Origin of the sequence: Thiocapsa bogorovii (assembly GCF_021228795.1) — a bacterium.
In the GTDB taxonomy this organism is placed as follows: Bacteria; Pseudomonadota; Gammaproteobacteria; order Chromatiales; family Chromatiaceae; genus Thiocapsa; species Thiocapsa bogorovii.
On sequence record NZ_CP089309.1, the window covers coordinates 1,609,161 to 1,665,741 of the forward strand.

Sequence of the window (56,581 nt, forward strand, 5' to 3'; positions counted from 1 at the left end):
TTGCCAGTTTGTCCTGGCGCATCACAGACCACGTTTTAAACTGTACCAGTTCCTCATACATCCAAGCCGGGTCGAGATCCGTCCCGTTCGGCCAGGTGACAACACCCATTTGAAGACGCGCTTGCTTAAAGTAGCTCGGATCCTTGAGCGGTTCGTAGATGCCGCGGTCATGAGCCGAGGTGACCGCCGAGAGATCTGCGACACCGCTGGTGCCGTCTTGGAAGGTCACCGCCAGGCGATAGTCCGGCAAGATCGACAACCCCTTCACGCGCCACGGAGCGGCTGGAATCACTCCAATGGCGCGATCCGTTTCGGAAGCTGCATCAATTGGCATCATCTCCAATCCTCCATCAGTTCTTCGCGGTGCTCGACGGCCCACTCGATTGTCAGGGCGAGGGCCCGCTTCGGCAGTCGTCCACCAATGACTTCGAGCGTGCGGATATCGATCAGCGCTTCGTGCTCGGCGTAAAGGGCATGGAAATGCGGCGGTGCGTGCTCACGCCAGAACATTTGGATCACGATTCCGAAGAATTGGCTGATGGTGGGCATCCAGTGATTTCAGCCTCCGTGTGCGAATCGATTTGTCGACGATCCTAAGCCGGACGAGGTTTAGGGGCAAGCCCGGGTGAGCAGGGAGATTGACGTCTTGGCTGGTGGTTCTTCCGGGCTGGGCTCCGTGATTTCCGTGCCGCTCGAAGGGGCCCGACGACCCGTCATGCAGATTGAGCGGACGTCCCCGCTGCCGGGGGAAAAGGGGCTCAATTTCTTCACAGCTCGCCGATCTTTTACGTCGCGTTCAGCGCTTGACCGTGCCCGTGAATGATCCGCCGAGCTGGCTGCGGATTTGCCGGCGAACGTGGCTCGAGAGATAGAGGCCGTGGATGTCCACAAGCTCATCGACCTTGGTCATAGCGGTCAATGCGTCGAGGTGGCCCAAGCGGTGGGCCAAAACGATCAGGCCAAGGGTGCCGATGGGCCTCAGGCCCATCTGACTGGCTCTGCTCCGGGCGGCTTTGTCGTCGATGGCAACGAGATCGATGCCCTGCTCGCGTGCCAGGACGATGGCTTCCACCTCCCCCCGATGCAGGGTGCCGATCGCGCCGCGAACGAACGCATGCCCGATCTCTGATAATTCCCGGCATTCGATGAAGCCGGGCAGATCCAACCTGGTCTCGGCCACCACCGCCGGTGGTGCGAGAACCTGCAAGAAGCAGCTCCGCAGCATCGGAAGCAATTCAATCTTCGCGAGGAAGATCAGAGGACTGGCATTGGTAACGAGTCTCACGAGCGCCGGTCCACGAGCGCTTCGACCAGCCGCAGGTCGTCCTCCACGGTCTCGTCGGCGACGACAAAGCCGTGACCGAAGTGCTCCTTAAGCCGGTAGTGGAACTCCTCGTAGCCGAGGCCGGCGAGGGCCGCGGCGGCGCCGAAACTGATCTTGTGCGCTTGGTACAGACCGGCGGCGAGGAAGAAATCGCCGGCACCGTTCCCGAGGGGCTCCAGCACCGGGGCGAAGTCCGGATTGATGGTTGGTGTCGGCATGGCCGGGCTCCGGACTTGGTTGACTGAATCGGGTGGTCGGTTCTGTCAAGTTTAGCGCAGAAGACGTGCCATCATTGGACGACGACGTGCCTCTCCCGGATCTCATGCAAGGGAAACGGGGCCGGCTCAATTCATGGACAACGGCAACTCGCTCTTCGTCGCCCGCTTCTCGCCCCACGACAGCACGACCACAGTCAGGGCCGGCAGAAAGGTAAGGGTGACCGTTGCCGCACCCATCAGGCCGAACAAGACAATCACCCCCACACCGCGATAGAGCTCGGTGCCTTCGCCGGGCAGAAAGACCAGAGGCGACAGGCCGCAGATGGTGGTCAGGGTCGTCATGGCGATGGGGCGCAGGCGGATCTGAACCGCGTCCACCACGGCGTCCACCACCGAAACACCCTGCTGGCGGAGGTTTTGGCGGGCCTGGTCCACCACCAAGATCGGGTTGTTCACAACCGTTCCCATCAGGATCAGGAAGCCCAGCATGGTGATCATGTCGAAGGGCTGGCTCAGCGGCATCAGGCCGATCGTGGGCAATAGGCCCCCGACCAGGTTCAGTAGCGCCAGCCCGACGATGCCGCCGGCGATGCCCAATGGAATGGCGGTCATGATCAGCAGCGGGAAGCCCCAATGCGCAAAGATCGCCACCAGCACCAGATAGATGATGACCATCGCAATCAGGAAGTTGCCGGTCAAGGCGTCACGGGTGGCGTCGAGCTGGTCACTGGCCCCCGAGATCTCCACGCTCACGTCCGACGGCAGCTCGCCGCTGCGGCGCATGGCGCCAAGCAGCTCCTCCTTCACGCGCGCGACACCCGTTTCCAGGGGCACGTCGTCCGGCGGGATCACGTTCAGGGTGACGGTGCGACGACCGTCCACCCGGCGCACCGTGCTGGCGTCCACGGCCTCCTCGATCGTCGCCAGGCCGGACAGCGGCAAGGTGGCGCCCCCTGGCGTGTGAATCATCACATTGGGCAGCTCGTCCAGGCGAGGCTCCCGGCCCTGGCTGCCGTAGAGATAGATATCGATCTTGTCGTCGTCGAGGAAGAAATCGTCCAGGTATGCCCCTTCGGTCAGGGCGGCGATGGTGAAGCCGATCGCCTCGGTGTCCAGACCCAGCTCGGCGGCCCGATTCCAGTCCGGGCGCACCTGGATCAAGGGCTGAGCCAGAGACAGGGTGGGCGGTTGGGTCTGGATGCGCGGGTTGTCGAAGATCTCCCGGGCGCGTTCGTAGGCGGCGTTGGCCGAGCGGTAGATGGACACCGGATCCGGGCCGGAGATATCCAGGTTGATGCTGCGGGTCCCGCCGTCGTTGCTGGAGATGATGGAGCCCTTGGCGGCGAATGCCCGCATGCCTGCAAACTGCTCGTAGAGACCGGTGATCTCGTCCATTAATGCCTCGATGTGCGACGGATCGATGGTCTCGGCGATGATACGTAGGTTGGTGGGCCGGACCTGCATGTTCAGGTAGGCGAGCGGCGGTACCGAGACCTCGCCGGCCGCGTAGGCGTCGCTCGCGGCGCCGACGTGCGGCAGGAAATGGCCTTCGATCTGTTTGGCGATGGCCTCCATCTCGGACAGGTTGTAGCCGGGCGGTGCATTCATGGAGGCGAAGGTCTTCGGCTCTTCGCCCTCCGGCAGATACTCGGCGGGAGGCGTCAACGCCAGGATGATCCAGAGGCTCAGTCCAACCGTGACCAGGATCGTGAGTACCCGTCGCACGGCACTGCCGACCAGCCAGCGCACGCCACCCACGATGCCTTCTGCCCAGCCGCCGGCCCGACCTCCGAAAGGGGCGTTGCCGGATCCGTCCGCGGCCGTTTCGCGCACACCGAAGCCCATCCGTGCGCTGAGGGTGGGAATCAGCGTGACGGCCACCAGCATCGAGGCCAGGATGGCCGCGGAGATCGCAATGGCCACATCGGAGTAGAGTTGTCCCGCTTCCTGCTCGATGAAGAGGATGGGCAGGAACACCAGGATGGTGGTCATGGTGGATGCGAGCACCGCCGGCCAGACCTCCTGGACGCCCTTGAGCGCGGAATCGAACCGGTTCAGCCCCAGACGACGATGACGCTCGATGTTCTCCAGCACCACGATGCTGTTGTCCACGGTCATCCCGATGGCGAACGCGATGCCGGCCAACGAGATGACGTTGATGGTGCGCCCGGCGATCAGCAGACCCATGAAGGCCGCGATGGCGCACAAGGGGATGCCGATCACCGCGACCAGCGTGGCCCGGGACGAGCGCAGGAAGAGAAACAACACCAGGGAGGCAAACACCGCACCGATCGCCAGATTGTTGCGGACGTTGGCCACCGATGCCTCCACGTAGCGGGCATCGTCGGCGGTGAGGTCGAGCCGCATCCCGGCGGGCTCCAAGACCTCCCGGTTGATGGCATCGACCTCCTTCAGCATGGCCCGTTTGATGTCGATGACGTTGGAGCCGCTCTCCCGCCTCACCTGCAACCCCAGGACCCGCTGGCCGTTGACGAAGGACACGGCGCGAATCCGGGAGTGATCCTGACGCACGCTGGCGACATCCGAGAGCCTGACCACGCTGTCGCCGGTGCGCGACACCACCAGTTGCTCCAGCTCCTCGAGATCCTCGAACCGTCCCAGGGTGCGCAGCAGGTAGCTGCGCTTCCCCGAATCGATCTCGCCGCCGGACACATCGCGATTCCGGGCCGTGACGGCATCCCGCAGGTCCACCAGGCTCAGTCCGCGCTGGGCCAGTTTCAGCTCGTCCACCGTGATCTGGACCTGGCGCTCGGCACCGCCCCCGACCGTGACCTCGGACACACCCGGCACGCTCTCCATGCGCGGCCGAACCCGGTCCTCGACAAAGTCACGCATCAGGTCGATGTCCAGCTCCCGAGGGTTGCCCATCAGGGTGGAGATCCTGAAGTACATGAAGGCATTGGCGGAGAACGACGCCGCGACGATGCGGGGCTCGTCCACGTTGCGGGGGTAATCCGACACCTGGCTGAGGGCGTTGTTGATCTGGATCAGCGCCTCGGTGATGTCGACACCGAACGGGAATTCCAGCTCGATCTCCGATGCACCGAAGGACGCGGACGAGATCATTCGGGTCAGGTTGGGCACATTGCGCAGGTAGCGCTCCTGCTCGATGAGGATCTCTTTCTCGATGTCCTGCGGGGTCGCCCCCGGCCATCGGGTCTCAACCGTCACCGTGCGGGTTTCCAGATCCGGGATCATCTGCACCGGGATGCGCAAGGCCGCGGCGCTGCCCAGAATGGCCAGGATCAGGGTGATCACGGCCACCAGGGTGCCGTGTCGGATGATGCCGGCGAACATCAGCGCGCCGTCCGCTCCGCGATCCGCACCGTCATGCCGTGTTCCAGGGATTCATTGCCTCGCACGACGACCTGCTCATGGCCTTCCAGTCCTTCGACAACGACGACGCGGTCGCGGAAGCCGGTGCCGGTGGCGACGCGTTTCTCCCGGACCGCGTAAAGCCCCCCGTCCGTCGGCTCGGCGATCCAGACGGTGACACGACCGTCCGGATAGCGATTGATCGCATCGCGGGACACGGTCAATCCCTGCTTCCCCGTCGAGATCCGCAGCACCGCCTCGACGGCCATGCCGGGCAACGCGGCAAAGCCCTCGGGGGCGATCGCACGCAGCAGGAAGGTTCTGGATTGCGATTCACCGACCGGGACCAGGGCATCGATCTCGGCCGCCATCGAGTCACCTTCGGGACCGGCGCCGCCGATCAGCAATTCTGAGTCTTCGCCGATCCGCCGATAGGCCTCCTGAGGCACCTGAAAATCCAGCCTCAGATGGTCGGTGTCCACGAGCATCAGCAAGGCATCCCCCGGCGTGACCCACTCGCCCAGTTCGCTGGACCGCTCGCTGACGACACCGTCGAACGGCGCCTCCACGCGATGCCGGCGCAACACCACCTCTCGGTGTGCCTCGGCGGCCTGCAGCCGGGCAAGCGCGGCCTGCGCGGCGGCAACATCGGTCTCCCGAGTGCTGACCTCGGTCGCGGCAATGTTCCCGCGCCCCAGCGACCGGGCCTCGTCCAGTCGACGGCGGGCCTCCTCGAGCCGCGCCCTCGCCTCCTCCGTTTCGGCGCGGGCACCGGCGAGCTCGAACGTCGCCTGCTCATCGTCCAGCCCGATCAGCAGGTCGCCTTGCGTGACCTTCCCGCCCGTCTCGACCGCGACCTTGTTCACGAGACCGGCAACCGCCGTGGACAAGCGCGAGCTTCGCAACGCGTTCACGGTTCCGGTGAGCCGGACCTCCTCGACGATCTCGCTGGTTTCCACGGCCGCCAGTTGGACACCGGGCGGGTCCTGACCCCAGGCCGGGGTTGTCAGCGCGCAGAACAAGCAGAGCTGCAGACGATGGCGCCATCGGTGCTGACGCATTCAGTGTCCTCTCGTTTTCATCGGGAACAAGGCTGAATCCTGCCGGCTCATCGTTCTGTCCCCAGAGTTTGGGTCGGGCCGGAATGCATAAAACCGTGTGGCAAAGCGCTCGACGCCGACCTGCCCGGGCACGCGAAACCCGGACCTGCGCCGAACCCGTCATGATGCCGGCCTGGCCGAGGCCCTGTGGCCGGGCAATGCGCTTCATGCGGTTCCGCCCGAGATCGTCAAAACTGGCGCGCAGGACCTCGGGTACGGTAATCCCGGTGACCGCACAGGCGCGTCCCCGGTAGGCCATCGTGGCTTGGCGGAAGGTCTGCTGACCGACACGCTGACGCACCAGACGCTCCACCTCCGTCCCGCGAATCAGGTCCGGAGGGGGAGCCGCCAAAGCCTCCTCGACCTCAGTCTCGAAGTCCAGTTCCGCCTGATTCGGTAGGGCGCGAGCCAATGCTGCGGCACGTCTCAGGAATCGCACCAGGTCGTCCTGGCCGCCGGCCACGAATGCGTGGCCGCGCCGCACGGCCTCGGGGAAGCTGCGGGCCAGCTCCGCTTCCAAGCGCCAGGAGACCGAAGGGGCAAACTGGCCCTGTCACGTTTCCTGTAGGTCAGGACAAGGCGCGCCGACGAGGCGTAGCGGCGCCTGCGGCGAAGAGGCGCAACGCCGCTCATGCCCATGTCAGAAAAGCCGCCGGGCTGACAATACGAATACCGTGGAATGGGTCCAGGACCAGTAGATCCTGATTGCCGGTGACGATGGCCGTCGCTTCACCGTTCAGTGCCACATCCAGAAACGTGTCGTCTTTCGGGTCGCGACAGGCCTGGACTTTGCCTACGATCGGGACGATACGCGCCACGCCGCCGAGTCGCTCAATGAATCGCACCCGATCCGCGCGCGTCACATAGGGGTCGAACTTGGAGCGACTCAGGACCTCGACCAATTCGCTCAGGGTCTCTTCGGACACCAGCAGTACGCCGCGCGCCAAGGCATGATCGACGGCTTGCGCAGCCACGCCGCCGGGACAGAGCAAGCGACTGATCAGGGCATTCGTGTCCAGCACCCAGAGCGATTGCTCAATCATCCGCAAGGAGCTCGGCGAGCTTGGCCTCGTTCATGCCGACGTCTTTGGCCGAGGCCCCGACCTGATCGCAGAACCGTTGGAACTCGGCGACGTTGAGTCGGACAAGACGCTCGTATTCCTGCATCGACAACACAACGGCGACCGCACGCTTCTGGCGCTCGATCACGATCGGCTCCCTGGCCGCAGCCTCGATGACGCTTGCCAGCCCTTGCTTCGCTTCGCTTGCAGTCACGGTGCGCATCGTCGATCTCCAAAATGTACATAGTGTCTAAATTGTACATTAATGCAGAAGAATAGCGACTCGTGAGTGCCACTTTGTCTCGATGACGATTCGCCATTCACCACTCGCCACTCCTGCCCCCGTCAAAGCTCGTCCGGCAGCAACACATAGACGCCGATCACGTCCACCGGCAAGCAGGCACTGACGCTGTACTGGCCGACATCGCGGGCGGCCTCGCGCACGCGGCGATGGTCTTCGAGCAGCGCGTCGGCTCGCGTCTCGGCGAGGATTCGGGGAGTCCTGCCTCGTCCCAAGGGAGGGGATCGACGGCGTCTGCTCGGTCCGGGATGCGATCGAGCTGCACCAGCAGCGCACGCGTGCAGGCGGCTGGCTCGGCGGCGCCCTCGAGCTCTCTCAGCAGTTGATCGACCGCGCGCTCCACGGCAGCCGTCTTGCTCAAACCGGTCACTCGGGCGAGCCGCTCGACCTTGCCGACGACGGCGGGATTGGCGATCTGCAGCGGCATGGAGAGATCCTCGATATTGAAATCAACACCGTCGATACAGGCCTGCCTGCCGGTCATCACAAATGGACCGTCGATTCGGCTCCTCAACCTAGATCCGGCAGTTGACCGCTTCGTGCTTCATGCAATGCCTTGACGCGGTTGACGATCTTGGAGATCTGACGCCTCACCCGCAGGGTGACGGCCGCTACGAGTTCGAGAGCATCACACCGTCTATCCGGGCGGACTTGCCGACGGCGCCGCGCTCGGAGAGTTGGATGAGTAGCTGGAATGTCACTGGGACCGAGCCGCTTGCGCTTCGATCGATATCCAAGGACCACCCGTTGAGGATGCTACCTTGCGCCGCTACAGCGTCCCCGAGCGCAGACGAACGTGTCCCGTTGCCCCGACCATCGCCTCCATGTCACCACTGAAAGAGATGCTTAGCGCTCCTCGCACGGCGGCGTAAAGAGACCCAAGCCGCGCGGCCGGGCATCGTTGCCTTGCGTGCCGAAGTTGCGCGCGACCGCCGAGAGCTCCTTCGGCTCCTGCGCCGGTCGCGCTTGATGCGGCTGTCCCGGCATGCTCTCCACCTCGATCGTCTGGGTCGGAAACGCAAAGTCGACGCCCAGCCGCTCCGCAAGCCGCATGATCTCGATGAACACCCGCTGCCGTTCCACGAGCTCCGCGGACCAGTCCGGGACCTGCAGAAAAAAGTACAGCAAGACATCCAGCCCGTGAGGGCCGAAGTCGTGCATGACGACGTGAAAATAGTCTTTGCGTGTGGCTGGATTGGCCTTGATGATCTCCTTGATCCCCTCGAGAAAGGCCTCGATCCGCTCCGGCCCGGTGTCGTAACGAATATTCAGCTTCGTCGAGACACGGCGATAGGCCCGCTCGCCCATGTTGTCGATCGCCGTATTGACCGTGACCGAATTCGGCACCGACAGCAAGGAATCGTAGAAGGTCCGTATACGGGTGCTTCGAAAGCCGATGTCTTCGACCGTGCCTTCCTTGCCGTCCATCTTGATCCAATCGCCGATCCGGAAGGGGCGATCGAGCATGATCGCCAACGAGCCGAGGAGATTCGCCAGGGTCTCGCGAGCGGCCAGTGCGACCGCCAAGCCGCCGACCCCGAGACCGGTAATCACCGAATACGCCGGCAGGCCGATCCGCTGCGCCCCGTCCACCACCAGTGCCGCAATCGCGACGAAGGCCAGCAATTTGAAGCCGAGCCGCAGCAGCTGGCTGTCGATGCCCCGGGGACGTAAGCGCCGCGAGCGAATCACCAGCTCCGGGATCTGATTGAGGATCAAGACCGCAAGCCAGCCCAGCAGCGCGTACTCCAAGATGACGAAGAACTGCTTGTCCAGGATCAGCATCCGTCCGGTGAAGTTGACGACCTCGTTGATGAAGTACTTCATCACCTGCAACAAGGCGACACCGAACAGGAGCGCCATGACGGTCCCCCTGCGCGAGATCCGATCGTGCTCGCGACGGCGCTTGTCGGCGCGTCGGCCGGCGCGATAGGCAACCACGCCCAAGGCGAAACCCGACAGGAGTACGGACACTCCGGCGATCCACTGCCAGGCCGTCTGGCCCAACACCTGAACCCCCAGCCACGACGGCAACCCGGCTCCCCAGGAGAGGCTTAATCCGGCTCCCGGGGTCAGGCTGTAGGCACCGTAGAGTCCAGGCGTTGCACCCGGCTGATAGGGCAGCTCGGAGACCCGCTCGTAGAACGACTCCGCCAGATCCACGGTTGTGGGGCTGAAAAGCCATTCCCCGGTCCGAGGTCCTTCTTGAACCTCGGCGATGGTGATCTCGGTAGAGGGAATGCGCCACTTCGAGAGCTCGTCGATCGCGACACGTTCGGCGTCCGGAATCTCCTCGTACGGCGGAAGACCGACACGGTCGATCGTCTCCTTGATCAGCAGCGCCGCCTCGAGACCGATATCCGCGGCGAACTCGGCGGGCACCTCGCTCAGATCGAGCGTACGGCGGGCACGCCGAAGGGGTGCGAGGGTATCCTCGCGGGATCGCTCGGGATCCTTCGCGATCTCGTACGCCTCCTCGAGGTTGCGGATCAGGCTCCGTGCAGTGGCTTGCGGACTGGAGGTATCCGGCGGCCGAAGCGGGTTGGCCAAGGGCTCGATGGCCAGGGGCGCAGCGAAGACGGTTGCAACCGGAAGCCACAGCAGAATCAGGGAGACCGTCATCGGAACCGGGATCCTCGAGCGGCGGAAGAGTCTCCGGAAGCAAGCGAACATAGACGATGCCAGAGTGACCAATGCTTCGGGGCAGAATACAGAGAATCGCCGACGAAGATAAGAACGGCACCCGTCGTCCCACCACTGCCTCGTCGTTCCGGCCTCGACATCCCTCGGCATCCTCCCGGTCCTGATCTGACCCCGCCAGGGCACGCAGCATCGAACATTTCCGGATGCGCGCACCCATCCGCGACGGTCGGCGCCTCGGTCGCAAACCATGACGCTCATCAATTCTCGCAACCCGCACCGCGTCTACACTCGAACGCGTCCTTGCGGTTTCATGGAGAACGTCCCCGACGATGGAAGACGGCAGCGTTCAAATCAGCGACATCATGCATCGCGGCGGTCGGACCACGCGCCGCAAGGTCGTCCGGGCGGCTGGAGCCGCGGCAGCCAAGAACGAGGCCGAGCGCCCAGCCGGTCGCTATCCAGTCGGACGCGTCGTCGGCATCGGCAAACCCTGATCGCCACCATCGAGAACGGACGCTCATGGCCAGAATCCTCCCCTCCGACATCAGCCCCTTGGCGCTCGCGGGCGCGCATTCGGGAGAGTTGGAGACCCTGGCGCTGCTCGAGGCGCAACTCGGCCCCGACTACGGCGTCCGCAATCTCAACGCGGCCGGCCTGGACCAAAGTCGCATCCTCGATGCCGCTGCCACCGACGGACTGGCCCGACGAATCGAACGGATCCTCGGCCCCGGCGAACCCGATTCCGCCCGACGCACCTTGGTCGAAGACTCCTTCTGCCAGACCTTCGAGGTCGTCCCGCAGATTCACGCCTACCGCCGGGCCCAAGGGAGCAGAAAAACGTGGTCTGTGATGCGCCAGGACAAACTGGCAAGAGGTAGTCGATGAAAGTTCGATACGAAATAGAAAGGGCGATTCGTTTCGGCCCCGAGTCATGGGGGATATGCCGTGAGGCGTAGCTCCAAGCGTTGACAGGGGAAACCGGCAGGCCAGCCATTGAGCCGCGAAATCACGAACTCCGGGATGCCGACGTCGTACAGACAGGCGGAAGGCGACACGGCTGCGGGCGCTAATCGCAAGTGCGCAGACGATCCCGCGCGGTCGGAGACCCTGAGCATGCCGGGAAGCCTTTTGCACAGGACCTGGGAGGTCTCATCCGTACCCGGCGCCGACCGGGTGGGGCGGGGAAGGCAAAGCCGTCATCCCGCCATCGACGCGGATGAGAAGTCGGATACGCTCGTAGTACCGAAGAAGCTGCCGAACAAGGGGGACAACCCCGCGGAGGTGGTGGAGGGAAGGGGCGTAGCCGAGGGGAACGCTGGAGAGGCGCCCACGCACCGGACACAGAGCCGGGATCGCGTGTCGATGGGTCTCGAAGGCGTACGCGAAGCGGCCCGCCGGGATCGGCGGGCACAGTTCACGGCACTGCTGCACCACATCACACCGACGCTACTGGAGGAGAGCTTCCATGCGCTTCGCCGGGACGCGGCGGCGGGGGTGGACGGCGTGACCTGGACCAGCTACGAGGGGGGCCTCGCCAGTCGGCTGGAGGACTTGCACCGGCGGATTCATACCGGTGCCTATCGCGCCACGCCGTCGCGGCGAGTCTACATCCCCAAGGCGGATGGTCGTTTGCGTCCGCTGGGGATTGCCGCCTTGGAAGATAAGATCGTGCAGCAGGCGGTGGTGACCGTCCTCAACGCGATTTATGAAACGGATTTCTTGGGGTTCTCCTATGGCTTTCGACCTGGCAGGAGCCAACACCAAGCGCTGGACGCGCTCTATGTCGCCATCGACACCAGGCCGGTCAACTGGGTCTTGGACGCAGACATCCGTTCGTTCTTCGACATGCTCGATCACGGGTGGATGATGCGATTCCTGGAACACCGGATCGCGGATCGACGGATCCTTCGACTGATCCGCAACTGGCTGAAAGCAGGCGTCATCGACGAACAAGGACGGCGGGTTCCCGGCGAACGGGGTACGCCGCAAGGTGCGGTGATTTCGCCGTTACTGGCGAATATCTACTTGCACTACGTTCACGACCTTTGGGCGCACCAATGGCGCCGGCGGCACGCGCGCGGCCAGGTCATCCTGGTCCGCTATGCCGATGATAGCGTGTATGGATTTCAGGCTGAGGTGGAGGCGCGCGGCTTCCTTGCGGACCTGCGCGAACGCCTTCAGCGCTTCGGTCTGGAACTGCATCCGGAGAAGACGCGGCTGATCGAGTTTGGCCGCTACGCTGCTTCCAACCGGAAACGCCAGGGATTGGGAAAGCCGGAGACGTTTGATTTTCTCGGCTTTACGCACATCTGCGGCAAGACCCGGAAAGGCCGATTCGCGATCGTCAGACGCACCGTCAAAAAGCGGATGCGGGCGACGCTGGCGGCGATCCGGGGGCGACTGAGGGAGCAGCGCCACGCGCCAATTCCGGAGCAAGGAAAATGGCTGGGCCGCGTCCTGCGGGGCTACTTCAACTACCACGCGGTGCCGGGCAATCTCAAACGCCTGGACGGCTTCCGAGCGGAAGTCACCCGCGCCTGGCGTCAGTCTCTCATGCGGCGTAGTCACAAGCACCGGATGCCCTGGTCGAGGTGTAACAGGCTGGCTCGAAAATATCTACCGTCGGTGAAACTGGCTCACCCCTACCCGACGGTTCGCTTCGCGTCATGACCCGAGGCAGGAGCCGTATGCGGTAATTCCGCACGTACGGATCTGTGCGGGGGGCGGGGGGTAACCTCCGTCCCTACCGCGACCCCTGAGGTATCCCAGGGTCTGTCCCCGTTTTCACGAGTCAAATATGTCGCAGAAATTGATGTTTAAGCGCTTGGTAGACAATGCCCTCGATTTCTTATCGAAAGCTATCGATGACTTGGATGAGCGCCCAAAATATTCGGTAATCCACTTTCATGCGGCTGTTGAGCTTTTCGTCAAAGCACGCTTGATGGCCGAGCACTGGACGTTAGTGGTAGCAAAACGGCAAGAGCCCGATTGGACTAAATTTATTGCCGGCGATTTTCAGTCGGTTGGCTTGGATGATGCAGCAACTAGGTTGGATAAAGTCGTTCCTGATTACCAATGAGCCTCAGCCAACTTGAGCAGACGGTAGGGCATGGGCGGGGTTCGCGCGGCCGCAATGCCGAGGCGCGGCAGCATGGCCGCCAGGTCGAAGCGGCGATTGAACCGGTAGCAGAACTCCGCGAGGTAGCGCGGCAGATGTTGGGAGCTGGCCTTATGATAGGTGCCCCTCATCGCGGTCTTCACGTTGCCGAGGATGGTGTTGACCCACTTGCGCTCGGGCAACTCGACGCCGCCGGCGCCGCTGCCGGTCACCATGGCCTGGTGCTCGATGCCGGCATCCGCGATTCCGCGAAAGCAGGCGAGGCCGTCGCTGACGACGATGCTGTCGGGATGAATGAATTTGGCGGCCCAGTGCGCCAACTCGGTCTTGCGGAATCCTGCAACCACGCTCATGCGCAGCGCGATCGGGTGGCCCTTGTCGTTCTTGGCCACGGCGGCAACGAAGGGGTCTTGTTGGGTGAGCCGCGTCCGGGGTGCCGCCATGAACCTCGCCGCCCCAGTAGACGTCGTCGATCTCGATTACCCCGCTCAGTTGGCGATCGGCGTCGCGTTCGAGCATGACCTGCAGGAGCTTGTGCTTGACCTTCCAGGCCGTGGGGTAGGACACCCCGAGATGGCGCTTGAGCTCAAGCGCGGAGATGGCGTTTTTCTGTTGCGTGAGAAGATACATGGCGAGAAACCAGACGGTCAGGGGCAGCTTGGTGTAGGCGAAGATCGTCCCGGCGGTCAACGAGGTCTGGTGGTGGCAGTGCCTGCACTGCATCAGCTCGCGCGTGCGCAGCGCCGTGAAGTCCTCGGCATGTCCGCACTCAGGGCAGACGAAGCCCGCCGGCCAGCGCCAGCCGAACAGAGCGTCGGCGCACTGCTCCTCGGTGCCGTACTGCGCAAGAAAGTCAGGCAAACTCAGACCCTTCTGAAACTGGATGAGGTTCTTGGCCATGGTGCAGACTCCCGGTGGTGGTCACGGCACCAGTGTGCGACCGCCGGTGGCTCAAAACGTGAGCCTGCGGAGTCTCGTTGGTAATCAGGAAGTCGTTAAGAGTGGCCTCTCAAAAAGAGAGTTAGAAGTATTTCGCGAGGTTACTAAACACCGAAACAAAACAGTGCACTTCTTTCATGAGGCGCACACAAGCAATGAAGCAAGTGCATTGAAACAAGAGGTGGCGAGAAAGCAACTGACGGCTTGGTACTTTTTACATCGCTTAATCACTGAACAATGGAAGGACGTATTTGCTCCTTGGGTATCGCAGATAGCGGATGTTGATAAAAAGCTAAGAGGGCTTCATGAATTTCTGTCTGTTGTGTTTGAGAATCTTTCCTCAGAAATAGATTCACGAAAGGCAAACGGGTTTGTTTTCAAGCAATGCCCGTCATGCGGTTTCGAATCGCAACAGCATGAAGATGAACAAGAGACAATTTATGAATCCGAATGTCTTGTCTGTCGCTTAACCGAACGCTCTCTACAAATCGAATGTCCGAATTGCGGCGAAACAGTGTTCTTCGAGAACGAGGGATTTTCGTCTTGCGGTAATTGCGGAAAACGATTCGAACCTGAAGATGTTGCGGATATTCTAATTGATGATGGCGCTGCTCATATTGCGGCGAAAGATGGCGATGAATCATGGAGCCCAGGTAATTGCGGAGATTGTGAGGGCTATCACACTGTAGTGCGGACGCCAAACGATGAGTACGTATGCGCTTCTTGTTTTGGTGTTTTTGAAAGCCTGCAATGGTGCCAGTGGTGCAATGAACCAAATACGGGAGATATGGAGAACAGCTATTGGGCCGGTTGCAACTTCTGTGATGGGAAAGCGGGCTGGGACAAAGATGATTAAACACGGGCCAAGGCATAACAACGCCGTAAACTCGGACGCATTTTTCGTTCACTGCGCTCACTACAAATTCGCCGGATACGTTTGGCGTTAAGTTATAAAGAGGGACAGGCAACCATGGGATACAGACGGTATCGAAGAGGGAGCCGCTCTTCATCGATGGTCGATGACGTGGCGTACATCAGCTCCCGAGTGAGCTGGAAGGGCGCTCTTCTATTGGGCGTGTTAGCATTCTCCCTCTTCTATTTTGTGCTGCCCGCCTGGATGGCCTCACTCATAAGCGAAAGGCAGCACAGCACGTTCTACCCGATGCTAGAGACGGTCTTCGGGCGGCGAGTGCATTGGCTCCAATGGATAGGAATTGCCTGCGGACTTGTCAGCCTACTTTTCGCCTTCAGAAACTATCACTTTGGGAGCACCGCTGGCCGCGAGGAACGAGGGCTGGTCAGTTTCTTAGCCAGGCTCCTTGGAAGGAATATCGATTGACGAATTTAACAAGCAGCTCCAGCGGAAAGCGGAAAGCGGAAAGCGGACAGCGGAAAGCATCACGTTAGCCTCTATAGGAAAAATGCATTGAATCTGAAATTCAAGCCAATCCGATTTGATCCAGATGACCCGTTTAAATCGGATCGTTTGGATAGAAAAGAAGAGATTCTTAACCTCACATTGCTAGCGCAAAATGTAGACTCTCCAGCCGTGATAGCAATCGATTCGCGATGGGGAACAGGAAAGACAACTTTTATCAAACTATGGGAGCACCATCTCAAAGCAGGAAATACTCCTTCATTATATTTCAATGCATGGGAAACCGATTTCTCAGAAGATCCTTTGGTTTCATTTCTAGGAGAAATGAACGAAGGTCTCAAGAGTTTGATCGGCGCCTCAGAGGAGACCAATGAGGCATGGGAGAAAACCAAGGCTGCTGGAAAACAAATAGCCAAACGAGGCATTCCAGCACTGATAAGAATTGCGACAGCGGGCATCATTGATGCTGATAAAATAATCGAAGATGAGATAGCTAAAACTGCTGGGTCTTTGGCTGGCGATGCACTCGATAGCTACCTCCAACAAAAAGATGCAATATCAGAGTTTCATAGCGCCCTAACTGAGTTTATTGAGAATTCCGCAAATGGGAATCACCTCATTATTTTTGTAGATGAATTAGATCGCTGTAGGCCGAACTATGCCATTGAACTGCTGGAAAGAATCAAACATTTATTTAATATAGAGGGCTTGGTGTTTGTGTTGGCTCCCGATAAAGGGCAATTGGGTCACTCTATCAAGGCTGTCTATGGAAACGGAATCGATGCAGATGGATATCTTCGCCGATTCATTGATTTTGAATACAAGTTAAAGAGGCCAGATATAAGCAACTATATTGAATCACTGCTTTTATCATTCGAGCTTGAGGAGTTCTTTACCCCAAGAAAAAAATATCAAGAATTTCAGTACGACTATGGGCATTTGAAGAATGTCTTTATTGTGCTTGCTGTCGGACTTCGGCTTTCTTTGAGGGAGGTTGAGCAATTCCTAGCAAGTGTCAATATCGCAGTTAGAACAGCAAAAGAAAATCAGTTCCTATTTCCCGCTTTGCTAGTTTTCTTGATGTTGGCAAGGCACTTCAAGCCTGACGCCTATCAACGATACATTTCCGATGAAGGCGACGAATCAGAACTGATTGATTATCTCTATCAGATTGTCCCAGAGAAAAATAGAAAGAAGAGTTTTGAATGTGCGCTAATTGAGGGTTTTCTAATAGCGGCAAAGAAAGATCAATTCAGAACAAGTGACTCAATTGCTTTGCTGAAGCACAAGGATGTTATTCAAGACGAGGAGTTGGATTACGAGGAAAAGCAGTACTCCGAAACAGTTGTTAATGTTGTGAAACGGCCAGCGGCAATGGGCCACGGCGTCAACCTAGAGCTACTTACAGCTCGGATTGATTGGTTAAGAAGGTTTGAGTTTTTAGATGTTGAAGGCTAACAAGGCCGTAAACGCGGACGCATTTTTCGCTCGCTGCGCTCACTACAAATGCGCCGGTTACGGCTGGCGTTATGCGCCAGAAACCAGCCAACAAGAATAGGCCATGAAATATTCCGGATCATGTCTTTGCGGCAAGGTCACTTTTGAAGTGGACGGCGAGTTCCAACACTTCTTTCTTTGCCACTGCGCATACTGCCGAAAGGATACAGGCTCGGCTCATGCGGCAAATCTATTTTCCAGCACCGCGGTGATTCGATGGCTAGCTGGCGAGGATCAAATCTCAACATACAAACTTCCTAATACTCGCCACCAACGTAGCTTTTGTGCTAGCTGCGGTTCGGCATTGCCAAACGTACAACTAGGAGACCTTCTCCTCGTACCTGCGGGATGCCTCGATTCCGATATTTCGATTCTGCCATCAGCCCATATTTTTGTAGGCAGCAGAGCGAACTGGGATAGCGCAGAAAACAGGGACAGACGACGTTTAATATCGCCTAACCCGGTGCCTCAACCGGCTCGGCTGAGCATGGCGTTGGCCGTGGAAGTCTGAGAACCACAGAAATGACCAGAATCTTCATGCCCACATCGGGACCCGAGGACTGGAAACGGTTTCTTGCCGAACCCGAGAAGCACTGGAAAACCGGCAACTCCGCGAAGGCGCTTGCGTATTGCTGGGAAGAATCGGGAGACATCCCAGGCGAGATAAGAGCGGTTCTCGCCCGCGCGCCGGCATTGGCGGAAATTGAAGCGCTGTTCTGCATCCCCGAGCATCAGGTTCAGATACCTGGAGGATCAAGACCGTCGCAAAATGACGTATGGGTGTTAGGTAGAACATCGCATGGCTTGGTCTCAATAGCAGTTGAAGGGAAGGTATCGGAATCTTTCGGCCCGACAATTGCCGAGTGGTTCAAAGACCCATCCGTTGGGAAGAAACGACGGCTACAGTTCTTGTGCCAAGAGCTTGAGATCGGTTTCCCGCCAGCAAACGGCCTTCGCTACCAGCTCTTTCATCGAACCGCGTCAGCCATTATCGAGGCTAAAAGGTTCGGTGCCGCCGACGCAGCAATGGTCGTGCATACATTTAGCCAAAACGATGATTGGTTCGATGACTACGCTGCATTTCTCGCCGCCGTCGGCGTACCAGCCGAGATCAATGGTGTCTCGACCAAGCGTCTTGGTTGCGGTCTTCGACTACACCTCGGATGGGTACACGGCGCAGAAAAATGGCTGCGGGCATAGCAAAGAAACGGCCAACAAGCGCACCAGCCCGATGCCAAACTGCGGCCGGCGCTTCGCACGGGTCCGCAGTTTGCGCGGGCTGTGCTGAAAGAAAAAGCGGCCAACTTCAAATGATTCAGATCGGCAATTCTCGGTGTTCGGACGCTCCCACAGCCTCGACCGCTTGCGTTTTGCGCGGGTCTCCTCGCTGGTCGAGTTCCGGTGACAGTTTACTTAATTCCAAGCAACCCACCCGACCACGCCCTCAAAAGCGACCCCGGCGAGCGCGTTCGAGCTCGGTGCGAGCGGCAATCGGCGGTGGGCGCGCTGTCCGGGTCGCTTTAGGGTTGCCGTTAGGTGACAAGGAGAGAAAATGGCAAGCGAAAAGCCAACAATGATTCTCATGTCCAAATCGGATATGAGCAAGGAACAGATCGAGGCTCTTTCCGACTCGGATGCATGGAAAATTATCTATTCTATGCGCTCAAGGAAAGCGCAAGATCACCGTTTACAAGTCTGTTTCACTGGATTTAGCGCATCCAGAAAGAATGAGCTTTCAGCAATTGCTGAGAGTCATAATTTTAAAGCAGTTTCATCTGTAACGAAGAATCTAGATTTTCTATGTGGCGGTGAAAATGCAGGACCAAAAAAGACTGAGAAAGCTGAATTGCAAGGCGTGCAATTCTTGAACGAAGCCCAGTTTCTAAACCTAGCCGAGACCGGCGAGCTTCCGAATGGCGGAAATTGGTATCAACACTCCACTTCAAGCCTGACGATGTGCTCCAGCCCAAGCCGGTTTCACTCTCGCTCATCCGGCTCGGCTGAGCATGGCGTTATGCGCCAGAAACCAGCCAGCAAGAATAGGCCATGAAATATTCCGGATCATGTCTTTGCGGCAAGGTCACTTTTGAAGTGGACGGCGAGTTCCAACACTTCTTTCTTTGCCACTGCGCATACTGCCGAAAGGATACAGGCTCGGCTCATGCAGCAAATCTATTTTCCAGTGCCGCGGTGATTCGGTGGCTAGCTGGGGAGGATCAAATCTCAACATACAAACTTCCTAATACTCGCCACCAACGTAGCTTTTGTGCTAGCTGCGGTTCGGCATTGCCAAACGTACAACAAGGAGACCTACTCGTCGTACCTGCGGGGTGCCTCGATTCCGATATTCCTATTCCGCCATCAGCACATATTTTTGTAGGCAGCAGAGCGAATTGGGATAGTAGCCTTGAGAACGTTTTCTCGTTTGAAGGAGGCCCAGAGTAAGTCGTGCTCCGGTCCGTTCGGATACCCCTTTGGGCCTGCGTTCCTCGCGGATCAGCGCATCGAGATCGACATCGGTCGCGCAATCCCGCGCCGGGCTCTCGTTGAAGACCCCTCCAGGCTCGTTTCCGAGCTGCCGCGCCTGGCACATCTCAAGAGCCCGTTCGATCGCTTCGGCCGCCGAACGGCGTTCGGAACGGGCCAGCCGAGTAAGCGTCCGGCGAACTACCGGATTGACCCTTCCCTTTTGAGGTCGTCCATTTTCAGATTGTGCGGCAGCAGCGCCGCGACCGCCTCGGGGGACTTGGCACCGGGCAGGTGCTCGAAGAGGTGGTTGAGGTAGGCCCAAGGCTCCAGGCCATTGGCCTTGGCGGTTTCGATCAGGCTGAAGAGCAGCGCGCTGGTTTCGGCGCCCTTGGGACTGCCGGCGAAGAGCCAGTTCTTTCTCCCGACCACAAAGGGCCGGATGGCGTTTTCGGCGATGTTGTTGTCGATCTCCAGGTGCCCGTCCTCGAGAAAGGTGATGAGGATCGGCCATTGGCCGAGGGCATAGGCGATGGCTTCGCCGAGCAGGCTTTTGGGAAGCACGCGGGTGGCGGTGCGATCCAGCCACCGGCGGATGCGCATGAGGATCGCTCGACTGTGCTCGCTACGCCCGCGCAGCCGGGTCTGGGGATCGGCGTCGCGCAGGCGCCGCTCCACCGCATAGAGCTCCCCGATCAGGGCCACCATCTGCTGCGCGGCACCGGCGTTGCGCCCGTTGGCGGCATCGACGAACTTGCGTCGCACGTGCGCCCAGCACCCGGCATGGCCGATGACTCCGGGCGCAGCGGCGAGGACACCATAGGCGCCGTAGCCGTCGGATTGCAGATACAACGGCAGCGGCGGCGGATCGACGTCGCTCGCGAACAGCACCCGACGAGGGACTTCCGCGGCCCGGCTCGGGGCATACTCGAACCAGCGCACCGGTGTGCCCGGCGGCCCGCCGCAAAACACCCACATGTAGGAGTCTTGCGTGTTCTCGCGTCCGGGCTCGCGCAGGACCTGCACCGGCGTCTCGTCGATATGCACCACCGCTCCCCGGCGCAGCAGGTCTTTCAGCGCCGCGGCGACGGGTTGCAGCGGAACCTGCAGTTGGATGAGCAAGCCCGCCATGGTTTGGCGCCCGAGCGCGATGCCCTCGCGCGCGAAGATCGTCTCCTGACGATACAGCGGCAGGGCATCGACGAACTTGGCCGTCACGATGGAGGCCAGCAATGAGCTGTGGGCGATGGATTTGGGGATGATCTGCGCCGGACGCGGGGCGATCTTCACCCCGACCTCCGCGCCCGGCACATCTTCGTTACGGGCAACGTATTTGGCGCGCTTGTATTCGATGACGTAGGTCTGGCGGGGGATGACCGCCAGTTGCTCGGAGCTGTCGTAGCCGATCAAGACCCAATCCTCGCCCATGGCGGCTTTCTCCGCCTCGGGCAGATCCAGGATACGCTCGACCCGCGGCAGATGGCTCGGCAGCGGCCGGCGCACCGGCTTGCCCTTGGGCGGCGCGAGGGTGTCTTCGGCGGGTGTCGCCGGCGGCGCGGTGTCGGCCGGCAGCTCGGCTTCCAGTTCGGCGATCAGCGCCTCGAGCTCGGTCTCGTCAAACAGCCCGAGCTGACTCTCGGGGATGCGATCGGCACTGCGGCCGAAGCGCTTGCGCCGCAACAGCTCGATGTACTCGAGCAACTGGTCAATACGCCGGGTCTGCTGTTGCAGGGTATTGGAGTGCTGTTCCAACTGCAGCGACTGTTCGGCTCGCTCGCGTTCGGATTGCGCCAGTTGATCGCTTAACCGGCCAATGATCCCGTGGAGCATCTCGGGGTCATTCGGAAGTCTTTGAAGCGGGCCGTCCATGAACTGAATAATACCGGAATACCGACCTTCATTCGAGCGTCATCGCGTTTAAAGCAGGTCGAATTCAGCCCGCCGATGGGCTTTGACACGGCGCGGATCGAGCCCTTCGAGCAACCAGCCCAATTCGCGGATCGAGAGCATGACCGGTGTGACGCTCTGCGGCGCCGGCCACCAAAACCGCTCGCGCTCCAAACGCCGATACCACAGCCAAAAGCCGTTGTTGTGCCAATAGAGAATCTTGAGCTTGTCGCGGCTGCGATTACAGAAGACGAACAGATGATCCGAGAACGGATCGGCCTGCAGCACATCGACCACCAAGGCCGCAAGACCGTCGATTTGTTTGCGCATGTCCGTGGCCCCTGCAGCCAGATACACCTGCGTGCGTGCGCCGAAGCCGATCATGCCGTCGTGCGCTGCGCGAGCACATCCACCACCCGCGCGAGTGTGGCGCCATCGCATCCGGGCGGGACCTCCAGGCGCACGCCGTCACCGAAGACGACGGTCAGCACCCGATCACGGCGCGCCGGCTCGAGGGCTTCACTGAATTGCACCGGCAGCAAGCATAACGGCGCCTCGGCGCGGGATCGCGCCGGGCCGCCGCCCGCTTGGTGCTCCCGGCCGAAGACGGCCCGCCACCGCGACAGACTCCCGGTGGAAATGCCGTGGTGTTCGCAGTACTGTGCCTGCGTCAGACCACTGCCCGGCCAGCCCCGGACCAACTCCCGCCACTGCTCGCGACTGCGCCGCTTCTCTGCCATGCTTTTCCCCTCGGTGCGTGGAACATGGCGGCATCTTGCAGATCGCGCAGTGCGCGGGATAGATGTATTTCGCTGGACGCTTACCCAGCCGATGGGCCCGTTCTCGTGCCTTGGCACTGCGCACGGAGAGTTGCGGTTCCGCCATCGATCGGCTCCTGACGACTTAAGGTTCAGGGTGAGCCTCCGGCTTAGGCAGGGCACTCCTGCCGGCAAGATGGAGGGATTGCGCCGGCGACCGCTGGTGCGGGCGGCATGCAGCACGACCGCCTGGGCCGACCGAGCGCAATCAGGAGGACGTGTGTCAGGATAACGACCGAGGCCGAAACGCGTCTTTGTCGTTGCGCGCTCCGGCTGTCCGGGATTATAAACCGCCGGCTTTCTTTTCTTTTTTTCTTCACCACAGAGAATCACGGCATGCACCTGTTCTACAAACTGGCAACCGCGGCCTCCGTCACTCTGGCACTCGCCGGAGCGCGCGGCGTCATGGCTGCGGAGACCGTCCCTCAAGAAGCCGCACCGGCAGCTCCGCCGGCGGCGGAAACTTCGGCCACATCCGGCGACCCCGCGGATGTCGTCGTGACGATCAACGGCGTGGGCATGACGCGGGCCGAGCTGGACCGCAATATCGGCGCCCTCTTGGCCCAAAGTCGGTCGGCCGCACCGCTCGACCCCGCCACGCGCAAACGCATCGAGGAGGCCGCGCAGGAGAACATGATCCGCTCGGAGCTTCTGTATCAGCTCGCGAAGAATGAGACGGTCGCCGATCTCGACGAGCAGACCGATGCACAGCTCGCTGCAATCAGATCACGTTTTGCGAGCGAGGAGGAATGGGAGACGACGCTCGCCCAGAAAGGCGTGACCCCGGATGCGTTGCGCGAGATCCTGAAACAGGGAATCTTGATCGATGCCTTCATCGCGAACGAGGTGGCGTCGAAGATCGAGATCACAGACGCACAGCTGAAGGCCTTCTACGACGAGAATGCCGACGCATTCAAGAAGCCGGAATCCATGCGTGCCAGCCATATCCTGATCGGCGTGGATTCCAACGCCACGCCCGAGGAGAAGGAGAAGGCGAAGCAGAAGGCGGAAGGGTTATTGAAACTGGTGAAGTCCGGTGAAGACTTTGCCGAGCTGGCGAAGAAGGAATCGACCTGCCCGAGTGCGCCTCAAGGGGGCGATCTGGGCGAGTTCGGACGCGGTCAGATGGTCGCGCCCTTTGAAGAGGCGGCCTTCAGCCTGGAACCAGGTAATTTCAGCGAGGTGGTCGAGACCCAGTTTGGGTATCACATTATCAAGTCGACCGGCAAAAATGCGGCCGGAGCCGTCCCCTTCGAGGACATGAAGGCACAGATCGAGAAGCAGCTGAGGGCGCAAGAGCTGCAAAAGCAGGTCCTCGCCAAGGTCGATGCATTCAGGCAGACGTCCGTAATCACGTTCCCCGAGCAGGTTCAGTAAACCTCCCCGGCAACGCTCGAACTCATCCACGATGAGACGCCCGGATGCCCCCGGCAGAGCCGGGGGTGATCCGGTGTTCGGAGCCTTAGGTCACCGCACCACGCTCTCGACGTTGCGCAGGCATCGCATGCAGGAAGCATTGCTCGCGCAGCAGCGCTTCCACCAGCCGTGCCTGATAGACGCGATCGTCCTGTGCATCGAAGGGCCGTGCTCGTAACGCGGGCCACTGCGATGACTTTGCGCTGGGTGGAGAAGCGGGGGCACAGTCCACCAGCGTCGGCGCGGGGTTCGGTGGACTTCGCTCTCGCTCGTCCACCCTACCGGCTCGTCTTAATGAACGGCGTGAATAGAAGGAAGAGGCGCTGGGGTTGCGTGCCCGCGCTGCGCGACGTTCAACGGCTCGCCATCAAGATGGAGACTCGGGGCGTCGGGGCATGGGGGCAGGCTTGGCGGAAAATGCACCTGACCGCTTCCGCTGTTTTTTGCAGTCGACTGCGAGCCCGAGATTAGCGCCACGCTCGATCGGGGCGAATCGATGCCGGGCATCACACGGCATCCACCGTGCTTGAGCGTGGGAACGAGACGTCCTCATAAAGAGCGTCGAGCGGACATTCAAAATCGATGGAATGCAAAACCAACCGACCGTTCTCGGGCGGAGCTTCTAGCAGCCAGCCGTCCGGGCGGCGGCGGAACACCTCGCAGGCGCGGCGGCGCGAATCGATCAGAACGTACTCCTCCAGCGTGTCGAGTCGCCGGTAGTCACCGAACTTGGCACCGCGGTCATAGCCTTCGGTCGACTCGGACAAGACCTCGATGATCAGGCGTGCATAGCGTTTGGCGAATGGCTCAGCCGCATCGCGCGCGTCGCAGGTCACGAACACGTCCGGATAGAAAAAAGCCGAAGCCGGCTCAACGCGCATCTTCATGTCGGCGATATAGACCCGGCAGTCACTGCCGCGAACGTGCGAACGCAGTAATGCGAAGACGTTTCCGGCGATTGTTGCGTGCTCCTCGCTCGCGCCCGCCATCGCGAAGACTTCCCCAGCGACGTATTCATGGCGAACCGACGCGGCGGCCTCGACGGCGAGATACTCCTCGGCGCTCATTGATCGGGCTTCCGCGAAATCAGGCATGGATGGTCTCCGCGTTCAGTCGGGACGCTGGGTACATATCCCGGCAAAGGCACTTAAACCGCGCCCAGCTCAATATGCGTCGTTTGTTCGATTGGCTTGGCCGCGCCGGCTCCGACAATTAGCAGAGTCGGCGCGGCTTAAGTCACTAAAAAATATAACATTCTAAACCGCGCCCCCGCTAAGAGCCGTGGATGTACCAAACGTCGAACTCACCACGAAAGTGAGCATCTCGCTCTGGACGCGGTTTAGTAAGGGTTCAGGAACAACTTAGCCATTCCGGTTCATTCTCCCCCTCTCCCCAACCCCTCTCCCGCGAGGGGAGAGGGGCTAAGATGGATCGGTTGTTACTGAACGGTTGCTCATCACGCCTTAACGCCAAGCTCACCAGACTGACGGCAGGGTTAGCACCGGCATAGCCATTTTGTCGTTTTACCGTGCCAGCTCCGAGGATCGTTGATTCTGCCGGGGCCGTCTCATTCCAAGACATCGTGTGACACGCCGAGCGAGGTTGAGGATAACCCGGCATTTTCAGCTGAACCACCCTTGGGTTGATTCGTCCCGTGCGCGAATCTTCTCGGACAGTCGCGCGCAGCGCCGATCCTTCAGCGGACCGGACGGCAGCGCGGCGGCGAGCGCTAAGGCACGGTCAAGATCGCGCGTGCGGTGCTCGTGATACTTCGCCAGTGCCGTGCACGCATCGGCATCGCCTTCAGCCGCCAGTTGCTCCCAAATTGCAAGGGCCTGCTCCCAGTCGCCGCGTCGACGATGCAGGCGCGCCAAATCCATCAAACCGGCCGAATCCAGGTGGCGGCACCCGGACCGGAGTAGATCGAAAGCGCGATCGGATCGACCCTGCGCATGATGGTAGGCGGCCACGGCACGGATGTCGGCATCGAACGCACCCGGATCGTCGAACACCTCGCCCAGACGCGGGATCAAGGTCGCCAGCGAGAGCAGGTCCCAGCGGTTGTGACGCAGCACGCCGGCCAAAGGGGTCGTCTCGCCCGCGCGCAACCAGGCGAGCCAGGCCGCCGGGGCCTCGGAGCCGGGCAGGTCGTCCTTGCGCTTGAACCCCAAGAGGCGCTGCTCCACGCTCGCGAGTCGGCAATCGGGCCAGACCCGACCGTAGGCTCGTCGCACCGGCTTCAAGAGATCCAGATGCGGCAGCGTCGGAAGCGGATCGGTTTGGCCGCAGAGGCGAAAACGCGTGGTGAGCAGCGGGATGTCGAAGGACAGGCCATTGTAGCTGACGAGAAGCCCGGCGCCGCTCAGTTCGGCGGCGATCGCTTCAAGATAAGCCGGCTCGGCATCGAGGCGGGTCAGGAGGTACTGGCGCAGGGTCCAGCCGTCGGCTTGGGCGCGCAGCAGACCGGTCATAAAGGCCCAGGTTCCTGTGCCCCCGGCCAGGCCGCTGGTCTCGGTGTCCAGACAGACCGGGGCGGGTGCTGCCGGGACCGACCGCCCTCGTTCGAGCTCGGGCTCGAGGCGCGACGCCGGACTCACCCAGCCGGGATCGATCGCTCCCTCCCACATGGCACCATCAACCGGTCCGATCGAGACCTGACCGTGCCGCTGCCTCGCGGGGATCCGCCGCTCCAAACAGAGCACGCCGGGCGCGATCTCGACCGCGCCGACCGCCTCGGCCAACCGGTCGGCTCGTGGCTCGCTCGCGCCCTCGGCCCGAGCCTGCCCGACGGAGACCCGACGAATCCGCTCGGCCAGCGAGGGGCTGTCGGTCGGCGACGACAGGGCGCTGCCCTGTCCGTCCGGGCTAGGACCCGCTCCGCGCAAGCGTTGAAGGCGGTCTTTGAGTGTCATTCCGGGCGATCATTCCGCGGCAGCGGAGAGTTCCGGTGCGCGCGGTGTCACCCGAGCGACCGATGCGCTCATCCCCCTGCCCCGCTCAAGAGATCGAGCACCTTCAAGGCGGCTTGACGCGGCGTGACGGCAAGCTCCTCGTCGCCGCGCAACACTGGCCCGACACAAGCGGGACAGCCGGCGGTGCAGCCGCACGCGGCGACCAGATCACGGGCGTCGGCAACCAACAGGGCCGCGTCGTCGTAGAGCGGTGCCGAGAGTCCGACGCCGCCGGGGTAGTTATCGTAGAGGAAGAGCGTCGGCTCGAAGCGCTGGCCGGACATCGGGTCCAAGGGCGCGTTGTCCGGTCCGCGCATCTGACCGCGACCCTCGGCGCCAACGATAGCAAACCAGGTCCCCTGCCCGTCTCCGACCGAGCGACCGAGGTCGTGGATCTCGGCCATGGCGCGCAGTGCGGCGACGTGGTGCAGCGCATAAGCGGCACCGAGGAAGCCGTCGATCGCCTGCTGACGATCCGGCAGCGCAGCCTCCAAGGCAGTCGGCTCGACTTGCCACCAGACCGCGGTGGTGTGCATCTCCTGATCCGGCAGGTCGATGTTGCCGTAGCCGATGTTGTCGTGGCTGTAGTAACGGATCTTCTTGTAGCCGGGATAGCGCCTGACCAGATGGACCTCGCCTTGCGCCGTCGCGCCTTGACCCCGGGCGCGGCCGTCGAACCGGGCGAGGATCTTCAGCCGGGTGTAGTCGATGGCGTCGGTGTAGTAGTCGGCGCGGGTGCGGGTCACGAATGCCTTGCGGCCGGTCCAGTCCAGCCGTTCCACCTGATAGGGCTGGGACTGGATCATGTAGATGGCGCCTTCGTAGAGGGTGCCCGGGGCGCTGCTGTAATCGACCTCGGCGATCACGGTTTGTGCCCCGCCGGTGGTGTCGATCACGACGAAGTTGCCCTCCGCGACCGAGCGCAGCGAGACCGCGTTGGCGGGATAGCTGTCGGCGACCCAGAACCAGCGGTCGCCTTGGTGCTGCAGGACGCCCTCGTCGCGCAGATAGCTCAGCATCTCGCCGAGATCCTCCGCGCCGAAGGACTCGCCGTCGCGAAACGGCAGCTCGAAGGCGGCGCAGCGCACATGGTCCATCAGGATCAAGAGCTGGTCCGGATGGATGCGCGCGTGCTCCGGGGATGCGCCGAAGAAGAACTCGGGATGGCGCATCATGTATTGATCGAGCGCGTCGCTGGTCGCGACCATGACACCCAGACTGGGTTTGAGCCGCCGCCCGGCCCGCCCGAGCCGCTGCCAGGTCGCGGCGACCGTGCCGGGATAGCCGTTGAGAACGGCGACGTCCAGGGCACCGATGTCGACGCCGAGCTCCAGCGCCGAGGTGCTAACCACCAGATCCACGGCACCCGCGCGCATGGTCTGCTCGGCGCGGCGGCGCTCGCTCGGCAGATAACCGCCGCGGTAAGCCAGGACGCGCGGGGGCTTGCGCGGGTCGCGATCGAAGACGTCCTTCAGATATTTGGTGATGACCTCGACCATGAGGCGCGAGCGGGCGAAGACGATGCTCTTGAGCCCCAGCTTGGCGGCCGTGCGCGCGATCCGCGTGGTCTGGGAGCGGGCCGAGGCCCGGATGCCGAGATCCGGGTTGATGACCGGCGGATTCCACAGCAGCAAATGACGCTCGCCCTGCGGTGCGCCCGACTCGGTGATCGCCGCGACCGGTGCACCGCAGAGACGCTCGGCCAGCTCGCCCGGATTGGCGATGGTCGCCGAGGCGAAGATGAAGGTCGGCTCCACGCCGTAGAAACGACAGACGCGCAGTAACCGCCGAAAGACGTTGGCGACATGCGAGCCGAACACACCTCGGTAGGTGTGCAGCTCGTCGACCACGATGTAGGCCAGACCCTCGAAGAACTGAGCCCATTTGGTGTGATGCGGCAGGATCGCTTGGTGGAGCATGTCCGGATTGCTGAGCACGATGTCGCCGCGCGTGCGCACCGCCTTGCGCGCGTCGCCGGGCGTGTCGCCGTCGAAGGTGAAGGCCTTCACGCCCGGTCCGCCGGCCGCCTGGATGGCACGGCTCAGGTCCATCAGCTCGGCGGCCTGATCCTGGGCGAGCGCCTTGGTCGGAAAGAGATAGAGCGCCTTGCGACCCTGCGAGAGCACCGCATCGAGCACCGGCAGGTTGTAGCAGAGCGTCTTGCCCGAAGCGGTCGGCGTGGCAACCACGAAGTGCCGCTTGGCGCGGGCCAGATCCCAGGCCTCGCGTTGATGGCTGTAGAGCTGCGCGCGACCGCCGGCCCTCAGCGCTTCGGCAAGCGGGGGGGCGAGATCGTCCGGAAGATCGAGCCAGAGCGCGGGCCGCGCGGCCTGAGTCGACTCGCCGGCGATCCGCCCCCGATAGCCCTTGAGCAGATGGGCCCTCAGACGCGTGACGGGCTGAGCCTCGGTCGGCGCGGTTCCGATAATCGTCTCTTGACGTGCAGCGCGGGTCAGTGGATTCGAAAGAGGCAAGCTGTCGATTCCGCTTACAGGGAGTTGGCCGATGGGATGAGCCGGATAAAACACGGGATGCAATGAACCGCGATCATCCCCCGCACATCCGGATCCTGCAACCTCGCCGGTCGGTTTGATGTCAAGGCACGCGCGCCGGGTTTATGGCAGGCCCGGGAAACCCTATACTGCCGCTAGATTAAAAGCGCTCGACGAGCCCGGAACCAAGAGGACACCCATGCACAACGGCACGACCATCACCCAGTTCATCATCGAGGAGCAGCGCCACGTAGCCGGCGCCACGGGCGATTTCACGTCCCTGCTCAACGATATCGTCACGGCCTGCAAGGTCATCAGCAACATGGTGAACCAAGGTGCCCTCGTGGGGATTCTCGGGAGCGCCGAGAGCGAGAACATCCAAGGCGAGACGCAGAAGAAGCTCGACATCCTCACCAACGAGGTCTTCATCAAGTCCAACGAATGGGCCGGGCATCTGGCAGCCATGGCCTCCGAAGAGATGGACACCATCTACGATATTCCCGCCAAGTATCCGCGCGGGAAGTATCTGCTGACCTTCGACCCGCTCGACGGCTCCTCGAATATCGACGTGAACGTCTCGGTCGGCACCATCTTCTCGATCCTGCGCATTCAGGGCGGCGCCGGCGCGCCGACAGAGCGTGATTTCCTCCAGGCCGGCACCCAACAGGTCGCCGCCGGATATGCGCTTTACGGGCCCTCGACCATGATGGTCCTGACCACCGGCAACGGCGTGAACGGCTTCACCCTGGATCAGAACATCGGCGAGTTCATCCTCACCCACCCGAATATGACGATCCCGGCCGACACGCGCGAGTTTGCGATCAACGCCTCGAACATGCGCTTCTGGGAGCCGGCGGTCAAACGCTATGTCCAGGAGTGTCTCGACGGGAAGGAAGGTCCGCGCGGCGAAGACTTCAACATGCGCTGGATCGCCTCCATGGTCGCCGAGGTGCATCGTATCCTGACGCGCGGCGGCGTCTTCATGTATCCGATGGACAGCAAGATGAAGTCCAAGGGGCTCGGCGGGAAGCTGCGTCTGCTCTACGAGGCCAACCCCATGTCCTTCATCGTCGAGCAGGCCGGCGGCGGGTCCATCACGGGCACGGAGCGCATCATGGATCTGCAGCCCGAGTCCCTGCATCAGCGGGTCCCGGTAATCCTGGGCTCGAAGAACGAGGTCGAGCGCATCCTGGGTTACCACGACCAAGCCTAAGCGCCGGTCTGCCGGATCCCCCTTCGCAGTCTTGCATTCGACTGCGAAGGGGGATCCTGCTCCTCACACGCGACCCTCTTAAGCCAGATCGATCTCGACCGCCCGAGCCACACGCCCGGCCTTCTCCCGAGCCTCCTCCAGCGTCTCGCCCCGCGCCAGCGCAACACCGACGCGACGCTTGCCGTCAACCTCCGGCTTGCCGAACAGTCGCAGGGCCGTGTCCGGCTCCGCCAGTGCGCGATCCAGCCCGCCGAACCGCAAATCGCGCGACCGACCCTCCGCCAAGAGCGCCACCGATGCCGAAGGGCCGAGCTGTCTGATGTGCGGTACCGGCAGGTCCAGGATGGCGCGCACATGCAGGGCGAACTCAGAAAGATCCTGCGAGATCAGCGTCACCAGCCCGGTATCGTGCGGACGCGGCGAGACCTCGCTGAACCAGACCTCGTCGCCACGCACAAACAGCTCCACGCCGAAGATGCCGGTGCCGCCGAGCGCATCGGTCACAGCGCCGGCGATCTCCTGCGCACGAGCCAGCGCGGCGGCCGACATCGGGTGCGGCTGCCAGGATTCGCGGTAGTCGCCGTCCACCTGCAGATGGCCGATCGGGGCGCAGAAGCTGGTCCGGTCCCCGTGACGCAGTGTGAGCAAGGTGATCTCGTAGTCGAAGGCGACGAAACCCTCCACGATGACCCGACCCGAGCCGGTGCGCCCGCCCTGCTGCGAGTAATCCCAGGCGACCTGCACTTGGTCTGCACTGCGCACGGTGCTCTGACCCTTGCCCGAGGAACTCATCACCGGTTTGACCACGCAGGGCAGACCGATCGCCTCGATCGCGGCACGGTAGCCGGCTTCGTCATCGGCAAAGCGATAGGGCGATGTCGGTAGGCCCAGCTCTTCGGCGGCCAGCCGACGGATGCCCTCGCGGTTCATCGTCAGATGCGCGGCGCGCGCCGTGGGCACGACATGACGACCCGCAGCTTCAAGCTCCAGCAACGTCGCCGTCGCGATCGCCTCAATCTCGGGGACGATCAACGCCGGATCCTCCTCCGCCACCAGTGCCTTCAGCGCGTCGGCATCCAGCATGTCGACGACATGGCTGCGATGCGCGACCTGCATCGCCGGCGCGCCTGGGTAGCGATCGACGGCGATCACCTCCACCCCCAAGCGTTGCGCCTCGATCGCGACCTCCTTGCCGAGCTCGCCCGAGCCCAGCAACATCATGCGGGTAGCGCCCGGGGCGCCGGGTGTTCCGATCCTGGTCATGGCGGTACTCCGCAGTTGGTTTCGGCGGGATGATGCTAGATCCGGCAGTTGAAAGGCCGTCACCCGGCAGGTGAGGCGTCAGATCTCCAAGATCGTCAACCGCGTCAAACCCTGCATGGGGAACGAAGCGGGCAACTGCCGGATTTCGGATGATATACCGAGAGCACCTGGAGTTTTCTTTCGCATCGACGCATCGACTGGAACGCCGGGAGACGCCGGGCACCCACGGCAGGCGACCCCGCGATCGCTTTGTGCGTCGGGCGCCGCAGCCTAAGCGGGCACTTCGATGAGGCGCAGCGGCCGGGTCACGACCAGGCGAAAACGCCCGCGGCCGGTCTTCTCGATGGCCAGCAATGGACAGCGCTCGGCGAGCCTTCGCTGCAGCAGGATCAACCGCGCGTCCAGGTTGTCGGTGATCTCGGGCAGCCGCAACGACGCATCAAGGCGAAGCTCGCGGTTGGTGAAGTCCGCGCGCCCGGTCGCGGCGTGCTCCTGCAGGAGCTTCCAGCAGATCGCCCCGGCCACGCCCTTGATCAGGTATTCGTTGTCGACGAACAGGCTGTGGTCGTGGTGGAAGTGCCGAATCTGGATCGGCCCGCCCGTTGAACGGCCTGTCGACCCGACAGCGGACGCGACCGTGGATTGCGTCGCCGGCGGGGTTGCCAGGGCATGAGGACCGGCGGACGCCGGGACGGACACGGGGGGTAGCTCGCAGGCTTGGTCCGCGGCCCGCGCGAGCCCATCGATGCAGATGGCCAGATGGGACGCCAGGACCACGAAGGCGTCCTCGTCCTGATAGGTGAAGCGTTCCTCGACGGGACTCTCGACGTACAGCACACCGAGCAGGCGGTCGCCGTCGAGCAAGGGTACGGCCAACTGGCTGCCCGCATCCGCCAGCCCCGGGAACGGGATCTCGGTCTCCAGCACACCGCCGTCGGCACTGTCGGCAAAGTGCCGGCGAGTCGCATGGCTGTAGCGGTATTCCTGGACCACATAGCCGATGCGAATCGGGGTGCGGGCCCCGGCGGCGACGCCGACGATGCCCTCGCCGACCCGCACTTCGGAGCCGACACCCGATTCCGGATAGCCGCGGCTGGCGACCGTATAAAGGCGCCGCTGATCCGGGTCCAGCATCAGCACCATCGCGTGGTGGACATCCCAGTGCTGCGCAAGTCCGGCCAGCGTGACCTCCAGCAGTTGCGCCAGGTCGGTGCAGCGAGCCAAGGCCACGACACAGGCCCGTAATCCGGCCAGGAGATCTGCCGGAGGGGACGATTGCAGGAGCGCATCCCCGGGCATGGCCTCGACGCGCAGAACCCGAAACAGGTCCGCACCGAGGAGGCGGAACACCTTGCTCATCCCTGTGTGGGAGGCAATGGCGGCAAGCCGCGCCTTCATGTACTCGAACAGCGGCCCTTCGGTCTCAGTGCGCAAATACTCGAGGTGCAGGTGGTAGAGGGCGGCACTCGAGGGATCGATCACCTCCACCGTCGCCCGAGGCCGATGCAGCAGGTTCTCGCGGGTCTTGTTGAAGAACTGGTAGGACAGGGCGACGTGCCGGTCGTCGACGAAATGCACATGCGACAGCTTGGCCACATTCGGCGTGCCATCCGCGGCACAGGTGGCAATGGTCGCCGGCACGGCGCCTTCGAAACAGGCCCGCAGGGCGCTCAGCGGCACGGTCACGGCTGCGGCTCCAAGCGCCTGCCAGCCCGCGGCCCGGGCGTTTGGTCGAAGAGCAGGGTCGGGGAGAAGACCACGGACACCCCGTCCTCCTTGCTCGGGGCGACCAAGGCATGGGCGAAGGCTGCCGAATACCCCAGGGCGATGAGCTCGGCAGCAAAGGCGCTGCCGCTCGCGCGCATGCGCTGCCGATCGGTCGGTCCGAGCGGCTCGAGACGCGCGGCATGGGCCTTGAGTTGCAGGGTCTCGTGGGTCTTGGGGCGACTGAAGACCACCGCGATCGGTGCGCCGGCGGCCAGGTCACGCAGCAGGGCGTCGCCCGACCGCGTCGGCACAAATACGACGACCTCCCGGCGATCCTCGGCGACCCGACAACCGAAGGCGCGGGCGAGGGACGGCACGCCGGCGGCATCGTGTGACGCCGCACTGATGGAAACCGGGCCGAGCAAAAACAAGGCCTGGGCTTCATCGAGCAGCGGGCAATCGGAGAACGACGGAGCGGTCACCATCTGGGCCATCGACATGGGCCAGTCACCAAACGCGGCGGGGATCCCGGAATTCTACAAGCTTCGCGATGACTTGCCAGCGCCTGCCTCGCAACCCGTCGCCGGGGGATCTCCCAACCCCCCGGATCCTCGGGAGTCCGGGGGTTAAGGAACTTTTAGCAATTCGTTAGCGAAGACTTAGCCCGGATGTTTCATAAACCGACACAGCCGACACTGGCCTCGCGGATTTGCGCGGCGCTGGGCGTCACCGAGGGCGATGACCGGGACGCCGCGGGGGTTGAATGGTGGAAATACCGAGCGGCAACGGGCTTGATCAACGGGGCACGAGTAGTTTTGTCGCCGCGCAGGCGTACGATGCCCTGCCCGAGGTGGGCATAGTCGTCGTGCGCGTGCTGAAATCCCCGTGCGGGGATGTATGTGCGTCTAGGCGGGCGCCGCCCGGGGCTGCGCGTTGAAGAGCCTCTCGGTGACCTGCTGCAACAGCGTCTTGACCGGACAGCTCGAGGGCAGGTGCAGGCGCACGCGGTCTTTGTACTGCACCACGCGCACGGCGAGCTTGAACAGTTTGATGATCACGGTGGCAGGCTGGGCGTTGGCCAGTTCCGTGCCGACGAGGACCTCGGTGCGCAGCGTTTGGTGCAAGACGTAAGCGGCGCAGGAGAAGAACAAGCGCATCTGATTGGCCAAGAAGGTGCTGTCGGAAGTGCGATCGCTGGCCAGATCGTTCTTGATCATTTTGATGAAGTTCTCGTCCTGGCCGCGCGCGCAGTACAGATCGCGGTAGACGCACTCGGGACTGGGCAAGTCCAAGGAGGTGACGACGAAGCGGAGGTTGTCGCCGCGCGCCGTCACCTCGGCTTTGAGGATGGTCCGACACGCGCCGGGCCAGGAACCGGCACGGTAGTCAACCTCGTGGTAGGTGCGGGTCCGCTCGGGTACGTCGGCGTCGGCGCGCCGGGCGTTCTCGATGCGCAGCGCATGGAGCTTGCGGGCGTCGGCCAAGAACGGCTCGGCCCGTGGCGTGAGAGCCCGGTTACCCGCCAGGCCGAAGATGAAATCCGTCAACGGATCGGCCATCGCCAAGGCCATCAACTCGGGGTTGGAGAAGTGTCCGTCGCCGCGCAGGATGATGCGTGTGCGTGGCCACGCGGCCCGCAGCCGCTTGAGCACGCGCTTGAGGATCATCGCGTTCTCGGCGCCGGTGGGGCGCTTGCCGGGACGCAGCACCGCGGTGATGAACTTCCCCGAGAGGCCCTCGAAGAGAAACAGCGGCAAGTAGCAATGGTTGCCGTAGTGATGATTGTAGAACGCGAACTCCTGCTGGCCATGGGTGGCGTCTTCGGAGTGGTCCATATCGAGCACGATCACCTGCGGCGCCTTCGGGTAGCTGGCGATGAAGGCCTCGACGAAGGCCTGCGCCATGCGGTAGAGGTCGCGCGCGCCGACCCCATTCTCCAAACGCGAGAAGGTCGGCCCGCTGGCCAGGTCCGTCGTCGCATCCAGCGGCTTGCGCTCCAGCCCCAGCTTGAACAGCGCATCACGGCGCAGCGCATTGGCGTCGTTGCCGTCTTCGTAAGCACAGGCGATCTGGTAGACCCGTTGCGCGATCAGCTCACGCATCGGATGGGTGGTGTAGGACGGATGGCGCCAATCATCGATCGCTGCGCTCAACCGCTCGGTCAGGCCGATCTGCCGATCAACCCCGCGCAGAATCATGGGGCCAAAGTCAGACGACATGGCGCCGCCGTCGAAGTCGCCGCGGACCGTGAAACCGGCGACCGGGGGAAAACGCAGCTGTTCCGGGGTAGACTCGGGCATGGGCGACCTCGTTTAGCTTCTTCCGAAGCGTTCTTGGCGGAACAGCCATTTTATCAATGGGTTGAACGAGAGTCGCCCTTTTTTATGAAATATTCGGGTTAGCAACGCGCCGCGAGGCCGAGAACTAATTTTCTGCCTGTCCCTACTCCCCACCACTCAGCGCCGGAGATGATCCCAATGAAGGCTCGCAGCATCACCCTGTCCATCCTCGTCTTGTTTGCCCACGGGGTCGCAGCCGACCCGCCGGGCGTCCAAGCCGAGCCAGTCGCCGCTTCGACGGCGTCGTCCGTCGAGCCCGTCGCGAATGCGCTCCCCGATTTGGCCATGTCGGACGCGAAAGACCCGGCCCAAGTGATCGCACGCGGTCGCTACCTGGTCAGGGTGAGCGGCTGCAACGACTGCCATACGGAGGGTTACCTGCAAGGAAACGGCAAGGTCCCGACCGAGCAATGGCTCACCGGCAGCACGGTCGGCTTCCAGGGACCCTGGGGCACGACCTATGCGACCAACCTGCGGCTCCTCCTCGACGAGCTGACCGAGGCCGACTGGCTGGCGCGGGCGCGGGAGCCGAAACGTCCGCCGATGCCCTGGTTCAACCTGAGCGCGATGACGGACGCGGACCTGATCGCCATATACCGGTTCGCGAAATCGCTGGGGCCGGCCGGCGAGCCGGCGCCCGTCGCCGCGGCCCCCGGCGAGGCGGTTGCCACGCCCTACTTCGACTTCGTTCCGAAGACCGCATCCCGGGTCGCCACACGCTAAGTTCAACCCGCAGGAATCACATGGCCGCGGGCCCAGCCGAGGATGCCATCCTCGGCTGGGCCCGCGGCCATGTTCGACGCCAACGATCAGGATGCAGCACCCCTGAATGTCGACGATAGGGTGCTTCGTTCGGGCGAGTTCATCGCTGCGATGATCACATCGCATCCGAGGGCCGCGACAAACCTTCACTCCGTGGTGCTCGCATCCCCATCGGCCACCCCCGCAATCAACTCCTGCCCCTCGTTGCGGACATTCCCAACCGCTCGCGAGACCGGGTGCATGGTGAGCCGCTCCTCCGGACAGGGAATCAGCAGCTCCGAGAGCCGAGCCGGATCGGTCGCGGGGTCGAGCCAAACATCCACAACATCGGGCGCCAGGATCACCGGCATCCGGTCATGCAACGGTTGGAGGCGGGGATTGGCCTCGGTGGTCACGATGGTGAAACTGTCGATCACCTCTGCGTCCGCAGGGCGGGTCCAACGCTCCCAGAGACCGGCGAAGGCGAGGACCTTGCCGTCCGAGGCATGGACGAAGTAGGGCTGCTTGCCGTCCGGGCGCTTGGCCCACTCGTAAAAGCCGTCCGCGGGAACGATGCAGCGCCGCGCTCGGTAGGCCGCCCGAAATGCGGGCTTCTCGGCCAAGGTCTCGGCGCGGGCGTTGATGAGTCGGGCGGCGATCGTCTCGTCCTTGGCCCAACTCGGGAGCAGGCCCCAGCGAAGGGCCTGGAGGACCCGCTCCCCGCTCGGGCGCCGACGGATCACCGGCAGCCATTGCGTCGGAGCGGCATTGTAGCGCGGGGCGAGACCCTCGATCTCGAGGCTGGCACCGAAAAGGTCGGCGATGGCATCGGCGGGACTGTATTGGGCGTAGCGTCCACACATGGACGTGGCCTCCTCCGAATCGGTGTCGGGTGTCGGGTGTCGGGTGTCGGGTGTCGGGTGTCGGGTGTCGGGTTGATCGAACGCCGGCAAGGCCGCCCGAGTCAATTGCGATTCAGGATCGAATGTTCCTGATGCTTTACGACATGGGCTTGCACATCAGGTTCTGTGGGCCTGCATCGAGCCGATCAGGGCCTTGGCAAAAGGCGTAGCGATCGGCGTCCAAGGCGGCGAAAAGCGGGACCATCGGCGTTTACTCGGGCATCGGCGGGACCATGATGCGCCCTGCGGCGGTACGCCGCGAAGCCATCCAGTTGCGGTCGCCCGTCGACTCGGTGCAGTCTTTCCCGGGGGCTACCAGACCGAAAACGCACGACGTCCCGGCAAACTGTACACCGCAGGTCTTCCGCACCAACGTGCTCGGAGCCCTCGGCGCGATTGAGGGATCCTGAAACGGTGATGAACAAGCTCCTATCCCGATCGATTGGCGCGCTGCCGGTCCTGGCGGCACTTTACCTGGTTTGCTTCAATGTGACGCTGAACCTGCCGACGACGCGCGCCTTCCTGAACACGCTGCAGCCGGAGCAATTCCGGGTCACCTGGAAGCGCGCCTGGAGTCTCTATCCACTGCGCGTCGAACTGGACGGCGTCTCGGCCGACGGTCAGACACCCACCGAACAATGGCAGGTCGATGCCCGGCGCGCGGCGGCGTCGGTGTCGCTGCTGCCGCTGCTGAGGGGCGAGATCCGCGTACACGACCTGGACCTCGAAGACATCGACCTGCGCCTGCGGCCGCGCCCTCCCGCCGACGGCTCCCGAGACGCCCTGACCGAGTTCTTTCCCGTGATTCGAGACCGCGATCCCGATGCAGCCGCGGAGGCGGCGCCGGAAGACACGAGCGGAACACTGGTGCTGGAGATCGACGACATCCAGGTCCGGGGCGAGCACAGCTTCTGGGTGTCCCATATCCGCGGCAGCACACCCGGCGCGGTCCGCGGCAGCTTCCGCATGGAGACCGCTACCGGCCGGCTGGCCTTGGCCGGCGGTGCGCTTGACCTGACACTGACCTCATTGACGATCGGGCCGAAAGAGGCCGTCACCGATGCCGCCGCCATCGCGGGGACGATCGACATCCCGCCGTTCATCGTATCGGAGACCAATGGACTCGAAATGATGCGCGTGCCGGAATTGGATGCGCGGATCGACCTACCGGTTCAGAACCTGGATTTCCTGGCCCTGCTGATGCCGCTCCTGGACGAGATCGGCTTGAACGGCCGCGGGCGCCTGCGCGGCCGTCTCGTCTTGTCGGCCGGAGAGATCCTGGGCGGGACCGATCTCGTCGTCGAGGCACACGCGCTGGCGATGGACCTCGGACGTTACGACTTCAGCGGCGACGGCACGATCGAGCTGAAGGTGGATCCGCAAGACGAGGCGCAGGCGGACCTGCTGGTCCGCTTCGAGCAGGTCCTGGCCGAGCTCGAGGCCGACAGTGCCGCCGGGTCGGACGACGCGCAGGTGCTCTTCACGGGTCGCGGGCTGACCGCCCGACTTCATGCGGCGGAGGTCGATCCGACCACCACATCGACCGCAGAGCGGGTCCAAGATCTGGTCTCCGAGGTCGAATTAGGGTTCAAACTGGACATCCCGTCCATGGAGGCACCCGACCTCGCCGTCTACAGCCGCCTGTTCCCGGAGGACTGGGATCTGGCCTTGCTGGGCGGCACCGGCACGGTCGCCGGCGCTCTGGAGGCCTCGGGGGACCGGTTGTCATTGAACCTGGATCTTGCCTCCGAGGAAGCCGATCTGCGCTACAGGGACTATCAGGCCAACGCGGATCTGCTGCTTCGACTGCGGGCGCGAATCGACGACGGTTCGACAGCCAGCCTGCGGTTGGACGGCACCGAGCTGCGCATCGAGGATGCAAGGCTTGCCGTCAAGCATGGCGAAGGGAAGACACGACACCCGTCGGAGCGGCACCTGTCGTCCAAGCCTTGGCGAGCGCATATCAAGATCTCGGAGAGCGCCTTGCGGCTGCTCGTGTCCCCCGGACATGCCGATTCAGATCCAATCCCTGCCATCGCCGAAACGCTGCAGGACAAGGGCTTCGGGGCTGTGCTGGCCGGAGCCGACGGTCGCCTGTCGGCGGTCTTGAGCGTCTCCGAGCTGGACTGGATCGCCGAGCTGCTGGAGCGCCCCCTGGGCCTGAGCCTGGCCGGCACCGGCGAGCTCGACACCGAGATCGTCTTGACCAACGGCCGAGCCGAAAAGGGTACGACCCTGAACATGCCCCGCGAAAGGCTCTCGCTCGCCATCCTTGAGCATCGTGTGGACGGCATGGGGACGGCCAGCCTGCGCATGGAGCAGGGTGGCAAGCGGCCTCGGTTTCGGCTGGACCTTGCACTGGACGATGCGCGCTTGCGCCGGCGCGACGAGCCCGAGCCGAGCATCGGCGAGGTGCGCTTGGATGCCGAAATCGTGATGACCGACACCCTCGCCCACGGCGGCGACTCTGCGGACATCAACCTGACGCTCCATTCCGCGCGCGTTCGGGACATGAGCATCTACAACGCCTATCTGCCTCCGAGCACACCCCTATCGCTGGTCTCGGGCGGAGCGACCCTGGCGGGCGATCTGCGCTTCAGCCCGAATCGCGCCGAGGGACAGCTGCTTCTGGAGGGAGAGGACATTCGCGTGAAATGGGACCGGCAAGAGTTGTCGGGCGACTTGAGGGTCGATCTTTTGGTCCGCGACGGCGCCGCGAAGGATCTGCGCTTCGACATCACCGGCTCGTCGGTGATGCTCAAGGGCTTTCGGGTGGCCGGAGAGTCCGGCTCGACATCGGCACCGGATTGGCATGCCCGCCTCCAACTGGACGAGACACAGGTCCGTTGGCACAAGCCCATGCATCTGACCACCCAAGCCTATGTCACCGTCAAGAACACCCGGCCCTTCGTTGATCTGCTGGACAGCGTACGCGGCAAACACGAGTGGATCGACAACCTCCTGACCCTGGAGAATCTGGCCGGTCATCTGCGGCTGGCCGTTGACGCGGACAACGCAATCATCGAAGACGCCATGCTCGGCGCCTCGGAGCTCGGCATCCACGCCAAGGGGCGCTCCGCCCCTTCCGCTCGGGAGGCCATGTTGCTCCTGCGATGGCACAACCTCAGCGGCACCATGGAGCTGCAGAACGGGCAAAAACACTTCGATATCGTCGATGCACCTGCCCGTTTCGCCGCCTACAGGCCCGGCAAGACACCGCTGTCGGAGCTCGGCACGGAGCACACCGTGCCTAAGGAAACCTCCGGCACCCAACCGTCTTCGGGCGCCATGGCACACGACCGGACGCCCTTCGATGATGGCGACAGGGATGGGCCTGCGACCCGCACACCAAGAAGCAGGGACCATCGGCCAGGGTCGACGCAAAACCCTTTCCTGGACCATAGTCTGTGAGACGATCGCCATGGCGGCCGACGGTCATTGGTTGCTCTTCGTCGTACGGACCAGGCGTTCGATCCTCGTGCCGCCCGAACCGAGTGCGCCTCTCTTCATGGCGGTCGTCGGAAACCAGGCGGTCGCGGCCTCGATATGTGCGCCGACGGGAACGTCATCACCACACCCATCAGATTGAGCACCCAGACCCATGCGGCTTGCGAGGAATGCCGACATCGCCCCGACTACGGCCGTCAGCGACGCGAGCAGGACGGGCGGACTGGTCTGGATTCGGGTCGCCTCGGCGGACAGCGACCCCTAGAACCCCGACAGCTAAAACGGGATCGACCCCGTTCGGGGCCCACTCTGCGTCTTTGCGGTGAAAACCGGAATGGGTCCATTCTCGGACCCGACCGACCGAAACGGAGGAGACACCCCGATGCCACTTCAATCCATCAACCCCTGCAACGGCGAGGCCTTGGAGCAGATCGAGACGATCGACGAGACTGCGCTGGAGGCCGCGCTCGACGCGGCGGCGCGAGCCGCATCCTCTTGGGGCGCCCGGACCGTCGCCGAGCGCACACGCCTCCTTCACGAGGTCGCCGGGCTCTTACGAGCCAGAACCCCGGATCTGGCCCGGCGGATGACCTTGGAGATGGGCAAGCTGAGCGGCGAGGCCGAGGCCGAAATCGGCAAATGCGCGCTGGTTTGCGACTACTATGCCGAGAACGCCGAACAACTGCTCGCCGACGCGTCGACCGCCTCCGATGCATCGCGCAGCATGGTCGTCCATCAGCCGCTGGGGCCCGTACTCGCCGTAATGCCCTGGAACTTCCCCTTCTGGCAGGTATTTCGCTGCGCCGCACCCGCGCTCGCGGCCGGCAATCCGGTCCTGCTCAAGCATGCCTCGAATGTCCCGCGCTGCGCCCTGGAGATCGAACGACTCTTTGAAGACGCAGGCGCCCCGGACGGAGTCTTCAGCACGCTGCTGATCGACGCCCGCGGCGCGGAGGCTGTCGTCGCCGACCCGCGCGTGCGCGGCGTAAGCCTCACCGGCAGCGACGCGGCGGGCCGACGGGTCGCCTCCATCGCCGGCGAGAATCTGAAGCGGACGGTGCTCGAGCTCGGCGGGTCCGACGCCTTCGTCGTCTTGGAGGACGCCGACCTCGACGAGGCCGTCGCGACCGCCGTGCGCTCGCGTTTCATGAATGCCGGACAGAGCTGTATCGCGGCCAAGCGATTCATCGTCGTCGATGCGATCGCCGAGACGTTCCTCGCGCGTCTGCGTACCGCGATCGAGGCACTTGTTCCGGGCGATCCCCTGGACCCGAGGACCACCTTGGCACCGCTCGCGCGTGCGGACCTTCGCGACACGCTCCATGAGCAGGTGCTCGCCAGCCTCGACGCCGGGGCACGCTTGGTCGTCGGCGGACAACCCTTGGAACGCCCCGGCTGGTTCTACGCGGCGACCTTGCTCGATGCCGTCGGACCCGGCATGCCGGCCTACGACGACGAGCTGTTCGGTCCTGTGGCGGCGGTTCTGCGCGCGGCCAACGAAGGCGAAGCGCTCGAGATCGCCAACGACACCCGGTTCGGGCTCGGCGGCAGCGTCTGGACGCGCGACAGTGCGCGCGGCGAGCGTTTTGCACGCCGGATGGCGTGCGGTTGCGCCTTCGTCAACGGACTGGTCAAGAGCGACCCCCGCCTACCCTTTGGCGGGATCAAGGAGTCGGGTTACGGACGCGAGCTCGGCGTGCTCGGCATCCATGAGTTCGTCAACGCCAAGACATTGTGGGTCCGCTAGGAGCTGTCGGACCGGGACGCTCGTCGTCCCGTAGGATCAGCACAGCGGAGGGATCGCGTGGGGAAGCGGTTCGTGTGTCCAGCTCGCTATCCGCGCTGTTCAACGAGATCCGGCAGTGGACCACTGCGTGTTTCATGCAAGGCTTCGACGGCCTTGACGATCGCCTGCGCCCGAGGACTCGCCGGCCGGCGAGGCACCAGTGTCCGAAAGTTGATCGGCGCATCCCTGTGTCGCCCAGCAGCACCCGCAGTCAATTTGACTTTCCGTCAGGTCACCGACGCCGATAAATATGAAGATTCGGATCCTTCGCCTTCTGTTCGGCGTCGCTTCAGTCGGTCTAATCACGGGCATCGCTGCCTGGTGGCTGATTCGGGGCAGTCTGCCGGTGCTGAATGGCGAGCTTCCCGTAACCGGTCTGGGTCACCCCGCGACCATCGAACGCGATGAGCAGGGTGTTCCCACGATTCGCGCATCGACGCGACGCGACTTGGCTTTTGCGACGGGTTTCGTGCACGGGCAGGATCGTTTCTTCCAGATGGACATGATTCGCCGTCAGGCGGCCGGGGAGCTGTCGGAGATGTTCGGCGCGGCGGCTTTGCCGCTCGATAAGCGTTACCGCTTTCATCGATTCCGTGCGCGTGCTCAGGCCGCCTTGCAGACACTCACGCAGCCCGAGCGGGCCATACTCGACGCCTATGCCTCCGGCGTGAATGCGGGTCTCGGGAGTCTCTCGGTCCGTCCTTTCGAATACCTGTTGTTGCGTGAACAGCCGAAGGCATGGGGGACCGAGGAAACGCTGCTCGTCGTCTACGCGATGTTTATGCAGCTCAACGACGACAGGGCACGAGGCGACGTACAACGCGGGCTTGCGAAGTCTGTGCTTCCGACGAACGTCTATGCCTGGCTCTATCCAGCCGGCACGACCTGGGATGCCCCGATTGTCGGCGGACCGATCGAGCCCGTTCCGATCCCGGAGGCCGATGACGATGCGCTCCGCGGCGTCGAGCTCATCCCGAATCCGGCGACAGAGCAGGACAGCCCTGCGCTCGCAGGCAGCAACAACTGGGCGGTCGGCGGCGCGCTGACCGATCACGGTCGGGCGCTGGTCTCGAACGACATGCACTTGGGCCTCTCGGTCCCGAATATCTACTACCGGGCTCGCCTGATCACGACGGGCGAGGGCGAGCGAGACGTGACCGGGGTCTCTTTGCCCGGCACGCCGTTTGTTGTTGCCGGCAGCAACGGCCGCGTGGCGTGGGGATATACGAACAGCTACGGCGACTGGTCCGACGCGGTCGTGCTCAGGCCGGGCGCAGCGGCCGGTACCTATCGAACGCCGGACGGCGACGAGGCGTTTGTCGAGCATCGGGAATGGATCAACGTCAAACGGGCGGATCCTGTCGAGTACAGGATCCGGGAAACCCGATGGGGCCCCGTCGACGAAGGCAATCGATTTGCCGGCAGCGAAGTGGCGGTCCGCTGGCTGGCTCACAGTCCCCGCGCCCTCAACCTGAGTATTCTGGATCTGGAAACGGTTGCAGACCTTGAGGCTGGACTCGACGTCGCGAATACGATAGGCATGCCGCCGCAGAATTTTGTGGCGGGCGATGCGCACGGCAATATCGGCTGGACCATCGCCGGCCGGATCCCGGTGAAGAGCGGATACGACCCGATGGTTCCCGCCGACTGGAGCACTGGCGGAGGATGGACAGGATGGCTGGATGCAGCCGACTATCCGCGGGTCATCAACCCGGAGTCGCATCGGATTTGGACGGCGAACGCGCGCGTCCTAGACGGTGACGCGCTGCGGAAGATCGGAGATGGCGGCTACGACCTTGGGGCGCGGGCGAAGCAGATCAGGGACCGGCTCTTCGAGAAAGACCTCTTCACGCCGGAGGACATGTTGAAGATTCAGCGCGATCACGAGGCGCTGTTTCTCGGCCGCTGGAGAACATTGCTGCTTGAGGTTCTCGTCTCCGGCGGAAGCGAGATGGACGAGTATCGGTTACTGGTGGAGAACTGGATTCCCGCAGCGTCCGTCGATTCCGTCGGCTATCGGCTGGTGCGTGCGTTCCGGTTGCAGGTGCGGCAGAAGGTATTTGCTGCGCTGACCACTCCGGTGCGGGATGTCCATGGGGAGAATGTGGATCTGCTGATCAGTCACCAGTTCGAGGCGCCTTTGTGGTCCATTCTGACGGAGAAGCCACGGCATCTGCTGCCTGCTGATGTCGAGAGCTGGGACGCACTGATGCTCGCCGCGGTGCGCGAAAACATCGACAGCTTCGAAAAGCGCTTCGAGGGTGCTCTGTCTCAACGGACTTGGGGCGAGCTCAACACCGCGCGCATCGCCCACCCGATCAGTCAGGCCGTTCCTTGGCTGTCCGGATGGCTGGATATGCCACGCGAGGCCCTGCCGGGCGATGCGAACCTGCCGCTCGCACAGAGCCCGGATTTCGGTGCCGCGCAACGGTTTTCCGTTTCTCCCGGTGACGAGGCCAACGGTCTGATGCAGATGCCGACCGGCCAAAGCGGCCATCCGATGTCGCCTTTCTACCGACGCGGCCATGAAGACTGGGTTTCCGGTACCCCAAGCCCGTTCCTGCCCGGGCCGACGCGCCACCAACTGACGCTGAAACCTGCTCGTTAGGCGCTTATACCGCACCGCGCAGCGGATCGACCCGAGATCATCGCCCAGCGGTACTCGGGGTCGAGCGCGAAGACGTGATGGCCGCCGTAGAAGGGACCGAAGAAACTGACCTTCAGGCTGCCGACGTCCGGCGTGGACTGGAAATAGGCGAGGCCCTCGGCCGTCTTCCAGACGCCCTTGGCGGGGTCGTAACCCCGGTTCAGCACGGTAAGTCCCCCGTCGTCGCGCCGGCTGTAGGTCGCGGTCACCTGTTCCCTACCGCGCTCGAAACTGTGGTCCAGACGGGCGATCTCATGCCAGGTGCCGCGGTAGCGCTCGGCGTCGAAGCCCCGCACCGGCTCGATGCCCTCCGGCACGCCGGTGCAGCCGCCGGCCAGCAGGATCGGGAGCAGGAGCAGGAGGAGGAAGACCGGACGCAGTGACCGACGAGGATTCATCGAGGGTGTCGAGTGGAGTGGATTTCGGCGTCGTGGGCCCGTTCTTCGAGCGACATGGCCTGCTCGGACGGTCCTCCCTTTAAGATGCCCAATGGCACACAGTGCGTGTCGACACGCCAGCCGAGTTCCTGAAGGTTGCACTATGAGACGCCAACCCGACCGCTTGCGCTCGCGCGCGTGGATCGCAGATCCTTTGCCGGCTCGAGCAGACACCGCAATAGGAGCAACACGCCGATGTGGGACAACCGCTACGCCGAGGACGACTATGCCTACGGCACCGCGCCGAACGACTTTCTGGTCGAGCAGGCGGATCGGCTGCCGGAAGGGCCGGTCCTGTGCTTGGCCGAAGGCGAGGGACGCAACGCGGTCTGGTTGGCCGCGCGCGGCCACGCGGTGACCGCGATGGACGCCTCCGCCGTCGGGCTGGAGAAGGCCCAGCGTCTGGCCGCCGAGCGCGGGGTGCGGATCGAGACGCGCTGCAGCGATCTCGCACACTTCGAGATCGCGCCAGAGGCTTGGTCGGGCATCGTCTCGATCTTCGCGCATGTGCCGCCGGACCTGCGCCGCATGGTGCACCGGCGCGTCGTGGAAGGGCTGCGACCGGGCGGCATCCTGATCCTGGAGGCCTACACCCCGCAGCAGCTTCGCTTCGGCACCGGCGGTCCGCCCGTGGCCGAACTCACCATGGATCTCGCCTCGCTGGAAGACGAGCTTGACGGCCTGGTGTTCGAGGTCGCGCGGGAGCGCGAGCGCGAGGTGTTCGAAGGGCGCTACCATCAGGGACGTGGTCATGTCGTTCAGATGGTGGGGCGCAAGCCGGCTGGCGCCTGATCGAACCGGCAGGACGCCCGGCCGCGACAACACTCGGGCGATGCCCCTCGGCGCTTCGGCCACGCGAACCGACGGCGCCATGCTGCACATGTACGCGATGTACCTGCTGGCGCAGTTTCGAGAGCGGGCCGCCTACCCGATGCTGGTGAAGCTATTCTCCGTGCCCGGCGAGGTGTGTTTCGACCTGACCGGTAATCTGGTGACCGAGGATCTGGATCGCATCCTGGCGGCGGTGTGCGGTGAGGATGTGGATCCGATCAAAGGGATGATCGAGAACCGCGACGTGAACGAATACGTGCGCAGCGCCTGTCTGCGGGTGTTGGTCATGCTCGTCGCCCGGCGGGAACTGGAGCGCGCGTCTGTCGTGGCCTATTTCCGCAGCTTGTTCAACGGCAAGCTGGAGCCCGAGGCGGACTTCCTTTGGACCTCTCTCGTCAGCGCCTGGTGCGATCTGTATCCCGAGGAGCTGCTGCCCGACATCGAGCGCGCCTTCGACGCGGGGTTGGTGGATACGAGCTTCGTCGGAAGGGAATCTGTCGCGCGGCTGATGTCGGAAGGCATAGAGCAGGCGCTGCGAAGCGGCGACAGAAAAGGCCCGATCGAGGATACCGTGTCCGAGATGAGCTGGTGGGCCTGCTTCAGGGAAGATGACCGCAAGGCGGCGCATGAGGCCCCGAGGATCGCGCACGGAGCCGGGGTCAGGGCGGTCAAGGTCGGGCGTAACGAACCCTGTCCCTGCGGCAGCGGAAAGAAGTTCAAGAAGTGCTGCGGGCGTTGAGGCTCGGGGCGCGTATCGGTGTTTGCCATTGCCGTTAGGTGATGAAACCACTATGAAACAGATCCACGGACTCGCTCCCCGCCGATAGCTTCGGTTCAATCCGTGTCGGGCGGAGGCGCTCCGCCGTCGGGAGCAACACCGAGCCACGGTTGCAGCGCATCGAACAACGCCGTGCGACCCGCCGGCTTCAGAAGTACCGCATCTTGCCCCGCGCAGGGCGCGCGTCCCTCGGCGGATCCTACACCGACGAATCCGACGATCGGCAGATGGCGGGCGTCGCCGAGCCGTTGCGTACGGATGCGCCCGGTGACCGTACAGCCATCCATGTCCGGGAGCGTGTCGTCCATCAACACGGCATCGATGCCCCCATCGGCGCACCGAGCGATGGCCTCGGCACCGCCGGCGACACACTCGCACGACGCCCCATAGCGCTGCAGCATCCCGGTGAGGACCTTTTGGTTGACCGGGTTGTCCTCGACCACCAGCACATGGCCCGACAACCGCTGCTCTGAGACGGACCGTCCGTCCGGCCGATCCGTCGGCGCCGGCACGGCATCGGCAGGCACCCGGATCGCGAAGCGGCAACCGTCGTCGATGGCCTCAAGGTCGAGGCTGCCGCCGAGACAGTCGAGGAGCCGCCGGCACAGGTAGAGGCCAATCGTGCCGCCGGTGAAGGCGGCCGCCACCAGCCCCTCCGGTGTCGGCGGCCGTGCGAGCTGCTCCGCGAGAGCCTGCAGGTCCGCCCCGCCCGTCGCCACGACCTCGAACACCGGCCGGGGCGGTCCCGCGGGCAGCTCCTCGACCGCTGGCGCGAGCACCACTTCGGCGCCGGACGCGGTTCCGGACCAGAACCCCGATGCGCTCAGGCAGATCTCCCTCAACACCATGCACAAGCGCCACCGGTCCAGCGCAAACCACTGCTCCGCTGCAGGCGACTTGCGCGACCGCAACACGCCGCCACGGCGCTCCGCCGCGGGTTCCAGCCACGCGACCACCTCCTCGACCAGCCGCGCGGGGGAGACCGGCTCGAGCCAGGGCTCGACACGCTCGAGCCGCAGTCGTGTGCCGTCGTACAGGGCATCGAAGGCCCCCAGCGCTTCTCGGATGGCCGCGCTGCCCGTTCTCAGGAGCTTGCGCCGCTCCTCGGCGTCGTCGAACTCCGGGTCCTCCAGCAGATCCAGGAGACCAAAGAGGCTGTCGAGTCGAACACGTTGCTCCCTCGCCAGCGCGCTCAGCATTCGCCAGGTGGCATCGTCCTGCAGCGCGTCGATGGGCCCGTGCTCCGCCGGGGTCAGGGCATCTGTCGAGCCGGCCTCCGCTTTGCTTCGCCGGTCCTCGACATGCCGCACGCGCAACCCTCTGGCGTCCTGCTCCCGCTTGGCGCGCCCGAACAACCCCACCGCCACCGCTCGGGCGTCCGCGTCGATCTCCTGCGGAAACACCAAAGTCACGATATCCGGATGGTGGCTGCCGACCACCCACCCACGACCGCCATCAAGCTCCAACACGCTGAACTCGGCCGCGACGGATCCGGCGAGCACCGGTCCGCACGCGCGGAGCAACGCCTTCGCTTCGGCCGCCGGGTCGGCCGCCGGCTGTCTCAGCAGGACGCACGTCCCCTGCTCGAACAACACCCATAGGGTTTCGGGATCCGCGATGACGCGCCTATAGGTGTCGATCCGCTCGAGATCATCCATTCACTAGCCCTCCGCCACCGAAGACCATGACCCTGCCGCCGCCGCGCGGCTACGCTGCATCGTCGCCTGTTCGGCAACCGGCGTTTCAGCGCGCCAGCGGGCCGAGTATCCGAAAGTCGTACCATGAGCACCTTAGGGATCCGTCTCCCCGACAATCGCACCCTTCGGGAGCCCCCCAAAGGCGCCAGGGCAGCGTTACAGCCCTTGGAAATAGCACCCACTGTTCCCCGCGGTCTGTGCCCTGCCCTGACGCCTTTGGGGGGCCCTGAGCATGCAAAATAAGGTGGAACGAGGTACTAGCCGGACAGCCACGACGTGGGATTTCTGCTGGGCACCGCGGTCTGTCGCCGGCTGCCGAGTCCCCGTTGCGGCTCAGCAGCGGAAGAACCCCCGTCCGCGCAGAAAATCGAGCATGTGCTTGCGCTTCTTGCCCTGCACGGCATTGGCGGTGGCGGCGGACCAGTCGTCCAGCCGGGCGTTGCCGACGCGGCTGCGATAGTAAGCAGCCATCGTGGCGTCGTAGGCGCCGATCTGGGCCGGGTCCGGGTCCCGATAGCGGTCCTGGTGCAGGATCAGCTCCACCGGCATGCGCGGCTTGACCGCCTGCCCCTCGGCCTGCTCGCTCGGCCAGCCCAAGCATAGCCCGAACAGCGGCAGCACCCTCTCAGGCAGCGCCAGCGCCGACACGACTACGTCCGGCTCGTTGCGGATGCCCCCGATGAAGACGCCGCCGAGCCCGACGGACTCCGCCGCCAGCATCAGGTTCTGCGCGAACAGCGCGCAGTCGACAATGGCGGCGAGCGAATGCTCGGCCCAGCCCGCCAGCTCGCCGCGACCCTGTGCCCGGCAGGCGTGATCGATGCGGCGCAGATCCGCGCAGCAGATCAGGAACACTGGTGCCTGCTCCACCCAACGCTGACCACCGGCGGCCTTGGCGATACGCGCCCGCGCCTCGGCCCGGTGGACGCGCACCAGCGAATAGGCCTGGATGAAGCTCGACGAGGCGGCGCCCTGGGCGGATGCGATCAGCCGCACCAGCAGGGCATCGTCCACCGGCTCGTCGGTGTAGTCGCGCACGGAGCGATGGGCGCGTTGCAGGTCGATGACGGCTGAGGTGGGTTGTTTGGTCATGGCGGTTGTCCTGCCCCTAATGTCGTATTTCCAGGCAATTGCTTGCCCGATGCGGGGTTGTCCGAAAACCCAGTCCGGGTAGGACGCACGGTCTCTCGGCAGGTTGTGGGTTCGACCACGCGCTGACGCACCGGCGTCGGCGCATGGGCGACCAGTCTACGCCAGGATGGGTCGATCGCCAGCGAGGCGTTGCTTGAGACCGACGAGCATGTGCCGCGCAGCAGCAAGGATTAAGCCGGCTGCGCACTGGAAGCGCCGACTTTCCAGTCCGGCGAGGCAGTGACTCCCTCACCGGGACGCCGGATCGGGCGGAGTCGGCCAAAAGTGTTCATTGCACCTCACTTGGCTGTTCCGGCAAGCCTTGCAAGCAATTGACTCCGCGACAGGCGATCCGCTCGGTGGTCTTGCGCTCGGTGCCGATCCGCTCCACCCTCGCCGGCATGTCGAGTCGATCGCGCCGAGGCTCGGCGGAAAGACCTCGATAGCGTCGGCTCTTGCGCAGCGCGGCCTGCAGGCCGTCTCCGCAGTCCGTGAGCCGAACCGTTTTAATCAACAGCACCCCGGGGAACCACGATGCCTTCACTGTTCGACCCGATCCAGATGGGCGATCTCGCCCTGCCCAACCGCATCGTCATGGCACCGCTGACGCGCAACCGAGCCGTCGGTCTGAAGCCAAGCGAGTTGACGGTCACCTACTACCGGCAGCGCGCAACCGCCGGTCTGATCATCACCGAAGCGACCCAAATCAGCCCCATGGGCCAGGGCTATCTGGATACTCCCGGCATCTACAGCGCCGAGCAGGTGGCCGCCTGGCGCAAGGTCACGGATGCGGTGCACGCTGCGGGCGGTTTGATCTTCATGCAACTCTGGCACGTCGGTCGCATCTCACACACTTCCCTGTTGCCGGACGGCGAGGTACCCGTCTCGTCGACGAACCGCCGGCCCAATGCCATGACGTTTGCGCCCGAGGGATTCGTCGAGGTCTCTCAACCTCGCGCGCTGCGCGACGAGGAGATCCCCGGGCTGATCCAGGACTACCGTCGCGCCGCCAACCACGCACTCGCCGCCGGATTCGACGGGGTCGAAGTCCACGCCGCCAACAACTACCTGCTCGAACAGTTCCTGCGAGACAGCGTCAACGACCGCGCAGCCCCCTATGGCGGCAGCATCCCCAACCGAGTGCGTCTCGTCGTCGACGTCATGAAGGCCGTGGCCGACGAAGTCGGCGCCGGGCGCACCGGTATCCGCCTCAGCCCGATGACCACGTTCAACGACACCCCGCGCGACAGCGATCCACAAGCGCTTTACAGCCATCTCGTCGATCAACTGGCCCCGCTCGGACTGGCCTATTTGCATGTCATCCATGGTGAAACCGGCGGACCGCGCGAACCCGAGGACGCCGAGCGCCCGTTCGACTACGATGCCCTGCACGAGCGATTCAAGGGCTGCTGGATGATCAACAACGGCTACGGGAAGGACGACGCGGAACAGGCCCTCGCGGAGGGTAGGGCCGACCTCGTGGCCTTCGGCCGCCCCTTCATCAGCAACCCCGACCTCGTTCGCCGATTGCGCGAGAATGCACCGCTCAATGCGCTGCAGGAAGACACGCTCTACGGGGGCGGCGCGGAGGGCTATACGGACTACCCCGGGTTGAGCGATCTTTAGTCACTGCGCGAGAGACCGGCGACCGCAACGATTGTGCTCGCTCTTCAAACGCCGGGTCGGGGATCGGCTCGATCGTCGCCGATGTGCCGCCGGACCTGCGCCGTACGGTGCACCGGCGCGTGATGAATGGGCTGCGTCCGGGCGGCGTCCCGATCCTGGAAGCCTTCACGCCCGAGCGGTTGCGCCGCGGCACAGGCAGTCCCCCGGTCGCGGCGCTCGATACGCAGGCTCGGGGTAAGACGATTCACCAGCCGGAATACATCCCGTGCAAGCAGGAAGAAACGCATGAGTAATCGAACGATCCCCATCGACGAGCGGCTTCACAGGTATCTGCTCGAGCACTCCCTGCGCGAGAGCGATGTCAAACGGCGCCTGCGCGAGGTCACGGCCTCCTTGGAGTGGAGCGGCATGCAGATCGCCCCGGAGCAGGGTCAGTTGATGGCCCTGCTGGTGGAGCTGATCGGTGCTCGGCGCATCATCGAGATCGGAACCTTCACCGGCTACAGCGCGCTGTGCATGGCCGAGGCCATGCCGGCCGACGGTACGCTGATCTGCTGCGACCTCAGTCAGGAGTGGACCGGAATCGCCCGAGACTTCTGGCGCGAGGCCGGGGTCGCGGAGCGCATCGGCCTGCGTCTGGCACCGGCGCTGGAGACCCTCGATGCCTTGCTGGCGCAGGGCCAAGAAGGGCAGTTCGACATGGCCTTCATCGACGCCGACAAGACCAATTACACCCGGTACCTCGATCGGTGTCTGACGCTGGTGCGGTCCGGTGGTCTCATCCTGTTCGACAACACGCTCTGGGACGGCCGCGTGGCCGATCCCGATGACCAGGACGAGGATACCCGGGCGATTCGCGCGCTCAATGATCGCCTGTTGGGAGATCAGCGCGTGACTCTCAGTCTGGTGCCGATCGGCGATGGGCTGACGCTGGTGCGCAAACGCTGATCTCCGCGCGAGGTCAAGCCCGATGGAGTGCTGCCTTCACGGAAGGCCGAGAAGCGTAACACGCCCTGCTGAGCTCGGGTCCGCCTAGCGGGAAACCCCGCGATAGAGCTGTTCCACCCAGTCTCTGAACCAAGCCGGACGCGCGAGCAGAATGTAAGCAAGCAGCACCGACGCAAGCGGGACCGCGAAGGCCGCGGTGTCCACGACGACGAACAACAGGGCCAGAATAAAACGGTGGGCGAGACTCATGACGACCTCGGCGTTGGCAATAGTCACGACGCGAACGGGATTCGGGGCAGCTGCGTTCGGTGGCGTCGCCTCGGTGAACGCAGTCGGCGAGCGGATTCTCATTCGGAGCCTGACAACTCCGCCCATTCCAATGCGCGGTCTCCGGACGGCTGCCCCGACGGGGTGAGCGGAAATGGCCGTTATGAATCAGGCGTTGCGGACGGTCGACCGAAGGCGTCTGGGGTTCTTGAGCCCCTTGCTTTACAGGTCCGGAAACGACGAGCAGGTCCGCAGCCAGGTTTACCGCGACGTCACCTACGGTGATCACGATACCACTTGGCAGGTCTTTCCCTGGGGAAGCACGCCCCCGAGCTTCAGTGCCGAGGCGAAACCCGGCTACGATCCGGCAACCGGTTGGGGGTCACCGAGATTCCCGCCGTTTTTCATGCAGATCAGAAAACAGCGCGAAAGCCTCCCCTCCGAGGCACTGCCGAGAATCACCAGATCACAGCCACGTTTGAATGGCTTGCTCGCTGGCCTTTCTTCAGCACGCTGCCACTCTAGAACTGGTCCCGCTCGACTTGCAGATACATCTGGCTAACGACGCCGCCGAGCTGATCGAAGTCATACCATGCTTGGTAGTCCGCCAGCTCCTCTTTGAGTTCTTGGGTCACTTCGAAGTCGGTCAGCCCGGCGTCATAGCCGGCAGCGGTGCCATCGTAGAGAGCCGTTAGAAACGCCAAAGCGCGTTCGGGTAACGCATCGCCGGCCGGGTGGCCGCGACCGGGAATAAAGGTGTCGGCGTCCAGGGCGATCGCTTCCCGAGTCGCGGCGATCTGTCCTTCGAAATCGGCATCGCTTGGTACGCCCTGCGAGGGCACTTCGGGCTCGACGACCAGGCCGCCGAGGAAGACCGCGCGCTCGCTCGGGACCTCGAGAACCAGATCATGATCCGTATGTCCATGGCCGAAGTGATGCACTTTCACATCAATGCCGGCCAGCGTCAGGGTTTCGCCACCGAGCAAGGGATGGTCGGGAAGGATGAACCGGGTCGTCTCGCCGTCATGATCGCCGGTGATGGCCTTGACCCAAAAGTCCCCTTCGCCTTGGTTGATGCGGGCGATCATGCGCTCATGGGCGTAAATCGGCACCTCGGGATACGCCTCCCCGATGGCCTGGTTCCCAAGCCAGTACAGGCCATGGATGTGCGAGTTGAAGACCGCTATCACGGGCTTGTCGGTGATGGTCTGTAGGCGCTCGAGCACCAAGCGACCGGCCTGGAGGCTGCTGCCGGGGTCGATCAAGATGACACCGGTCTCGCCGATAATCGCTGCGGGATTGGTCAACGGATAGTTCACCGACTGGCGCGGGCAGCGGCGATGATCCGATCCGACGATGACGAAAATCCGCTCAGTAACTGACTCGAAGGGGCATGGCGGATCGCCGGTGCCGAGTGCGGCAGAGAATGGAAAGACGAGGCTCATCGAAACGAGCGGCCCGCGCAGAAAGCGAGCACGGTTATGTGGCTTTGACTTCCACATCGAGCCACCTCCAGGCGGTGATGGCGCCACCTGGCCAGCGCACCGTCACCGCAGACTTTGGCGGCCGGGGCTGGGGATTAGCAGGCGCCGAAATCGAATAAGTTAGGGCATGGCAGGTCGATGCCGGAGCGTCGGTTGATTCAGGTCTCACCGCAGCCGGCCATGCTTGACGGATATAGTCAGGCAAGCAAGATCTGTCAACCCGGCCGATGGGCGAGTGCGTCACTGTAGGGCCTGGGCACCGAGGGCTCTGGCGTGGTTCGCTGCGACCAGCGACGGACCCGAGACAGGCTGGCCAGGGTAACAAGAAGCCGCGGGCCGGCCTGGTGACAAAGAATCCGCTGCAGTGGCCACGACGCCCGTTGATCGTGTGGGAGGAGAGGCATCCGTAAGATGTCCAGACCGGGCCGATCGCAGCTATGGCCGTTTATGATGCTGGTGACTCTTGCGAGCAACCTCCCGGCCGCGCCGCCCTGGAGCCTGTCTGACTAGGGCTTTTTCCTCGAACACGAATCCGCCGCCCCTGCAGGCCAGGTATCCACTAGATCGTGGTGACCCGAATACGCCCTGGCCGTGCAGACCGTCGTGGCCCCCGTTCGGTCCCATGTCCTCTGCAAGGTCGAGCGGCAGGTCAGGACGCGATGCAGTCGCTGTCGGTCAGACTCCGGATGGGCGGATTACCCTTTGTGGACATTGACCTTTCGCGCCCGATCGGGTCGAAACGGCCACGAATCGGGACGCGCGACGGGATCGGTATTGACCCTGGCCCCTTATCCCCGTTGGAGTCGTTCACGGATCGCTCTCTTGTGGGTTGTCGTGGTTTCCTTTGCGGCGAGGTGGATTTTAATTGATGAGTCGTTGCCGAGTCGCTCGTCTCTTGCCGCTGTCAACGCGAATGTCTGTCGGAAGGGTGCGGCTCTCTAGCCCGGATGTTTCATAAACCGACACAGCCGACACTGGCCTCGCGGATTTGCGCGGCGCTGGGCGTCACCGAGGGCGATGACCGGGACGCCGCGGGGGTTGAATGGTGGAAATACCGAGCGGCAACGGGCTTGATCAACGGGGCACGAGTAGTTTTGTCGCCGCGCAGGCGTACGATGCCCTGCCCGAGGTGGGCATAGTCGTCGTGCGCGTGCTGAAATCCCCGTGCGGGGATGTATGTGCGTCTAGGCGGGCGCCGCCCGGGGCTGCGCGTTGAAGAGCCTCTCGGTGACCTGCTGCAACAGCGTCTTGACCGGACAGCTCGAGGGCAGGTGCAGGCGCACGCGGTCTTTGTACTGCACCACGCGCACGGCGAGCTTGAACAGTTTGATGATCACGGTGGCAGGCTGGGCGTTGGCCAGTTCCGTGCCGACGAGGACCTCGGTGCGCAGCGTTTGGTGCAAGACGTAAGCGGCGCAGGAGAAGAACAAGCGCATCTGATTGGCCAAGAAGGTGCTGTCGGAAGTGCGATCGCTGGCCAGATCGTTCTTGATCATTTTGATGAAGTTCTCGTCCTGGCCGCGCGCGCAGTACAGATCGCGGTAGACGCACTCGGGACTGGGCAAGTCCAAGGAGGTGACGACGAAGCGGAGGTTGTCGCCGCGCGCCGTCACCTCGGCTTTGAGGATGGTCCGACACGCGCCGGGCCAGGAACCGGCACGGTAGTCAACCTCGTGGTAGGTGCGGGTCCGCTCGGGTACGTCGGCGTCGGCGCGCCGGGCGTTCTCGATGCGCAGCGCATGGAGCTTGCGGGCGTCGGCCAAGAACGGCTCGGCCCGTGGCGTGAGAGCCCGGTTACCCGCCAGGCCGAAGATGAAATCCGTCAACGGATCGGCCATCGCCAAGGCCATCAACTCGGGGTTGGAGAAGTGTCCGTCGCCGCGCAGGATGATGCGTGTGCGTGGCCACGCGGCCCGCAGCCGCTTGAGCACGCGCTTGAGGATCATCGCGTTCTCGGCGCCGGTGGGGCGCTTGCCGGGACGCAGCACCGCGGTGATGAACTTCCCCGAGAGGCCCTCGAAGAGAAACAGCGGCAAGTAGCAATGGTTGCCGTAGTGATGATTGTAGAACGCGAACTCCTGCTGGCCATGGGTGGCGTCTTCGGAGTGGTCCATATCGAGCACGATCACCTGCGGCGCCTTCGGGTAGCTGGCGATGAAGGCCTCGACGAAGGCCTGCGCCATGCGGTAGAGGTCGCGCGCGCCGACCCCATTCTCCAAACGCGAGAAGGTCGGCCCGCTGGCCAGGTCCGTCGTCGCATCCAGCGGCTTGCGCTCCAGCCCCAGCTTGAACAGCGCATCACGGCGCAGCGCATTGGCGTCGTTGCCGTCTTCGTAAGCACAGGCGATCTGGTAGACCCGTTGCGCGATCAGCTCACGCATCGGATGGGTGG

The 56,581-nt window shown here is 63.4% G+C and carries 50 protein-coding genes and 1 pseudogene (2 of these 51 only partly in view); 21 read left to right on the top strand and 30 right to left on the bottom strand.

Annotated features, from left to right (window positions below; all coding sequences use genetic code 11):
• From LT988_RS07280 to LT988_RS07325, 10 genes are all read right to left on the bottom strand, one after another.
• Positions 1–337: the 5' portion of a DUF2442 domain-containing protein gene (locus LT988_RS07280; protein WP_232409528.1), read on the bottom strand. Its footprint begins 14 nt before the window's first position; only the first 337 of its 351 coding nucleotides appear in the window; its start codon is at positions 335–337; its stop codon lies beyond the left edge, outside the window.
• The gene (locus LT988_RS07285; protein ID WP_232409529.1) at positions 334–549 is read right to left on the bottom strand and encodes a DUF4160 domain-containing protein; all 216 of its coding nucleotides are present in this window, start codon (positions 547–549) and stop codon (positions 334–336) included. The genes LT988_RS07280 and LT988_RS07285 overlap by 4 nt, the downstream gene beginning before the upstream one ends.
• A 247-nt stretch (positions 550–796) precedes the next feature.
• Positions 797–1,165 carry a DUF3368 domain-containing protein gene (locus LT988_RS07290; protein ID WP_232409530.1) on the bottom strand — a complete coding sequence of 123 codons (369 nt, stop codon included), beginning with the start codon at positions 1,163–1,165 and terminating at the stop codon, positions 797–799.
• 116 nt (positions 1,166–1,281) lie between these two features.
• On the bottom strand, positions 1,282–1,542 hold the full coding sequence (locus tag LT988_RS07295; RefSeq protein ID WP_232409531.1) for a UPF0175 family protein: 261 nt from the start codon (positions 1,540–1,542) through the stop codon (positions 1,282–1,284).
• A 126-nt stretch (positions 1,543–1,668) separates the two neighbouring features.
• Positions 1,669–4,860 carry an efflux RND transporter permease subunit gene (locus tag LT988_RS07300; protein ID WP_232409532.1) on the bottom strand — a complete coding sequence of 1,064 codons (3,192 nt, stop codon included), beginning with the start codon at positions 4,858–4,860 and terminating at the stop codon, positions 1,669–1,671.
• A complete protein-coding gene (locus LT988_RS07305) occupies positions 4,860–5,939 on the bottom strand; it encodes an efflux RND transporter periplasmic adaptor subunit (RefSeq protein ID WP_232409533.1) in 1,080 nt (359 codons plus the stop codon). The genes LT988_RS07300 and LT988_RS07305 overlap by 1 nt, the downstream gene beginning before the upstream one ends.
• Positions 5,940–6,607: 668 nt before the next feature.
• Positions 6,608–7,021, bottom strand: a complete 414-nt coding sequence (locus tag LT988_RS07310; protein ID WP_232409534.1) for a putative toxin-antitoxin system toxin component, PIN family — start codon at positions 7,019–7,021, stop codon at positions 6,608–6,610.
• Complete coding sequence (locus LT988_RS07315) at positions 7,014–7,262, bottom strand: type II toxin-antitoxin system Phd/YefM family antitoxin (protein WP_232409535.1); 249 nt, start codon at positions 7,260–7,262, stop codon at positions 7,014–7,016. The genes LT988_RS07310 and LT988_RS07315 overlap by 8 nt, the downstream gene beginning before the upstream one ends.
• Positions 7,263–7,419: 157 nt before the next feature.
• Complete coding sequence (locus LT988_RS07320; RefSeq protein ID WP_232409536.1) at positions 7,420–7,824, bottom strand: type II toxin-antitoxin system VapB family antitoxin; 405 nt, start codon at positions 7,822–7,824, stop codon at positions 7,420–7,422.
• 362 nt (positions 7,825–8,186) lie between these two features.
• Entirely contained in the window at positions 8,187–9,962 is a 1,776-nt protein-coding gene (locus tag LT988_RS07325) for a mechanosensitive ion channel family protein (RefSeq protein ID WP_232409537.1), read from the bottom strand.
• A 350-nt stretch (positions 9,963–10,312) separates the two neighbouring features.
• Here LT988_RS07325 and LT988_RS07330 point away from each other — a divergent pair, with 350 nt between their 5' ends.
• The 4 genes from LT988_RS07330 to LT988_RS07345 all read left to right on the top strand — a co-directional run bounded on the left by LT988_RS07330 (position 10,313) and on the right by LT988_RS07345 (position 13,062).
• Positions 10,313–10,477, top strand: a complete 165-nt coding sequence (locus LT988_RS07330) for a hypothetical protein (protein ID WP_232409538.1) — start codon at positions 10,313–10,315, stop codon at positions 10,475–10,477.
• A 25-nt stretch (positions 10,478–10,502) separates the two neighbouring features.
• Positions 10,503–10,868, top strand: coding sequence for a hypothetical protein (locus LT988_RS07335; RefSeq protein WP_232409539.1), 366 nt, complete (start codon positions 10,503–10,505; stop codon positions 10,866–10,868).
• A 228-nt stretch (positions 10,869–11,096) separates the two neighbouring features.
• Positions 11,097–12,653 (top strand): group II intron reverse transcriptase/maturase, encoded by a 1,557-nt coding sequence (ltrA, locus tag LT988_RS07340; RefSeq protein WP_408648051.1) that lies wholly within the window; start codon positions 11,097–11,099, stop codon positions 12,651–12,653.
• 127 nt (positions 12,654–12,780) lie between these two features.
• Positions 12,781–13,062, top strand: coding sequence for a hypothetical protein (locus LT988_RS07345; protein ID WP_232409540.1), 282 nt, complete (start codon positions 12,781–12,783; stop codon positions 13,060–13,062).
• On the opposite strand, the pseudogene LT988_RS07350 reads toward LT988_RS07345, so the two are convergent.
• Positions 13,053–13,911 (bottom strand): annotated as a pseudogene (locus tag LT988_RS07350) (IS1595 family transposase). The gene LT988_RS07345 and the pseudogene LT988_RS07350 sit on opposite strands and share 10 nt — an antisense overlap.
• 82 nt (positions 13,912–13,993) lie before the next feature.
• On the opposite strand from LT988_RS07350, the gene LT988_RS07355 reads away from it, so the two are divergent.
• From LT988_RS07355 to LT988_RS07380, 6 genes are all read left to right on the top strand, one after another.
• Complete coding sequence (locus LT988_RS07355; protein WP_232409541.1) at positions 13,994–14,896, top strand: hypothetical protein; 903 nt, start codon at positions 13,994–13,996, stop codon at positions 14,894–14,896.
• 570 nt (positions 14,897–15,466) lie between these two features.
• Positions 15,467–16,876, top strand: a complete 1,410-nt coding sequence (locus LT988_RS07360) for a KAP family P-loop NTPase fold protein (protein ID WP_232409542.1) — start codon at positions 15,467–15,469, stop codon at positions 16,874–16,876.
• 103 nt (positions 16,877–16,979) lie between these two features.
• Complete coding sequence (locus tag LT988_RS07365) at positions 16,980–17,426, top strand: GFA family protein (protein WP_232409543.1); 447 nt, start codon at positions 16,980–16,982, stop codon at positions 17,424–17,426.
• An 11-nt stretch (positions 17,427–17,437) separates the two neighbouring features.
• The gene (locus LT988_RS07370) at positions 17,438–18,115 is read left to right on the top strand and encodes a DUF6946 family protein (RefSeq protein ID WP_232409544.1); all 678 of its coding nucleotides are present in this window, start codon (positions 17,438–17,440) and stop codon (positions 18,113–18,115) included.
• A gap of 352 nt (positions 18,116–18,467) precedes the next feature.
• Positions 18,468–18,965, top strand: a complete 498-nt coding sequence (locus tag LT988_RS07375; protein ID WP_232409545.1) for a BRCT domain-containing protein — start codon at positions 18,468–18,470, stop codon at positions 18,963–18,965.
• Positions 18,962–19,360 carry a GFA family protein gene (locus LT988_RS07380; protein ID WP_232409546.1) on the top strand — a complete coding sequence of 133 codons (399 nt, stop codon included), beginning with the start codon at positions 18,962–18,964 and terminating at the stop codon, positions 19,358–19,360. Before LT988_RS07375 ends, LT988_RS07380 begins: the two co-directional genes overlap by 4 nt.
• A 222-nt stretch (positions 19,361–19,582) precedes the next feature.
• On the opposite strand, the gene tnpC is transcribed toward LT988_RS07380, so the two are convergent.
• Genes tnpC through tnpA form a run of 3 tightly spaced genes read right to left on the bottom strand, consistent with a single transcriptional unit; the run spans position 19,583 to position 22,008 of the window.
• Positions 19,583–21,250, bottom strand: coding sequence for an IS66 family transposase (gene tnpC, locus LT988_RS07385; protein ID WP_232406791.1), 1,668 nt, complete (start codon positions 21,248–21,250; stop codon positions 19,583–19,585).
• Between the two features lie 48 nt (positions 21,251–21,298).
• Positions 21,299–21,652 (bottom strand): IS66 family insertion sequence element accessory protein TnpB, encoded by a 354-nt coding sequence (gene tnpB / locus LT988_RS07390; RefSeq protein WP_232406790.1) that lies wholly within the window; start codon positions 21,650–21,652, stop codon positions 21,299–21,301.
• Positions 21,649–22,008, bottom strand: coding sequence for an IS66 family insertion sequence element accessory protein TnpA (gene tnpA / locus LT988_RS07395; protein ID WP_232406789.1), 360 nt, complete (start codon positions 22,006–22,008; stop codon positions 21,649–21,651). The genes tnpB and tnpA overlap by 4 nt, the downstream gene beginning before the upstream one ends.
• A gap of 414 nt (positions 22,009–22,422) precedes the next feature.
• On the opposite strand from tnpA, the gene LT988_RS07400 reads away from it, so the two are divergent.
• The gene (locus LT988_RS07400) at positions 22,423–23,463 is read left to right on the top strand and encodes a peptidylprolyl isomerase (protein WP_232409547.1); all 1,041 of its coding nucleotides are present in this window, start codon (positions 22,423–22,425) and stop codon (positions 23,461–23,463) included.
• A gap of 85 nt (positions 23,464–23,548) precedes the next feature.
• Here the strand turns inward: LT988_RS07400 and LT988_RS07405 are convergent, their stop codons facing one another.
• From LT988_RS07405 to LT988_RS07420, 4 genes are all read right to left on the bottom strand, one after another.
• Complete coding sequence (locus LT988_RS07405) at positions 23,549–23,779, bottom strand: hypothetical protein (RefSeq protein ID WP_232409548.1); 231 nt, start codon at positions 23,777–23,779, stop codon at positions 23,549–23,551.
• 229 nt (positions 23,780–24,008) lie between these two features.
• Complete coding sequence (locus LT988_RS07410) at positions 24,009–24,596, bottom strand: Uma2 family endonuclease (protein WP_232409549.1); 588 nt, start codon at positions 24,594–24,596, stop codon at positions 24,009–24,011.
• A gap of 528 nt (positions 24,597–25,124) precedes the next feature.
• A complete protein-coding gene (locus LT988_RS07415) occupies positions 25,125–26,414 on the bottom strand; it encodes a ribonuclease H-like domain-containing protein (RefSeq protein WP_232409550.1) in 1,290 nt (429 codons plus the stop codon).
• Positions 26,415–26,482: 68 nt separating this feature from the next.
• Positions 26,483–28,927 (bottom strand): DEAD/DEAH box helicase, encoded by a 2,445-nt coding sequence (locus tag LT988_RS07420; RefSeq protein WP_232409551.1) that lies wholly within the window; start codon positions 28,925–28,927, stop codon positions 26,483–26,485.
• Between the two features lie 217 nt (positions 28,928–29,144).
• Here LT988_RS07420 and LT988_RS07425 point away from each other — a divergent pair, with 217 nt between their 5' ends.
• On the top strand, positions 29,145–30,158 hold the full coding sequence (locus LT988_RS07425) for a class 1 fructose-bisphosphatase (protein ID WP_232409552.1): 1,014 nt from the start codon (positions 29,145–29,147) through the stop codon (positions 30,156–30,158).
• A gap of 78 nt (positions 30,159–30,236) precedes the next feature.
• On the opposite strand, the gene purT is transcribed toward LT988_RS07425, so the two are convergent.
• The 4 genes from purT to LT988_RS07445 all read right to left on the bottom strand — a co-directional run bounded on the left by purT (position 30,237) and on the right by LT988_RS07445 (position 35,428).
• On the bottom strand, positions 30,237–31,421 hold the full coding sequence (gene purT / locus LT988_RS07430; RefSeq protein ID WP_232409553.1) for a formate-dependent phosphoribosylglycinamide formyltransferase: 1,185 nt from the start codon (positions 31,419–31,421) through the stop codon (positions 30,237–30,239).
• Positions 31,422–31,691: 270 nt separating this feature from the next.
• Positions 31,692–33,107 carry a GAF domain-containing protein gene (locus LT988_RS07435; RefSeq protein WP_232409554.1) on the bottom strand — a complete coding sequence of 472 codons (1,416 nt, stop codon included), beginning with the start codon at positions 33,105–33,107 and terminating at the stop codon, positions 31,692–31,694.
• Positions 33,104–33,628: a hypothetical protein gene (locus LT988_RS07440; RefSeq protein WP_232409555.1), complete on the bottom strand. Its 525-nt coding sequence runs from the start codon at positions 33,626–33,628 to the stop codon at positions 33,104–33,106. The genes LT988_RS07435 and LT988_RS07440 overlap by 4 nt, the downstream gene beginning before the upstream one ends.
• A gap of 405 nt (positions 33,629–34,033) precedes the next feature.
• Positions 34,034–35,428 carry an IS1380-like element ISTro1 family transposase gene (locus LT988_RS07445; protein ID WP_232406659.1) on the bottom strand — a complete coding sequence of 465 codons (1,395 nt, stop codon included), beginning with the start codon at positions 35,426–35,428 and terminating at the stop codon, positions 34,034–34,036.
• A 177-nt stretch (positions 35,429–35,605) separates the two neighbouring features.
• Here LT988_RS07445 and LT988_RS07450 point away from each other — a divergent pair, with 177 nt between their 5' ends.
• Positions 35,606–36,190 (top strand): hypothetical protein, encoded by a 585-nt coding sequence (locus LT988_RS07450; RefSeq protein WP_232409556.1) that lies wholly within the window; start codon positions 35,606–35,608, stop codon positions 36,188–36,190.
• A gap of 185 nt (positions 36,191–36,375) precedes the next feature.
• On the opposite strand, the gene LT988_RS07455 is transcribed toward LT988_RS07450, so the two are convergent.
• Entirely contained in the window at positions 36,376–37,071 is a 696-nt protein-coding gene (locus tag LT988_RS07455) for an SOS response-associated peptidase (protein WP_232409557.1), read from the bottom strand.
• Positions 37,072–37,527: 456 nt separating this feature from the next.
• On the opposite strand from LT988_RS07455, the gene LT988_RS07460 reads away from it, so the two are divergent.
• From LT988_RS07460 to LT988_RS07470, 3 genes are all read left to right on the top strand, one after another.
• Entirely contained in the window at positions 37,528–40,521 is a 2,994-nt protein-coding gene (locus LT988_RS07460) for a hypothetical protein (protein WP_232409558.1), read from the top strand.
• Between the two features lie 418 nt (positions 40,522–40,939).
• On the top strand, positions 40,940–42,304 hold the full coding sequence (locus LT988_RS07465) for an NAD-dependent succinate-semialdehyde dehydrogenase (RefSeq protein WP_232409559.1): 1,365 nt from the start codon (positions 40,940–40,942) through the stop codon (positions 42,302–42,304).
• Positions 42,305–42,593: 289 nt separating this feature from the next.
• Positions 42,594–44,951 carry a penicillin acylase family protein gene (locus LT988_RS07470; RefSeq protein WP_232409560.1) on the top strand — a complete coding sequence of 786 codons (2,358 nt, stop codon included), beginning with the start codon at positions 42,594–42,596 and terminating at the stop codon, positions 44,949–44,951.
• Here LT988_RS07470 and LT988_RS07475 read toward each other — a convergent pair.
• Positions 44,948–45,388, bottom strand: a complete 441-nt coding sequence (locus LT988_RS07475; RefSeq protein WP_408648052.1) for a lipocalin family protein — start codon at positions 45,386–45,388, stop codon at positions 44,948–44,950. The two genes, LT988_RS07470 and LT988_RS07475, sit on opposite strands and share 4 nt — an antisense overlap.
• A 234-nt stretch (positions 45,389–45,622) precedes the next feature.
• On the opposite strand from LT988_RS07475, the gene LT988_RS07480 reads away from it, so the two are divergent.
• Together LT988_RS07480 and LT988_RS07485 are read left to right on the top strand one after the other, a co-directional pair.
• Complete coding sequence (locus tag LT988_RS07480; protein WP_232409561.1) at positions 45,623–46,219, top strand: SAM-dependent methyltransferase; 597 nt, start codon at positions 45,623–45,625, stop codon at positions 46,217–46,219.
• A 40-nt stretch (positions 46,220–46,259) separates the two neighbouring features.
• Positions 46,260–46,997: a DUF1186 domain-containing protein gene (locus LT988_RS07485; protein WP_232409562.1), complete on the top strand. Its 738-nt coding sequence runs from the start codon at positions 46,260–46,262 to the stop codon at positions 46,995–46,997.
• A 95-nt stretch (positions 46,998–47,092) separates the two neighbouring features.
• On the opposite strand, the gene LT988_RS07490 is transcribed toward LT988_RS07485, so the two are convergent.
• The 3 genes from LT988_RS07490 to LT988_RS07500 form a co-directional block, all read right to left on the bottom strand.
• Complete coding sequence (locus LT988_RS07490) at positions 47,093–48,694, bottom strand: ATP-binding response regulator (protein WP_232409563.1); 1,602 nt, start codon at positions 48,692–48,694, stop codon at positions 47,093–47,095.
• A gap of 372 nt (positions 48,695–49,066) precedes the next feature.
• Entirely contained in the window at positions 49,067–49,825 is a 759-nt protein-coding gene (nfsA, locus tag LT988_RS07495; RefSeq protein WP_232409564.1) for an oxygen-insensitive NADPH nitroreductase, read from the bottom strand.
• A 328-nt stretch (positions 49,826–50,153) separates the two neighbouring features.
• Positions 50,154–50,384 carry a hypothetical protein gene (locus LT988_RS07500; protein WP_232409565.1) on the bottom strand — a complete coding sequence of 77 codons (231 nt, stop codon included), beginning with the start codon at positions 50,382–50,384 and terminating at the stop codon, positions 50,154–50,156.
• Positions 50,385–50,398: 14 nt separating this feature from the next.
• Between LT988_RS07500 and LT988_RS07505 the strand changes: the two genes are divergently transcribed.
• From LT988_RS07505 to LT988_RS07515, 3 genes are all read left to right on the top strand, one after another.
• Entirely contained in the window at positions 50,399–51,490 is a 1,092-nt protein-coding gene (locus LT988_RS07505; protein WP_232409566.1) for an alkene reductase, read from the top strand.
• A 122-nt stretch (positions 51,491–51,612) separates the two neighbouring features.
• Positions 51,613–51,783 (top strand): hypothetical protein, encoded by a 171-nt coding sequence (locus LT988_RS25520; protein WP_408648053.1) that lies wholly within the window; start codon positions 51,613–51,615, stop codon positions 51,781–51,783.
• Positions 51,776–52,438 (top strand): O-methyltransferase, encoded by a 663-nt coding sequence (locus LT988_RS07515; protein ID WP_232409567.1) that lies wholly within the window; start codon positions 51,776–51,778, stop codon positions 52,436–52,438. Before LT988_RS25520 ends, LT988_RS07515 begins: the two co-directional genes overlap by 8 nt.
• Before the next feature lie 84 nt (positions 52,439–52,522).
• Here the strand turns inward: LT988_RS07515 and LT988_RS07520 are convergent, their stop codons facing one another.
• The 3 genes from LT988_RS07520 to LT988_RS07530 form a co-directional block, all read right to left on the bottom strand.
• Complete coding sequence (locus LT988_RS07520) at positions 52,523–52,687, bottom strand: hypothetical protein (protein ID WP_232409568.1); 165 nt, start codon at positions 52,685–52,687, stop codon at positions 52,523–52,525.
• A gap of 539 nt (positions 52,688–53,226) precedes the next feature.
• Positions 53,227–54,207 carry an MBL fold metallo-hydrolase gene (locus tag LT988_RS07525; protein WP_232409569.1) on the bottom strand — a complete coding sequence of 327 codons (981 nt, stop codon included), beginning with the start codon at positions 54,205–54,207 and terminating at the stop codon, positions 53,227–53,229.
• 1,166 nt (positions 54,208–55,373) lie between these two features.
• Positions 55,374–56,581: the 3' portion of an IS1380-like element ISTro1 family transposase gene (locus tag LT988_RS07530; RefSeq protein ID WP_232406659.1), read on the bottom strand. It continues 187 nt past the right edge of the window; 1,208 of the gene's 1,395 nt are visible here — the last part of the coding sequence; its start codon lies beyond the right edge, outside the window — the gene reads right to left on this strand; its stop codon occupies positions 55,374–55,376.

Excerpts from the sequence above, each read along its gene's own strand:
- LT988_RS07440 (WP_232409555.1), bottom strand. The coding sequence starts at position 33,628 with ATGTCGATGGCCCAGATGGTGACCGCTCCGTCGTTCTCCGATTGCCCG.
- LT988_RS07300 (WP_232409532.1), bottom strand. The coding sequence starts at position 4,860 with ATGTTCGCCGGCATCATCCGACACGGCACCCTGGTGGCCGTGATCACC.
- LT988_RS07450 (WP_232409556.1), top strand. The coding sequence starts at position 35,606 with ATGAAGGCTCGCAGCATCACCCTGTCCATCCTCGTCTTGTTTGCCCAC.
- LT988_RS07460 (WP_232409558.1), top strand. The coding sequence starts at position 37,528 with ATGAACAAGCTCCTATCCCGATCGATTGGCGCGCTGCCGGTCCTGGCG.
- LT988_RS07455 (WP_232409557.1), bottom strand. The coding sequence starts at position 37,071 with ATGTGTGGACGCTACGCCCAATACAGTCCCGCCGATGCCATCGCCGAC.
- LT988_RS07330 (WP_232409538.1), top strand. The coding sequence starts at position 10,313 with ATGGAAGACGGCAGCGTTCAAATCAGCGACATCATGCATCGCGGCGGT.
- LT988_RS07345 (WP_232409540.1), top strand. The coding sequence starts at position 12,781 with ATGTCGCAGAAATTGATGTTTAAGCGCTTGGTAGACAATGCCCTCGAT.
- LT988_RS07365 (WP_232409543.1), top strand. The coding sequence starts at position 16,980 with ATGAAATATTCCGGATCATGTCTTTGCGGCAAGGTCACTTTTGAAGTG.
- LT988_RS25520 (WP_408648053.1), top strand. The coding sequence starts at position 51,613 with ATGAATGGGCTGCGTCCGGGCGGCGTCCCGATCCTGGAAGCCTTCACG.
- LT988_RS07470 (WP_232409560.1), top strand. The coding sequence starts at position 42,594 with ATGAAGATTCGGATCCTTCGCCTTCTGTTCGGCGTCGCTTCAGTCGGT.
- LT988_RS07520 (WP_232409568.1), bottom strand. The coding sequence starts at position 52,687 with ATGAGTCTCGCCCACCGTTTTATTCTGGCCCTGTTGTTCGTCGTCGTG.
- LT988_RS07480 (WP_232409561.1), top strand. The coding sequence starts at position 45,623 with ATGTGGGACAACCGCTACGCCGAGGACGACTATGCCTACGGCACCGCG.
- LT988_RS07375 (WP_232409545.1), top strand. The coding sequence starts at position 18,468 with ATGGCAAGCGAAAAGCCAACAATGATTCTCATGTCCAAATCGGATATG.
- ltrA (WP_408648051.1), top strand. The coding sequence starts at position 11,097 with ATGCCGGGAAGCCTTTTGCACAGGACCTGGGAGGTCTCATCCGTACCC.
- purT (WP_232409553.1), bottom strand. The coding sequence starts at position 31,421 with ATGACCAGGATCGGAACACCCGGCGCCCCGGGCGCTACCCGCATGATG.
- LT988_RS07325 (WP_232409537.1), bottom strand. The coding sequence starts at position 9,962 with ATGACGGTCTCCCTGATTCTGCTGTGGCTTCCGGTTGCAACCGTCTTC.
- LT988_RS07465 (WP_232409559.1), top strand. The coding sequence starts at position 40,940 with ATGCCACTTCAATCCATCAACCCCTGCAACGGCGAGGCCTTGGAGCAG.
- LT988_RS07515 (WP_232409567.1), top strand. The coding sequence starts at position 51,776 with ATGAGTAATCGAACGATCCCCATCGACGAGCGGCTTCACAGGTATCTG.
- LT988_RS07370 (WP_232409544.1), top strand. The coding sequence starts at position 17,438 with ATGACCAGAATCTTCATGCCCACATCGGGACCCGAGGACTGGAAACGG.
- nfsA (WP_232409564.1), bottom strand. The coding sequence starts at position 49,825 with ATGACCAAACAACCCACCTCAGCCGTCATCGACCTGCAACGCGCCCAT.
- LT988_RS07485 (WP_232409562.1), top strand. The coding sequence starts at position 46,260 with ATGCCCCTCGGCGCTTCGGCCACGCGAACCGACGGCGCCATGCTGCAC.
- LT988_RS07445 (WP_232406659.1), bottom strand. The coding sequence starts at position 35,428 with ATGCCCGAGTCTACCCCGGAACAGCTGCGTTTTCCCCCGGTCGCCGGT.
- LT988_RS07315 (WP_232409535.1), bottom strand. The coding sequence starts at position 7,262 with ATGCGCACCGTGACTGCAAGCGAAGCGAAGCAAGGGCTGGCAAGCGTC.
- LT988_RS07425 (WP_232409552.1), top strand. The coding sequence starts at position 29,145 with ATGCACAACGGCACGACCATCACCCAGTTCATCATCGAGGAGCAGCGC.
- LT988_RS07285 (WP_232409529.1), bottom strand. The coding sequence starts at position 549 with ATGCCCACCATCAGCCAATTCTTCGGAATCGTGATCCAAATGTTCTGG.
- LT988_RS07380 (WP_232409546.1), top strand. The coding sequence starts at position 18,962 with ATGAAATATTCCGGATCATGTCTTTGCGGCAAGGTCACTTTTGAAGTG.
- LT988_RS07410 (WP_232409549.1), bottom strand. The coding sequence starts at position 24,596 with ATGCCTGATTTCGCGGAAGCCCGATCAATGAGCGCCGAGGAGTATCTC.
- LT988_RS07525 (WP_232409569.1), bottom strand. The coding sequence starts at position 54,207 with ATGTGGAAGTCAAAGCCACATAACCGTGCTCGCTTTCTGCGCGGGCCG.
- LT988_RS07475 (WP_408648052.1), bottom strand. The coding sequence starts at position 45,388 with ATGAATCCTCGTCGGTCACTGCGTCCGGTCTTCCTCCTCCTGCTCCTG.
- LT988_RS07335 (WP_232409539.1), top strand. The coding sequence starts at position 10,503 with ATGGCCAGAATCCTCCCCTCCGACATCAGCCCCTTGGCGCTCGCGGGC.
- LT988_RS07400 (WP_232409547.1), top strand. The coding sequence starts at position 22,423 with ATGCACCTGTTCTACAAACTGGCAACCGCGGCCTCCGTCACTCTGGCA.
- LT988_RS07415 (WP_232409550.1), bottom strand. The coding sequence starts at position 26,414 with ATGACACTCAAAGACCGCCTTCAACGCTTGCGCGGAGCGGGTCCTAGC.
- tnpC (WP_232406791.1), bottom strand. The coding sequence starts at position 21,250 with ATGGACGGCCCGCTTCAAAGACTTCCGAATGACCCCGAGATGCTCCAC.
- LT988_RS07320 (WP_232409536.1), bottom strand. The coding sequence starts at position 7,824 with ATGACCGGCAGGCAGGCCTGTATCGACGGTGTTGATTTCAATATCGAG.
- LT988_RS07310 (WP_232409534.1), bottom strand. The coding sequence starts at position 7,021 with ATGATTGAGCAATCGCTCTGGGTGCTGGACACGAATGCCCTGATCAGT.
- LT988_RS07505 (WP_232409566.1), top strand. The coding sequence starts at position 50,399 with ATGCCTTCACTGTTCGACCCGATCCAGATGGGCGATCTCGCCCTGCCC.
- LT988_RS07490 (WP_232409563.1), bottom strand. The coding sequence starts at position 48,694 with ATGGATGATCTCGAGCGGATCGACACCTATAGGCGCGTCATCGCGGAT.
- LT988_RS07295 (WP_232409531.1), bottom strand. The coding sequence starts at position 1,542 with ATGCCGACACCAACCATCAATCCGGACTTCGCCCCGGTGCTGGAGCCC.
- tnpA (WP_232406789.1), bottom strand. The coding sequence starts at position 22,008 with ATGGCAGAGAAGCGGCGCAGTCGCGAGCAGTGGCGGGAGTTGGTCCGG.
- LT988_RS07305 (WP_232409533.1), bottom strand. The coding sequence starts at position 5,939 with ATGCGTCAGCACCGATGGCGCCATCGTCTGCAGCTCTGCTTGTTCTGC.
- tnpB (WP_232406790.1), bottom strand. The coding sequence starts at position 21,652 with ATGATCGGCTTCGGCGCACGCACGCAGGTGTATCTGGCTGCAGGGGCC.